This window comes from Streptomyces sp. NPDC014727, from assembly GCF_043083485.1.
In the GTDB taxonomy this organism is placed as follows: domain Bacteria; phylum Actinomycetota; class Actinomycetes; order Streptomycetales; family Streptomycetaceae; genus Streptomyces.
Genome location: NZ_JBIBYR010000021.1, coordinates 56,910 through 114,580 on the forward strand (window position 1 = coordinate 56,910; position 57,671 = coordinate 114,580).

At 69.7% G+C, this 57,671-nt stretch carries 43 protein-coding genes and 1 pseudogene (1 of these 44 only partly in view); 29 read left to right on the forward strand and 15 right to left on the reverse strand.

Annotation, left to right across the window (positions count from 1 at the left end):
- Positions 1-1,460 carry the 3' portion of a gamma-glutamyltransferase gene (gene ggt, locus ACF1B9_RS27765; RefSeq protein WP_391740715.1) on the forward strand. The gene continues 349 nt to the left of window position 1, outside the view, so the window shows 1,460 of its 1,809 coding nt (coding positions 350-1,809); its start codon lies off the left edge, out of view; the stop codon is at positions 1,458-1,460.
- A gap of 147 nt (positions 1,461-1,607) precedes the next feature.
- A complete protein-coding gene (locus tag ACF1B9_RS27770; RefSeq protein WP_391740716.1) occupies positions 1,608-2,357 on the forward strand; it encodes a glycoside hydrolase family 75 protein in 750 nt (249 codons plus the stop codon).
- A 126-nt stretch (positions 2,358-2,483) separates the two neighbouring features.
- Here ACF1B9_RS27770 and map read toward each other — a convergent pair whose 3' ends face one another.
- Positions 2,484-3,251 (reverse strand): type I methionyl aminopeptidase, encoded by a 768-nt coding sequence (gene map, locus ACF1B9_RS27775; RefSeq protein WP_391740717.1) that lies wholly within the window; start codon positions 3,249-3,251, stop codon positions 2,484-2,486.
- 41 nt (positions 3,252-3,292) lie between these two features.
- Between map and ACF1B9_RS27780 the strand changes: the two genes are divergently transcribed.
- Entirely contained in the window at positions 3,293-3,562 is a 270-nt protein-coding gene (locus ACF1B9_RS27780) for a helix-turn-helix domain-containing protein (RefSeq protein WP_376277070.1), read from the forward strand.
- Between the two features lie 202 nt (positions 3,563-3,764).
- Here ACF1B9_RS27780 and ACF1B9_RS27785 read toward each other — a convergent pair whose 3' ends face one another.
- Together ACF1B9_RS27785 and ACF1B9_RS27790 are read right to left on the reverse strand one after the other, a co-directional pair.
- Entirely contained in the window at positions 3,765-4,913 is a 1,149-nt protein-coding gene (locus ACF1B9_RS27785; protein WP_391740718.1) for a Rieske 2Fe-2S domain-containing protein, read from the reverse strand.
- Positions 4,914-5,136: 223 nt separating this feature from the next.
- On the reverse strand, positions 5,137-5,958 hold the full coding sequence (locus tag ACF1B9_RS27790; protein WP_391740719.1) for an SDR family NAD(P)-dependent oxidoreductase: 822 nt from the start codon (positions 5,956-5,958) through the stop codon (positions 5,137-5,139).
- Positions 5,959-6,250: 292 nt separating this feature from the next.
- On the opposite strand from ACF1B9_RS27790, the gene ACF1B9_RS27795 reads away from it, so the two are divergent.
- Positions 6,251-6,724: a carboxymuconolactone decarboxylase family protein gene (locus ACF1B9_RS27795; RefSeq protein WP_391740720.1), complete on the forward strand. Its 474-nt coding sequence runs from the start codon at positions 6,251-6,253 to the stop codon at positions 6,722-6,724.
- 200 nt (positions 6,725-6,924) lie between these two features.
- On the opposite strand, the gene ACF1B9_RS27800 is transcribed toward ACF1B9_RS27795, so the two are convergent.
- Entirely contained in the window at positions 6,925-8,193 is a 1,269-nt protein-coding gene (locus tag ACF1B9_RS27800) for an aminotransferase class I/II-fold pyridoxal phosphate-dependent enzyme (RefSeq protein ID WP_391740721.1), read from the reverse strand.
- A 271-nt stretch (positions 8,194-8,464) separates the two neighbouring features.
- Here ACF1B9_RS27800 and ACF1B9_RS27805 point away from each other — a divergent pair, with 271 nt between their 5' ends.
- Together ACF1B9_RS27805 and ACF1B9_RS27810 are read left to right on the forward strand one after the other, a co-directional pair.
- On the forward strand, positions 8,465-9,307 hold the full coding sequence (locus ACF1B9_RS27805) for a nitrilase-related carbon-nitrogen hydrolase (protein ID WP_351077303.1): 843 nt from the start codon (positions 8,465-8,467) through the stop codon (positions 9,305-9,307).
- A complete protein-coding gene (locus tag ACF1B9_RS27810; RefSeq protein WP_391740722.1) occupies positions 9,304-10,587 on the forward strand; it encodes an aspartate aminotransferase family protein in 1,284 nt (427 codons plus the stop codon). Before ACF1B9_RS27805 ends, ACF1B9_RS27810 begins: the two co-directional genes overlap by 4 nt.
- Before the next feature lie 51 nt (positions 10,588-10,638).
- On the opposite strand, the gene ACF1B9_RS27815 is transcribed toward ACF1B9_RS27810, so the two are convergent.
- Positions 10,639-11,178, reverse strand: a complete 540-nt coding sequence (locus ACF1B9_RS27815) for a hypothetical protein (protein ID WP_391740723.1) — start codon at positions 11,176-11,178, stop codon at positions 10,639-10,641.
- A 101-nt stretch (positions 11,179-11,279) separates the two neighbouring features.
- Here ACF1B9_RS27815 and ACF1B9_RS27820 point away from each other — a divergent pair, with 101 nt between their 5' ends.
- The 6 genes from ACF1B9_RS27820 to ACF1B9_RS27845 all read left to right on the forward strand — a co-directional run bounded on the left by ACF1B9_RS27820 (position 11,280) and on the right by ACF1B9_RS27845 (position 18,825).
- Positions 11,280-11,447, forward strand: a complete 168-nt coding sequence (locus tag ACF1B9_RS27820) for a hypothetical protein (RefSeq protein ID WP_391740724.1) — start codon at positions 11,280-11,282, stop codon at positions 11,445-11,447.
- Between the two features lie 176 nt (positions 11,448-11,623).
- Positions 11,624-12,559 (forward strand): LysR family transcriptional regulator, encoded by a 936-nt coding sequence (locus ACF1B9_RS27825; protein WP_391740725.1) that lies wholly within the window; start codon positions 11,624-11,626, stop codon positions 12,557-12,559.
- A 270-nt stretch (positions 12,560-12,829) separates the two neighbouring features.
- Positions 12,830-14,563: a thiamine pyrophosphate-dependent enzyme gene (locus tag ACF1B9_RS27830; protein WP_391740726.1), complete on the forward strand. Its 1,734-nt coding sequence runs from the start codon at positions 12,830-12,832 to the stop codon at positions 14,561-14,563.
- 12 nt (positions 14,564-14,575) lie between these two features.
- The gene (locus ACF1B9_RS27835; RefSeq protein ID WP_391740727.1) at positions 14,576-15,955 is read left to right on the forward strand and encodes an NAD-dependent succinate-semialdehyde dehydrogenase; all 1,380 of its coding nucleotides are present in this window, start codon (positions 14,576-14,578) and stop codon (positions 15,953-15,955) included.
- A gap of 422 nt (positions 15,956-16,377) precedes the next feature.
- Complete coding sequence (gene hydA, locus ACF1B9_RS27840; protein ID WP_391740728.1) at positions 16,378-17,769, forward strand: dihydropyrimidinase; 1,392 nt, start codon at positions 16,378-16,380, stop codon at positions 17,767-17,769.
- A 402-nt stretch (positions 17,770-18,171) separates the two neighbouring features.
- Positions 18,172-18,825 (forward strand): hypothetical protein, encoded by a 654-nt coding sequence (locus tag ACF1B9_RS27845; protein WP_391740729.1) that lies wholly within the window; start codon positions 18,172-18,174, stop codon positions 18,823-18,825.
- Between the two features lie 338 nt (positions 18,826-19,163).
- Here the strand turns inward: ACF1B9_RS27845 and ACF1B9_RS27850 are convergent, their stop codons facing one another.
- From ACF1B9_RS27850 to ACF1B9_RS27880, 7 genes are all read right to left on the reverse strand, one after another.
- A complete protein-coding gene (locus tag ACF1B9_RS27850) occupies positions 19,164-20,030 on the reverse strand; it encodes an NAD-dependent epimerase/dehydratase family protein (protein ID WP_391740730.1) in 867 nt (288 codons plus the stop codon).
- Positions 20,031-20,056: 26 nt separating this feature from the next.
- The gene (locus tag ACF1B9_RS27855) at positions 20,057-22,279 is read right to left on the reverse strand and encodes an FAD-dependent oxidoreductase (RefSeq protein WP_391740731.1); all 2,223 of its coding nucleotides are present in this window, start codon (positions 22,277-22,279) and stop codon (positions 20,057-20,059) included.
- 12 nt (positions 22,280-22,291) lie between these two features.
- Positions 22,292-24,583 carry a hypothetical protein gene (locus ACF1B9_RS27860; protein WP_391740732.1) on the reverse strand — a complete coding sequence of 764 codons (2,292 nt, stop codon included), beginning with the start codon at positions 24,581-24,583 and terminating at the stop codon, positions 22,292-22,294.
- Between the two features lie 103 nt (positions 24,584-24,686).
- Entirely contained in the window at positions 24,687-25,565 is an 879-nt protein-coding gene (locus ACF1B9_RS27865; RefSeq protein WP_391740733.1) for a carbohydrate ABC transporter permease, read from the reverse strand.
- Entirely contained in the window at positions 25,562-26,512 is a 951-nt protein-coding gene (locus ACF1B9_RS27870) for a carbohydrate ABC transporter permease (RefSeq protein WP_391740734.1), read from the reverse strand. Before ACF1B9_RS27870 ends, ACF1B9_RS27865 begins: the two co-directional genes overlap by 4 nt.
- A gap of 7 nt (positions 26,513-26,519) precedes the next feature.
- Positions 26,520-27,860, reverse strand: coding sequence for an ABC transporter substrate-binding protein (locus ACF1B9_RS27875; protein ID WP_391740735.1), 1,341 nt, complete (start codon positions 27,858-27,860; stop codon positions 26,520-26,522).
- A gap of 109 nt (positions 27,861-27,969) precedes the next feature.
- Positions 27,970-28,971 carry a LacI family DNA-binding transcriptional regulator gene (locus ACF1B9_RS27880; RefSeq protein WP_391740736.1) on the reverse strand — a complete coding sequence of 334 codons (1,002 nt, stop codon included), beginning with the start codon at positions 28,969-28,971 and terminating at the stop codon, positions 27,970-27,972.
- 234 nt (positions 28,972-29,205) lie between these two features.
- Between ACF1B9_RS27880 and ACF1B9_RS27885 the strand changes: the two genes are divergently transcribed.
- From ACF1B9_RS27885 to ACF1B9_RS27905, 5 genes and pseudogenes are all read left to right on the forward strand, one after another.
- Complete coding sequence (locus ACF1B9_RS27885; protein WP_391740737.1) at positions 29,206-30,348, forward strand: mandelate racemase/muconate lactonizing enzyme family protein; 1,143 nt, start codon at positions 29,206-29,208, stop codon at positions 30,346-30,348.
- A gap of 266 nt (positions 30,349-30,614) precedes the next feature.
- Positions 30,615-32,762, forward strand: coding sequence for a DUF6351 family protein (locus tag ACF1B9_RS27890; protein ID WP_391740738.1), 2,148 nt, complete (start codon positions 30,615-30,617; stop codon positions 32,760-32,762).
- Positions 32,763-33,329: 567 nt separating this feature from the next.
- A pseudogene (locus tag ACF1B9_RS27895) lies at positions 33,330-33,476 on the forward strand (dihydropyrimidinase); the annotation flags it as partial.
- Between the two features lie 14 nt (positions 33,477-33,490).
- Positions 33,491-34,492, forward strand: a complete 1,002-nt coding sequence (locus ACF1B9_RS27900; protein ID WP_391740739.1) for a TIGR03842 family LLM class F420-dependent oxidoreductase — start codon at positions 33,491-33,493, stop codon at positions 34,490-34,492.
- Positions 34,493-34,582: 90 nt separating this feature from the next.
- Complete coding sequence (locus tag ACF1B9_RS27905) at positions 34,583-36,154, forward strand: NCS1 family nucleobase:cation symporter-1 (protein WP_391740740.1); 1,572 nt, start codon at positions 34,583-34,585, stop codon at positions 36,152-36,154.
- On the opposite strand, the gene ACF1B9_RS27910 is transcribed toward ACF1B9_RS27905, so the two are convergent.
- Positions 36,114-36,893, reverse strand: a complete 780-nt coding sequence (locus ACF1B9_RS27910; RefSeq protein ID WP_391740741.1) for a hypothetical protein — start codon at positions 36,891-36,893, stop codon at positions 36,114-36,116. The two genes, ACF1B9_RS27905 and ACF1B9_RS27910, sit on opposite strands and share 41 nt — an antisense overlap.
- Positions 36,894-37,174: 281 nt before the next feature.
- On the opposite strand from ACF1B9_RS27910, the gene ACF1B9_RS27915 reads away from it, so the two are divergent.
- Positions 37,175-38,650, forward strand: a complete 1,476-nt coding sequence (locus ACF1B9_RS27915) for an amidase (RefSeq protein WP_391740742.1) — start codon at positions 37,175-37,177, stop codon at positions 38,648-38,650.
- Positions 38,651-38,951: 301 nt separating this feature from the next.
- Positions 38,952-41,483 carry a SpoIIE family protein phosphatase gene (locus ACF1B9_RS27920; protein WP_391740743.1) on the forward strand — a complete coding sequence of 844 codons (2,532 nt, stop codon included), beginning with the start codon at positions 38,952-38,954 and terminating at the stop codon, positions 41,481-41,483.
- Between the two features lie 164 nt (positions 41,484-41,647).
- Here the strand turns inward: ACF1B9_RS27920 and ACF1B9_RS27925 are convergent, their stop codons facing one another.
- Entirely contained in the window at positions 41,648-42,703 is a 1,056-nt protein-coding gene (locus ACF1B9_RS27925; protein WP_391740772.1) for a biotin/lipoate A/B protein ligase family protein, read from the reverse strand.
- Between the two features lie 257 nt (positions 42,704-42,960).
- Between ACF1B9_RS27925 and ACF1B9_RS27930 the strand changes: the two genes are divergently transcribed.
- The 6 genes from ACF1B9_RS27930 to ACF1B9_RS27955 all read left to right on the forward strand — a co-directional run bounded on the left by ACF1B9_RS27930 (position 42,961) and on the right by ACF1B9_RS27955 (position 52,351).
- Entirely contained in the window at positions 42,961-45,495 is a 2,535-nt protein-coding gene (locus ACF1B9_RS27930) for a DUF4118 domain-containing protein (protein ID WP_391740744.1), read from the forward strand.
- 229 nt (positions 45,496-45,724) lie between these two features.
- Complete coding sequence (kdpF, locus tag ACF1B9_RS27935) at positions 45,725-45,814, forward strand: K(+)-transporting ATPase subunit F (RefSeq protein WP_376219722.1); 90 nt, start codon at positions 45,725-45,727, stop codon at positions 45,812-45,814.
- Between the two features lie 12 nt (positions 45,815-45,826).
- Positions 45,827-47,491: a potassium-transporting ATPase subunit KdpA gene (gene kdpA / locus ACF1B9_RS27940; protein ID WP_391740745.1), complete on the forward strand. Its 1,665-nt coding sequence runs from the start codon at positions 45,827-45,829 to the stop codon at positions 47,489-47,491.
- On the forward strand, positions 47,491-49,620 hold the full coding sequence (kdpB, locus tag ACF1B9_RS27945) for a potassium-transporting ATPase subunit KdpB (protein WP_391740746.1): 2,130 nt from the start codon (positions 47,491-47,493) through the stop codon (positions 49,618-49,620). Before kdpA ends, kdpB begins: the two co-directional genes overlap by 1 nt.
- 35 nt (positions 49,621-49,655) lie before the next feature.
- Positions 49,656-50,285, forward strand: coding sequence for a potassium-transporting ATPase subunit KdpC (gene kdpC / locus ACF1B9_RS27950; protein WP_391740747.1), 630 nt, complete (start codon positions 49,656-49,658; stop codon positions 50,283-50,285).
- Between the two features lie 251 nt (positions 50,286-50,536).
- Positions 50,537-52,351, forward strand: coding sequence for an APC family permease (locus tag ACF1B9_RS27955; RefSeq protein ID WP_391740748.1), 1,815 nt, complete (start codon positions 50,537-50,539; stop codon positions 52,349-52,351).
- 210 nt (positions 52,352-52,561) lie between these two features.
- Here ACF1B9_RS27955 and ACF1B9_RS27960 read toward each other — a convergent pair whose 3' ends face one another.
- Positions 52,562-53,056, reverse strand: a complete 495-nt coding sequence (locus ACF1B9_RS27960; RefSeq protein ID WP_391740749.1) for a hypothetical protein — start codon at positions 53,054-53,056, stop codon at positions 52,562-52,564.
- Between the two features lie 150 nt (positions 53,057-53,206).
- Here ACF1B9_RS27960 and ACF1B9_RS27965 point away from each other — a divergent pair, with 150 nt between their 5' ends.
- The 4 genes from ACF1B9_RS27965 (at position 53,207) to ACF1B9_RS27980 (ending at position 57,616) form a co-directional block, all read left to right on the forward strand.
- The gene (locus ACF1B9_RS27965; RefSeq protein ID WP_391740750.1) at positions 53,207-53,674 is read left to right on the forward strand and encodes a hypothetical protein; all 468 of its coding nucleotides are present in this window, start codon (positions 53,207-53,209) and stop codon (positions 53,672-53,674) included.
- A gap of 115 nt (positions 53,675-53,789) precedes the next feature.
- Positions 53,790-54,929, forward strand: coding sequence for a PLP-dependent cysteine synthase family protein (locus tag ACF1B9_RS27970; RefSeq protein ID WP_391740751.1), 1,140 nt, complete (start codon positions 53,790-53,792; stop codon positions 54,927-54,929).
- The gene (locus ACF1B9_RS27975) at positions 54,926-56,209 is read left to right on the forward strand and encodes an MFS transporter (protein WP_391740752.1); all 1,284 of its coding nucleotides are present in this window, start codon (positions 54,926-54,928) and stop codon (positions 56,207-56,209) included. The genes ACF1B9_RS27970 and ACF1B9_RS27975 overlap by 4 nt, the downstream gene beginning before the upstream one ends.
- A 171-nt stretch (positions 56,210-56,380) precedes the next feature.
- The gene (locus tag ACF1B9_RS27980) at positions 56,381-57,616 is read left to right on the forward strand and encodes an MFS transporter (RefSeq protein ID WP_391740753.1); all 1,236 of its coding nucleotides are present in this window, start codon (positions 56,381-56,383) and stop codon (positions 57,614-57,616) included.
- Positions 57,617-57,671 lie beyond the last annotated feature (55 nt).

Consider the following 57,671-nt stretch of genomic DNA (forward strand, 5'->3'; position numbering starts at 1 on the left):
CGCGCAGCGCGGACTCCTCGCTCTTCCTGGAGAACGGCAAGCCGATCGCCTTCGACGCCGCCGTCACCAGCGGACTGAGCGTGGGCACCCCCGGCACCCCGGCCACCTGGGACACCGCGCTCGACACCTGGGGCAGCAAATCGCTGCGACAGGTGCTGAAGCCGGCCGAGCGGCTCGCCAGGGACGGGTTCGTCGTCGACAGTACGTTCCGCTCGCAGACCGAGGGGAATCAGGCGAGGTTCGCCGACTTTCCGGCGACCAGGAAGCTCTTCCTGCCGGGCGGACAACTGCCGGTGGTCGGCTCCGTCTTCAGGAATCCCGATCTGGCGCGTACGTACGAGCAGGTGGGCCGCAAGGGCGTCGACGAGCTGTACCGGGGCGAGCTGGCCGAGGACGTCGTACGGACCGTGCGCAACCCGCCGGTGGACCCGCAGTCCACCCGGGTCGTACGTCCCGGCGACCTCACGGCCAAGGACCTGCGGTCCTACCGGGCGCTGCGGCAGGCTCCGACGAAGGTCGGCTACCGGGGCCTCGACGTGTACGGCATGGCGCCCTCCTCATCCGGCGGCACGAGCGTCGGCGAGGCACTCAACATCCTTGAGTCCACGGACCTTTCGAAGGCGAGCGAGGCGCGGTATCTGCACCGCTACATCGAGGCGAGCCGGATCGCGTTCGCCGACCGGGGGCGGTGGGTCGGCGACCCGGCGTTCGAGGACGTACCGACGCAGGGACTCCTCAGCCAGCGGTTCGCCGACTCGCGGGAGTGCCTGATCAAGGACGACGCGGTGCTGACCAGCCCGCTGGCGCCGGGAGACCCCCGCCACCCGGCCGACTGCCGGGCCGGCGGCAAGGCCGCTCCGACGACGTACGAGGGCGAGAACACCACCCATCTGACGACGGCCGACAAGTGGGGCAACGTCGTCGCGTACACCCTGACGATCGAGCAGACCGGCGGCAGCGGCATCACCGTGCCGGGACGTGGCTTTCTGCTCAACAACGAGCTGACGGACTTCTCGTTCGCGCCCGCCGACCCGGCGGTCCACGACCCGAATCTGCCCGGTCCGGGCAAGCGTCCGCGTTCGTCGATCTCGCCGACGATCGTGCTGAAGCACGGAGAGCCGGTGCTGGCCCTGGGGTCGCCGGGTGGCGCCACCATCATCACGACCGTGCTGCAGTCGCTCATCGGCAAGGTCGACCGAGGGCTGCCGCTGGTCGACGCCATCGCGGCGCCGCGCGCCAGTCAGCGCAACTCGGCGACGACCGAGCTCGAACCGGGACTGTGGAACAGCCCGGTACGGGGACAACTGGAGGCGCTGGGGCATGTCTTCAAGCTGAACCCGGAGATCGGGGCTGCGACGGGAGTGCAGCGGTTGCCGGACGGACGGTGGCTGGCGGCTGCGGAGAAGGTACGCCGCGGAGGGGGTTCGGCCATGGTCGTGAATCCGAGCGACCGTCCCTGACGATAAGTCAATAGCCTTCTGTGCGGGGCCGGTTCTGCGTGTGCATAACGCGTGGGCCGGCCCCGCGGGTCTTGACGGGGACATGACTCAGGGGTCATCTTGGCCGCGTCGGTAAGGAAAGTTTCCTAATGGAAGGGCACCCCCACTGTGCGTACTCGAACGCTCGCCCTCGCCGCCGCTTTTGGCGCGGCCCTGCTCGCGGCCGCCACGCTGACCCCCGCCGAGGCCAGTCCGACCCCGGGTGCCGTATCCACCGTCGCACTCAGGGCGGATTCCGGCGCCGCCGTCCATGGCGGGGCCGGAATCAAGGAGGGTTCCGTCAGTGCGGCCGATCTGCTGGCCAAGGTCACCTCGTGTTCGCAGATCTCCAACGGCAAGTACCGTACGGACGAGGAGGCGTCGGCGACCATACCCGTCTGCGGCAAGAACGGTGCCGTGTTCTGGAAGGCCGACATGGACATCGACTGCGACGGTCAGATCACCACCGCCTGCAACGCGAACACCGACCCGTGGTTCCAGGACGACACGGCGTTCCACACCTCCGGCGACAAGCCGCTGAGTGCCGAGAAGCTGCCGTACGTCGTCGTGCCGAGCAGCAGCAGCATCTGGAACTACGGCAGTGCGGGGATCAAAGGTGGTGGCGTCGTCGCCGTCATCTACAACAACAAGGTCGAGTACGCCGTCGTCGGCGACACCGGTCCCAGCAAGATCGTCGGTGAAGCGTCGTACGCCACCGCCGAGGCGCTCGGCATCGACCCCGACCCGGAGACCGGCGGCGCCGATTCCGGCGTCACCTACATCCTCTTCAAGAACTCCCAGGTGTCGCCGATCGAGAGCCACAGTGCCGCCGTCACCGCCGGCGAGGCCTTGGCCAAGCAGTTCATCCAGAACAATTAGGGTCTTTTGTTCGGATCGGATCGGTTCGATTCGGATCGGCGAGGCGTGGCGCCGGGGCACGGGAGACTTGGGTGATCCGAACGAGAGGTCCTGGCGGCACGCGGAAGGAACGCGGTCACCAGGTGTTCACAACGCGGTCAGGATGCGCGGGCCGTCGTCGGTGATCGCCACCGTGTGCTCGGCGTGTGCCGCGCGGCTGCCGTCGGACGTACGCAAGGTCCAGCCGTCCCGGTCCGGGTAGAAGTCGTCGCTGCCGCCGGCGATCAGCATCGGCTCGATCGCCAGCACCATCCCGTGCCGCAACCGCATGCCACGGCCCGGTCGTCCCTCGTTGGGGACGGCCGGGTCCTCGTGCATCGATCGGCCTACGCCATGGCCGCCGAACCCCTCCGGGATGCCGTAACCGGCCGCACGGCAGACCGTGCCGATGGCGTGCGCGATGTCGCCGACGCGATTGCCGACCACCGCCGCCGCGATGCCCGCCTCCAGCGCCGCGAACGCCGTGTCGATCAGCCGGGTGTCCGCCGGCCGGGCGCGGCCGACGGTGAAACTGATCGCCGAATCGCCTGCCCAGCCGCCGAGCGTCGCGCCCGCGTCGATGCTCACCAGATCGCCGTCGCGCAGCCGTTGATCGGTCGGGATGCCGTGCACGATCGCGTCGTTGACCGACGCGCAGATGACCGCGGGGAACGGGGTCGGGGCGAAATGAGGCCGGTAGTTCAGGAACGGCGAGCCGGCGCCCGCCTCGCGAAGAACCTTTCGGGCCACCTCGTCGAGTTCGCGCAGGGAGACGCCGACCGCCGCCGCTTCCCGCGCGGCTGTCAGTACGTGTGCCACGACTCGGCCCGTCTCGCGCATCGCTTCGATGGACGTGTCTGTCTTGAGCTGCACCATGCCAATTACTATACCGGTCGTGGCGGTATTAGAATGACGGCATGGTACGGACGCCCCTGACCCCGGAAGAGCGCCTCCGCGGCGAACGCCTCGGAGCGCTGCTCCGTGAGGCGCGCGGTCGGCGCAGCATGGTCGAGATCGCGGCGAGCGCCGGAATCTCCGCCGAGACACTGCGCAAGATCGAGACGGGTCGCGCGCCGACCCCCGCCTTCTTCACCGTCGCGGCGCTGGCCGGGGCGCTCGGACTGTCGATGGACGAACTGCTCAGACGCTGCGCCCCGGTGCCGGACGAGGTGCCGCTGGCGGGATAGGTGTGATCGGGTCGTCCGCCGGACGGTCGGACCGCCCGCACCGTCCCCATGCGCTACGGGTGGCCGGCGTCGCGGGCGCGCCCCGGGGTGGCGGATCCACGGGAGGCCGGTGAGGACCGCACGGTGCGGTGCTCTCGAACGAGGGAGGGCAGCAGCCGGAGTTCGGGGTACCCGGGCGCCGACGCCGGACACCGTGCTGGGCTCAGCCGTGCTCGGGTCCCGACGCGGCGACTCCGGAGGATTCACGCCGCGTCCACTCCGTCGCGGCGCCAGGCCGGCCGACCTCGCCCGCAGCGGTCGAGCCGCGTCCCTCGCTCTCTCCCGGCGGCGGGTAGAACCGCCGGGCCCAGCGCCGGAACGGGCCGATCGGGCCGTCGCCCGGAGCCAGCCGGGGCGGCTGCTGGTACTGCTTGTGGTTCCAGATCGGGAAGTCGGCGGCGGTGAACTCGCAACTGGAGCGGAAGACCGCGCGGTCCAGCAGTCGCGCTGCGGTCCGGCTCACCGCCCGCGCAAGCGGGGCCGGCAACCGGGCCGGCTCCGTGAACGCGATGCGGTTCCTCTGCCGGAACTGCATCCGGTTGGGCGCGATCGCCGTCGGCAGCACCATCGTGCACATCCGCAGCCCGATCCGAGGGGTGTGCACATCGGCGTGCAGGCAACCGAGTCCGTATCCGTCCACCTCCACCTCGACGACGAAATCGCCCAGCAGCGGCGCCGACTCGTGGGCCCGCATGGACACATGGAACGCTGCATCGTCGTAGACGACCGGCCCGCCGATCTCGGCCTTCGCCCAGCCGTGCAGGGTGGCGAAGTGCCCGAGGTCCACCGAGTTCTCGATGACTTCCTGGACATTGCCGGCCAGCTCCCAGGCGGCACTGCGGGCCGGGCGGTGACCCACCTCGTGCCAGTCGGGGATGAACCAGTCCGGTGCCCGGCCGTCGTGGTGCCGCCAGACGAAGACAGCACCGTTGACCTCGTGCACCGGCAGTTGGGTCAGAGGCGACTTCGGCGGCTTCGTGTCGTATCCCGTCCGCACGCACGCGCCGTCGGGGCCGAACGCGAAGAAGTGGAACGGACAGACCAGATCGTCGCCGTCGACCTTCGCCAGACCGAGATGGGCGCCGAGGTGCGGACAGTACGGGCGGATGGCGCGGACCGCCCCCGTACCGAGCCGGTAGAGCACCACGTCCTGCCCCGCCAACGGCCGGGTGAGCACCGTGCCCGGCCGTAACTCGTCGGAGAAGGCCAGTGCGGCCCAGCCGCTCGGATACGGCAGGGCGGGTGCCCCCGCCGCATCGGCCGGCGTCGGCCCCTCGCTGATGGCGTGCCCGTACGCGCGTGACAGCCCCACTGCTTCCCCTCTCAGGATCGGTCGCCTGGAGGCTGCCCAGAGCGCTCCGAGATCCTCCCGGTACGCCGCACATCACCCGAACGGGAAAGAACGCGGAACGCCTTGACGTCGTCCGCGGTCGCGCCGTCCAGGGTCCGCCGCTGGTGCACAGCGGCCGCCCGGCTGTCCCATGGAGAACCCCGGGCGACGGACTCGGCAGGGCCGCACTCCCCGACCCCGCGGGTCAGCCCGGTGCCATGCGGCTGAGGGATTCCCAGTCCCGGTACTGCTCCGCACGCGCCCGGCTCATCTCCTGGACGAGGTCGAACGACCGGCCGCCGAGAATCAGGCGCCGAGGCGGGTCCGGCAGTGCGGCCAGCTCCATGATCGCGGGTGCTGCCGTGCTCGGGTTTGGACCGGCGTCCTCGCCCCACATCTCGGCCAGCCGGGCGCGCAGCGTGTCGTAGGCCGGGTCGAGTGCCGTCGTCGTCGTGCCCGCCGTGAACAGCCCCGTGGCGTAGCCGCCCATCTGGACGACCGTGACCTTGATCCCGAACTGCTCGACCTCCATCGCCAGCGCCTCGCTGACCGAGTCGAGCGCCGCCTTGCCCGCCCCGTAGAACCCGACGGAAGCCATGCCGCCGCCGGTGCCCATCGACGTGATCTGCAGGACGCGCCCGGAACTCTGCGCACGCAGGTGGGGGATCACGGCCTGCGCCACCCACACCGCCCCGAAGAAGTTGACGTCGAGGTGATCCCGGATCTGCTCCTCCGTGGCCTCCTCCACCATGCCGTACAGCAGACCGCCCGCGTTGTTGACCACGACATCGAGTCGGCCGAACGCCGCCACCGCCTGTTCCACCGCCTCGAACACGGCCCGGCGGTCGGAGACGTCCAGAGGGAGCCGTACGAGATCGTCCGGATATTTCTCGCCCAGCCCGGCGAGCGGCTCGACGTGGCGGGCGGCTGCAACGACCCGCTCTCCTGCGGACAGAACCGCCTCGGTGAACGCGCGACCCAGGCCACGGGAAGCACCGGTGATGAACCAAACCCTGGCACCAGGCACGGAAACCCACTCCTTCGTCCGCGGCGAATGCCGCGCTCCACGACGGCGTCCTCGCAGGGCATGTTCGCCGCTCGACGAGACGGACCGTTCCGTCTCGTCAGACCATAACGGACCCGCCCGTGCGGATCCAGAGACTTTCCGGATCGCCGGCCTGGGTGGCGGTCCTGAACGCTGCGTGGGAGGACCCTGCGGTGATGCGGCAGGGAGACGCACGTCACATCTGCGCCTGTCACATCGCGCGGTGCCGTTCCGTCAGAGAGGTGTAACCGCCAACAACGGCAAGGAGTGCACCATGAACGCTCGCTTGAACCTCTTCGGCAACCCGGTCATCGGCAAGGCCCTGAAGCATGTCGTCGCGGCGGGCAAAGTGATCGCGGACTCGACGCTGCCGGACTCGACGCGCGAACTCGTACTGCTCCGCGCCAGTCAGATCAATGGCTGTGCCTACTGCGTCGACATGCACAGCAAGGACGCCGCGCACGCCGGGGAGACCTCGGTGCGTCTCAACCTGGTCGCCGCCTGGCGGGAGGCCACGGTGTTCACCGACGCCGAGCGCGCCGCCCTGGAGCTCGCGGAGCAGGGCACCCGCATCGCCGACGCCGCCGGTGGTGTCGGCGACGAGGTCTGGGCGAACGCCGCGAAGCACTACGACGAGGAGCAGCTCGGCGCCCTGGTGTCGCTCATCGCCCTCATCAACGCCTTCAACCGCGTGAACGTCATCACCCAGCAGCCGGCCGGTGACTACCGGCCCGGCCAGTTCGCCTAGGAGCTCTCGTCCGGATCACGTCGGGCGCGCGGGGTCCGGCCCGATCCGAACGAAAGGCCGCACCGGGAAGCGCCCGGCCGGACCCCCTCCTCACGGGTCCCGGCCGAGCGCCGGTGGGCGCGCACGCGGGTGGAATCCGTCGCGTCGGCCCGGTTCGGATCCTCATCGGCGTCGTGACCCGACCGTCCGGACGGAACGGCTCAGCGCGCCCGCTGCTCGTACCCCACCAGGCGGACGCAGACGGCGAGTCCCTCGATCGCCTGCTCCAGCTCCGCGAGGCGCGGGTAGCTGGGGGCGATCCGGATGACCGCGTCGCGCGGGTCGTCGCCGTAAGGGTGTGTGGCGCCGGCCGGGGTCAGTACGATGCCCGCCGCGGCGGCGCGGCGTACGACCTCCTCGGCGCAGCCGTCCGGCACCTCCAGGGTCACGAAGTAACCGCCCTTGGGCGAGGTCCAGGTCGCGAGCCCTGTCCCGCCGAGCTCGGCCTCCAGGATCCGCGCCACCGCCTCGAACTTGGGCTGCAGCAGGGCCCGCTGGCGCTCCATGTGGGCCCGCACCCCGTCGGCGTCCCGCAGGAACAGGACGTGCCGCAGCTGGTTGATCTTGTCGGGGCCGATCGACCGCTTGGCGTTGTTGCCGAGCAGCCACTGCACATTCGCGGGCGAGGAACCGAAGAAGGCGACGCCCGAGCCCGCCGTCGTGATCTTCGAGGTGGAGCCGAACACGAAGGCCCGGTCCGGGTTCCCGGCTCCGGTGCAGGCGGCGAGCAGATCGGCGATCTCGACGGGCTCGTCGGTGAGGTGGTGAGCGGCGTAGGCGTTGTCCCAGAATATTCGGAAGTCGGGAGCCGCGGTGTTCATCGAGGCGAGCCGTGCCACGGTCTCGTCGCTGTAGCAGACGCCGTCCGGGTTGCTGTACTTCGGCACGCACCAGATGCCCTTGATCGCGGGGTTCTCGGCGACGAGCCGTTCCACGGCATCCATGTCCGGGCCCTCGGCGGTCATCGGCACCGGGATCATGTCGATCCCGAACCTCTCGCACAGCGCGAAGTGCCGGTCGTAGCCGGGCACCGGGCACAGGAACGCGATCCGCTCCTGCTCCACCCACCGCGACCGGGCACCCGGCAGCACGCTCAGCAGCGCGTGCACCAGGCAGTCATGCATCAGTTCGAGGCTGGAGTTCCCGGCCGCGAGCAGTTGCCCGGCCGGTACCTGGAGCACCCCGGCGAAGATCTCCCGGAGTTCGGGCAATCCCTGCAGTCCGCCGTAGTTGCGCAGGTCCGTGGCGTCGGCGGAGGTGTGCCGCCCGCCGGGCAGGCTCAGCAGGTCGTCGGAGAGATCGAGCTGTTCCGGCGCGGGCTTGCCCCGGGTGAGGTCGAGCGAGAGTCCGAGTCCCGCGAGGACCCGGTAGTCCTGGCGGGCCCGCTCAAGGGGCTCCGTCGGGGCGACGGGGCTCAGCTCGGTGGTCATGGTGTTTCCTCTCGCAGGTGCCGCACTGTCGGGTGACGCCTGCCGAGAATACAAACCGGCGCGCGGGACCGGGCCGGGAGCCGGGTGCCGTACGGGCCCCGGGCCGGTGCGGACGTGTGGCCCGCACGGGTGTGAAACATGATCGACTCCGCCGGTTCACGGCGATGGTCTTGCCCCGCTGTGTGACGGGGCCTACGTTCTCCTCTACGCACGTGTCTACGGGCGTAGAAACGCGTAGAGGCTCTCTGACGCCGCGTCGAAGGAGCAGCTCATGTCCCAAGTCGTACGCGCCGCACTCGTCCAGGCGACCTGGACCGGCGACACCGAATCCATGATCGCCAAGCATGAGGAGCATGCGCGCGAGGCCGCCCGCCGGGGCGCGAAGATCATCGGCTTTCAGGAGGTGTTCAACGCCCCCTACTTCTGTCAGGTGCAGGAACCCGAGCACTACCGCTGGGCGGAAGCCGTTCCGGACGGGCCGACCGTCCTGCGGATGCGGGAACTCGCCCGCGAGACCGGCATGGTGATCGTCGTGCCGGTCTTCGAGATCGAGCAGTCCGGCTTCTACTACAACACCGCCGCCGTCATCGACGCCGACGGCTCCTACCTCGGCAAGTACCGCAAGCATCACATCCCGCAGGTCAAGGGGTTCTGGGAGAAGTACTACTTCAAGCCCGGGAACGTCGGCTGGCCGGTCTTCGACACCGCCGTGGGCAAGGTCGGCGTCTACATCTGCTACGACCGTCACTTCCCGGAGGGATGGCGTCAACTCGGCCTCAACGGAGCTCAGTTGGTGTACAACCCGTCCGCTACCTCGCGCGGCCTGTCCAGTTACCTCTGGCAGCTGGAACAGCCCGCTTCCGCTGTCGCCAACGAGTACTTCGTCGCCGCGATCAACCGCGTCGGCCAGGAGGAGTACGGCGACAACGACTTCTACGGAACCAGCTACTTCGTCGATCCGCGCGGCCAGTTCGTCGGCGAGGTCGCCAGCGACAAGGAGGAGGAACTCGTCGTCCGCGACCTCGACTTCGGCCTCATCGAAGAGGTCCGGCAGCAGTGGGCGTTCTACCGGGACCGCCGACCCGACGCGTACGAAGGACTGGTGGAGCCGTGAGCAGCCTGCACCGACGCCATCTCGCCGTCAGCCCCGACTGGCTGGCGCTCTACTACAAGGACCCGCTGGAGATCACCCACGGCGAGGGCCGCCATGTCTGGGACGCCGACGGCAGGCGCTACCTCGACTTCTTCGGCGGCATCCTCACCACCATGACCGCCCATGCCCTGCCCGAGGTGACCAAAGCGGTCAGCGAGCAGGCCGGACGGATCATCCACTCCTCCACGCTCTACCTCAACCGGCCGATGGTCGAGCTGGCCGAACGCGTCGCCACGCTCTCCGGCATCCCGGACGCGCGGGTCTTCTTCACCACCTCCGGCACCGAGGCCAACGACACGGCCCTGCTGCTCGCCACCGCGTACCGCAGGTCGAACCAGATCCTCGCGATGCGCAACAGCTACCACGGCAGATCCTTCTCCGCGGTCTCCATCACCGGCAACCGCGCCTGGTCGCCCACGAATCTGTCGCCGCTGCAGACGCTGTACGTGCACGGTGGCGTCCGCACCCGCGGACCCTACGCGCACCTCGGCGACGCCGAGTTCGTCGCGGCCTGCGTCGCCGATCTGGAGGACCTGCTCGGCCACACCCGCGAGCCCGCCGCCCTGATCGCCGAACCCATCCAGGGCGTCGGTGGCTTCACCTCACCACCGGACGGTCTGTACGCGGCCTTCCGCCGGGTCCTCGACCGCCACGGCATCCTGTGGATCTCCGACGAGGTGCAGACCGGCTGGGGCCGCACCGGCGAACACTTCTGGGGCTGGCAGGCGCACGGCGAGAGCGGCCCGCCGGACATCCTCACGTTCGCCAAGGGCATCGGCAACGGCATGTCGATCGGCGGCGTCGTGGCCCGCGCCGACGTCATGAACTGCCTCGACGCCAACTCCATCTCGACGTTCGGTGGCTCCCCGGTCACCATGGCGGCCGGCCTCGCCAACCTCTCGTACCTCCTCGACCACGATCTGCAGGGCAACGCCCGCCGTGTCGGCGGACTGCTGATCGAGCGGCTGCGTGCGATCGGCGCGGCCTCGGAGTGCGTACGGGAGGTGCGCGGCCGGGGCCTGATGATCGGGATCGAGCTGGTCGAGCCCGGCACCGACGAGGCGAATCCGCGGGCGGCCACCGCCGTACTCGAAGCGGCCCGTGAGGGCGGTCTGCTCATCGGCAAGGGTGGCGGTCACAACACCAGCGTGCTGCGGATCGCACCACCGCTCACGCTGACCGTCGCGGAGGCGGAGGAGGGCGCCAAGATCCTGGCCGAGGCCCTTCGATCGGTGGCATGAGCGACGGGGCGCGGCCGGGGCCCGGGGTGACTCCGGGGCCCGGCCGAACGGTCAGTCCCGGTGGCCGGTGGGGCGGGTGAGGTCCAGGGTGCGGACCGGGTCGAGCTCGCCGTAGTACGCGAGGTTCTTGTAGCGCACCTCTGTGACGGTGAGCGCGGCCTCGGCGACGCCTCGGTCCACGGTGGTCTTGAAGCGCACCGAGCCGTCCTTCTCGGTCGTACCGGTCAGCCGGCGCACCTGGCTCCCGGCCGTCAGCTCGGCCGTGACCTTCGCACCCTTCACCGGCTTGCCCTGCGCTGTCCTCACCACACCGTTCGTGGTGACCTTCCAGGCGGCGTCGGAGCCGGGCCGGCCCAGCAGCCGGGTGTCGGCCTCCAGCGAGGCGACGGCGAGCTGCGACGGCGGGTTGGGCCGGCCGAGGGCGACCTGGTCGACCGCCCAGAAGGCGCTGTTCGTACCGGTGCAGCGGAAGCTCAGCCGGGCCGACTTCGCGCCTGCCGGAACGTCGAGCTCAAGGCGCTCGACGGTGTTGACATCGCTCCGGTACGCCTTGACGAGCTGTGGGACACCACCGTCGTAGGCGACGTACACATCGCCGGTCTGCGGACCGTCGACACGGTAGTTCGTGGCGTACGAAAGGGTCGCCTTCGCGTACGTCGGCGCGCGAGAAGGTGTCGAAGGTGGCGCCGTCGATGCCGATGACCAGGGTCTTCGCCTGCTTGGTGCCGGACGGCAGACCGGCGTACGGGGCCGCGGCCGAGGCCGCGGACTCCTGGGCATGGGCGGCCGTGGTGGCGAGCGGCAGGGCGACGGCCGCGGCGGCCAGCACCGTCCGCGCGGCGCGCGACAGGGACACGTGATCCTCCGGGATCGGTCGGTGGGCACCGGACTTCGGGGTCGTCCGGTGATGTGTCCGAGTTCGCCGTCGGTGGTGAGCGGACCACGCCGCGTACGGGACGAGCGCATGAACCGCACTCAACATCTGGACCAGATCCGTCATCAATCCGTGACCTTCGGGCGTCGTTATCATCGGCCGATGAACTACCGGCGCCTCCTGTACTTCCTCGCCGTCGTCGAGGCCGGGACCATCACCTCCGCCGCCGCCGGCCTGCATGTCGCCCAGCCGGGACTGAGCCGTCAGCTCAAGACGCTGGAGCGCGAGATGCGGATGACCCTCTTCGAGCCGCGCGGCAACCGGCTGGCGCTGACACCGGCCGGCCGTGCCTTCGTGCCGCTGGCCCGACGGCTCATGGCCGAGACCCGGACGATGGAGGAAGCGGTCGAGGCGCTGCGCTCGGGACAGGTCTCCCAGTTGGTCGTCGCGGCCACGCCGGCGTCGATCCGCGGCTTCCTGGCCGGATTCATCGCCACCACCGGACCGGAGGACCCGCCGCTGCTCACCCGGCAGGCGAGCCACTTCCGTCTCGACGAGGAACTGCTGGACGAGGCGGACCTGATCGTCTCCCCGGCGGCGAAGGCGGCCGGATTCGAGACGGTCGACCTGGGCGGCATGCCACTGAAGGCCTTTGTCGCACCCGGGCACGCCTGGGCCCGCGCGGGGCGTACGGAGGTGGACCTGGCTGAACTCTGTGACAGCCGGATCTTCGCCCACTCCCGGTCCAGCGTCAGCCGGGCCGTACTGGAGAACGCGCTGGGGCAGCGGCGGCTGGTGCCCGCCCGGCTGACCGAATGCGACGACGGCCCGACCGTCGAGGCCCTCGCGGTCGCCGGACACGGGATCGGCGTGAGTACGGATCTGCCGAGGCTCGGCGGCTACGGGCTGCGGATCAAGGGCGGTGGCCCGTCCGCGCCGGGCGCGTGCGGCACGGACGCGCTGCAGGTGCCACTCCATGTGGCCTGGTTGCCGGGGCACTTCGCCACGGATCTGATCAGGTCGATGGCGCTGCGGCTGCGGGACTACCTCGCGGGACAACCGGACTCACTTGCTCCGCCGGAACGGCCGACGAGCTGAAGCATTCCGCAGGAAGCCCGCCATCATGCCTGAACCGCATGGTCCCCTTGCCATCTATGTATTGGACGGCATGAAGACGCCCTCCTGATACTGAGCGGACAGTGCGAGGGCGGCCGGGCGAGCGGGCCGCCGCTCGTGGCGACGCCCACCGTTCTCGGCGATGCGCACCGCTCACCACGCGGCCCGTCGTGCACGTGCGGGTCACCCTCCACGGCGACGACCACCACGACACCCGTTTCGATCCATCCGTACCACCCGAAGGACATCCCTGTGACCGTCACGTCACCCGCCCCCGTGTCCGCCCCCGTCCACACCCCCGCGAGCGGGCAGAGCGAATCGGACCCGGCATCCGCCAGGTCGGCCGGTCACGCCATCGTCGAAGCCCTCGCGCTGCACGGTGTGGAGCGGGTGTTCGCCGTGCCCGGCGAGAGCTATCTCGAACTTCTCGACGGGCTGCACGACTCCGACATCACCACGGTCGTCTGCCGGCACGAGGGCGGCGCCGCCTACATGGCGGAGGCCCACGGCAAGCTCACCGGCGAGCCCGGCGTCGCCATGGTCACCCGCGGCCCCGGTGCCGCCAACGCCTACGTGGCCATCCACGCCGCCTGGCAGGACGCCACCCCGATGGTGCTGTTCGTCGGCCTCGTACCCAGCGACCACCGCGACCGGGAGGCGTTCCAGGACTTCGACCCGCGCGCCTGGTTCGGTACCCAGGCCAAGCGCGTCCTCCTCCTCGACCAGCCGGAACGTGCGTCCGAGCTGGTTGCCGAGGCGTTCTTCGCGGCCCGCTCCGGCCGTCCCGGCCCCGTGGTCGTCGGCCTGCCCGAGGACATCATCACGCGCCCCGCGCCGCCGGAGATCCATCCCGTCCTCCCGGTGACGGGCGGCGGCGTCGCACCCGCCGAACTCGACGCGCTGCGCGAACTGTTGATCCGCGCCGAACGTCCGCTCATCCTCACCGGCGGACCCTGCTGGACCTCCCGTGCCGCGGCGCGGCTCACCGCCTTCGCCGAGCTGCACCGCATTCCGGTGGCCCAGGACTGGCGCGCCTCGGACCGGGTTCCCTTCGACTCACCGGTCAACATCGGCCAGTTGGGATACGGGCGACGCGACTCGCTGGCCCGTCGCGTCGAGGAGGCCGACCTGCTGCTCTGCGTCGGCGGCGTGCTGAGCGACGTACCCAGCGACGGCTACACACTGCGCCAGTCCCCGGCGGCCGTCACCGTGGTCGCCAACATCGACGCGACGCTGCGTGGTCGCAGCGGCGGTCTCACCCGGCAGATACTCGCGGCCCCCGACACCTTCACGGAAGCCCTGACCGGCCTCGACCTGACCGGCCACCCCGACTGGACGCGGTGGACCGCCGAGGCCCGCGACGAGGAGGCCCGGCATGCCGCACTGCCTGCCGAGGTCCGTACCGGCGCCGGACTCCCCGCGACCGCGCCCGGCACCGCCCACATGACGACCGTCGTCGCCGAACTCGTCGAGCGGCTCCCCGACGACGCCGTGTACACCTTCGGTGCCGGCAACCACTGCGTCTGGGCCCAGCGCTACCTGCCGACCCGGGTCTTCCCCAGTCAGCTCAGCATGCGCAACGGCTCGATGGGGTACAGCGTCCCGGCCGCCGTCGCCACCTCGCTGGAGAGCCCGGACCGCCTGACCGTCGCCGTCGCGGGCGACGGCGAGTTCCTGATGAACGGTCAGGAGATCGCCACGGCGGTCCAGCACGGAGCGGCCTTCCTGGTGATCCTGATGGACAACCAGCAGTACGGAACGATCCGAGAACACCAGGAACACCACTACCCCGGCCGGATCAGCGGCACCCAGCTCGCCAACCCCGACTTCGCCGCCTACGCACGCGCCTTCGGGGCCCACGGCGAGACCGTCACCTCCGACGACCAGGCGGCCGGAGCCGTCGAGCGGGCCCTCAAGGCCGTGACCGACGAGCACAGGCCCGCCGTCATCCACGTCGTCGTCGACCAGAACATTCCCCTGCCGTAAGGGAGCACGCACATGACCACCACTCAGTATGCCGTCGTCGACCCGGCCACCGGGGCGAGGGTCCGCGAGTACCCGCAGGCCAGCGACGCACAGATCGCGGAAGCCCTGGCCGCGACCGCCGCCGCGCAGGCCGCCTGGCGCGGTCGTGCCCTCGACGACCGGGCGGCACTGCTGCACCGGGTCGCCGATCTGCACGCCGAACGGAAGGACCGGCTGGCGACCCTGATCACCCAGGAGATGGGCAAGCCCGTCGCCCAGGCCGGTATGGAGATCGACATCGTCGTGTCGATCTACCGCTACTACGCCGACAACGGCGCCGTGTTCCTCGCCGACGAGGAACTGGCCGTCGCGTCGGGCGGTACCGCCGTCGTCAGGAAGGAAGCGGTCGGGCCGCTCCTGGGGATCATGCCGTGGAACTTCCCCTGCTACCAGGTCGCCCGGTTCGCCGCGCCCAATCTGATGCTGGGCAACACGATCCTGCTCAAGAACGCCCCGCAGTGCCCCGCGTCCGCCCTCGCCATGGAGCAGATCTTCCGTGACGCGGGTCTGCCCGAGGGCGGGTACGTCAACCTCTTCGCCTCCAACGAGCAGGTGGCCGACGTCATCGCGGATCCGCGAGTGCACGGCGTCTCGCTGACCGGCTCCGAACGGGCCGGCGCGGCGGTCGCCGAGATCGCCGGACGGCACCTGAAGAAGGTCGTCCTGGAACTCGGCGGCTGCGACCCCTTCCTGGTGCTCGACGGAGCCGCTCTCGAACGAGCCGTCCAGCAGGCGTTCATCGGCCGGTTCGGAAACGCGGGCCAGGCCTGCAACGCCGCCAAGCGGATCATCGTCCTCGACGAGCATCATGACGCCTTCGTCGAGCAGTTCACCGCCGCGGTGCGGGCGGTGGAGCCCGGCGACCCCACCGATCCGGCCACCTTCCTGGGCCCGCTCTCCTCCGTCGCCGCGGCGGACGCGCTCGCCGCACAGGTCGACGACGCGGTGGCGCTCGGCGCCACGGTCCTCACCGGGGGCCACCGCGTCGACCGGCCCGGTGCCTGGTTCGAGCCGACGGTCCTCACCGGGGTGACCGACCGGATGCGCGCCTTCCACGAGGAGCTGTTCGGCCCTGTCGCCCTCATCCACCGGGTGGCGGACGAGGAAGCGGCCATCGCACTCGCCAACAACAGCCCCTACGGCCTCGGAGCGGTCGTCCAGTGCGCGGACGAGGAACACGCGCTGCGCGTGGCCGACCGTCTCGAAGCCGGCATGGTGTACATCAACGACGCCCCCGGCACCGCCGCCGAACTTCCCTTCGGCGGGATCAAGCGGTCCGGCATCGGCCGTGAGCTCGGCAGGTACGGCATGGACGAGTTCGCCAACAAGAAGCTGATCCGCGTCAGGCGCTGAACGTACTCCCCGCAGCCCGTCCCGACGGGCCGTACCCCCGGGAAGGCGCGTACACGAAGCGGCGCGGCGCCGCTCCCCGTCCGGGAGCAGCGCCGCGCCGCGTCCCGCTGTGGGCCGGTGGAGTGCCGGGCGGGGGAAACAGAAACGTCTTCAGCGGTTAGCCGCAGCGGTATTGCCACAGTGGGTAACCCACTTCTACGTTCTTCACCACGCACCTCATCTACGTGCGTAGACCCGTTCCGCCACCGTGAGGAGGGGTACATGAGCCGCACCGTCATCCACGGCGGTCTCGTCATCGCCGCGTCCGACGAAACCATGCCGACGTACCATCCGCCCTGCCGGCGAGCCTCACGGAACAGATCGGACAGGTGTGGCGGCCCACAAGCAAGTACCCCGTATCCGACGCGAATGGAGACAAAGCTGTGGCACGCACTCTGATCACTGGCGGCCTGGTCATCACGGCCTCCGACGAACTCCACGCCGACGTACTCATCGACGGTGGCAGCGTCGTGGCCCTGGCCACCCACGGCAGTCATGACTGGACCGCCGATCACGTCATCGACGCTGCACAGAAGTACGTGATCCCGGGCGGGGTCGACGCCCATACGCATATGGAGATGCCGTTCGGCGGCACGTTCGCTTCCGACACCTTCGAGACCGGGACTCGGGCTGCGGCCTGGGGTGGCACGACGACCATCATCGATTTCGCCATCCAGTCCAAGGGCGGTTCGCTCGGTGAAGGGCTCGATGCGTGGCACGAGAAATCGGATGGCAAGTGCGCGATCGATTACGCGTTCCACATGATCATGTCCGACGTGAACGAGTCTTCGCTCAAGGAAATGGACACGCTCGTCTCGGCCGGCGTCACTTCGTTCAAGCTGTTCACTGCGTACCCGGGGGTCTTTCTTTCCGACGACGGTCAGATTCTCCGGGCTATGCAGCGCGCCGGCTCGAACGGCGGGTTGGTGATGACCCACGCGGAGAATGGTCTTGCTATCGATGTGCTGGTGGAACAGGCTCTGGCACGTGGTGAGAGGGATCCGCGTTACCACGGTGAGGTCCGCAACGCCCTCCTTGAGGCGGAGGCGACGCATCGGGTGATCAAGCTGAGTCAGGTGGCGGGTGCTCCTCTCTACGTGGTGCACGTGTCGGCGCAGGAGGCCGTCGCTGAATTGGCGCGGGCTCGGGACCAGGGCCTTCCGGTATTTGGCGAGACCTGCCCGCAGTACCTCTTCCTGTCGACCGACAACTTGGCCGAGCCTGAATTCGAGGGCGCGAAGTACGTCTGTTCCACCCCGCTGCGTCCGAAGGAGCATCAGGCGGCGCTGTGGCGTGGGCTGCGGACGAATGATCTGCAGGTGGTTTCCACGGACCATTGCCCGTTCTGCTTCAAGGGGCAGAAGGAGATGGGCCGTGGGGACTTCTCGAAGATTCCGAATGGCATGCCGGGTGTCGAGAATCGCATGGACCTTCTGCACCAGGCCGTGGTGGACGGGCATATCGGCCGCCGTCGTTGGATTGAGATCGCCTGCGCGGCGCCGGCCCGGATGTTCGGCTTGTATCCGAAGAAGGGCACGATCGCTCCGGGGGCTGATGCCGACATCGTCATCTACGACCCGCATGCCGAGCAGATCATGTCCGCCGAGACGCATCACATGAACGTGGACTACTCGGCGTATGAGGGCAAGCGTGTAATGGGACGGGTGGATACGGTGCTGTCCCGCGGTGTTCCGGTGATCGACAAGCGCACCTATGTGGGTCAGTCGGGACACGGTGTGTATTTGCCGCGAGGGATCTGTCAGTACGCGAGCTGAAGCTGCCGTTGTGTGCGGTGAAAGCCGCAGGGGCGCAGGTTGACCAGTTCGAAGGGTGAAGCCCCATGCTGCGGAACTGGGTCCGGGCGGCCGGGGCGAGTCGGCCCAGGAAACGCCGGGCGGAGGTGCCGGCAGAGCCGCCCACGACATTCCTGAAGTCATCCCATCCGGGTCACGGTCAGCGTCCCATGCCGACCGGACCCGGCCGGCACCTCCACCACATCCGTCTCCACTCGTGTGTGCGCCCTCGCCCCTGGCCTGCCGCCCCAAGCTTCCCCATATAGAGGGGTTTAGCGAAGCGAAGGTCATGCACTGTGTGCGTAAGTCTCCGATGTCGGCCATGCTCGCTATTGGCAATCATTCACGCACAGAAAGTGATGGAGGGGACCTGTGCTTCGCACCATGAAGCAGCGCGTGGCAGTCGGTGCCGCCGCGGCATTCACCGTCGCCGGCGCCGCGCTCGCCGCCCCGACGGCGGCCGCAGGCGCCGCAGCCCGCAGCGATCTCACCTATGGCAGCGATATCCTGCTGCAGAACCAGTACGGCGGTGACGGCGGCTACCTCGACACCAACGGCCACTCCACCCAGCCTGGCGCCACCTACAACGTCAGCACCAACCAGACCCCCAACAGCCGCGGTCCGGCGACGTCGGTCTGGAAGGTCGTCTCCGCCACCGGCAAGACGAACGGCACCCGTGTCACCAGCGGCGATGTCGTCTACCTCGTCAACCAGTACGGCAGCGGCACCTACCTCGACACCAACGGCCATTCCACCCAGCAGGGCGCCAAGTACAAGGTGTCCACCACCGTCACCAAGGACCGCGGCCCAGGCACCGGTAAGTGGCACATCTTCGCCAAGACGTCCTCCCCCAGGGACGGCCACATCCGCACCGACGACATCGTGCACCTGCTCAACGACTACGGCTCCGCCAACGGCGGCTTCCTCGACACCAACGGCCATTCCACCCAGCAGGGCGCCAAGTACGAGGTGTCCACCAGTCACTACACCGACCGCGGCACAGGCACCGGCTCCTGGAAGGTACTGCCCGCCACCTGATCCTGCCTCTCCTCGCCGGGGCCCCGGCGACAGGCCAACGCTCGAACTGAGCCCGCAGCGCCGGACAGATCTTGATGCTCGGTATGCGCCGAGAGCCGGCGCGGCTGCTCGGTTGCGGCCCGCCCGTCGGTAGGGCGAGCCGCAACCGCTCCCGGCGTGGTCGCGGCAGGCCGCAGCCGGTGCAGCGTGCGCCGCCCCGGGGCGGCGCACCGGACCGTGCATACGGCCTACAGCGCCGGAGTTTCCAGCAGGCCCTTGCGGCGAGTAAGGTCGCGCGCGCCTTGCGGGCCGCGACCCGGGCCGTGGCCGCCTGCGGTGGTTCGGCGGCCGTCGTGATCTCACTGCGGTGCAGCCGCACCGCGAGCGAGAAGATTCCGTGCCGTGAACCCGAGCAGCCTGCGTGCGGCCGAGGTGTCGACCGGCGCCGCGCGACCGGGCAGCGGGCGCCGCAGCACGGTGGTGGGGTGGTAGCGGCGCAGCAGCTCCTCCGTCGGGTAGGGCACGATGATCTCGGGGGCGCAGAGGTGTACCGCGTGCGCTGCACGGCCGGGTACGTCCAAGGCCAGCAGCGCGGCCCTCGCCGCGTCATGGACCTCGAGGTACGTCCACAGGTCCCTTGCCCCCGCGGCCGGGTCGGCCGTGAGCCGGGCGGCATGCGCGCGCAGCCGCTCCTCGAATCCGCCCACGTACGGATAGCGCAGGCACACCACGCTCATCCCGTGCCGCCGCGCCATCATCTGCGCTGTCAGCTCGTCGACCTGTTTGGAGAGGCCGTAAGGGTCGGCCACCTGGGAAGCCATCGCCTCATCGACCGGTGCGTACGGCGGGTGCGGATCCTCGACGTCCGTCCAGGGCAGGCCGGTGACACCCCAGGAGCTCGCCACCGCCGCATGCCGGATCCCGGCCCGGCCTGCCTCCTCCAGGACGGTGAAGGTGGAGAGGCTGTTGCCCGCGAAGACCTCAAGCGCGGTGTTGCGCGCGGGAGTCGGGATCGCCGCCAGGTGGATGACCGCGTCGGCGCCCTCCAGAGCCGCCTGCACGGTCTTCGCGTCGGCGGCGTCACCGGTCACGACCAGGCGCGCCGCGAGATCGCCGGGATCATCGAGGACCAAGGCGTTCGCCTCGATCCCGCGCTCGGCGAGCAGAGCGAGGACCGCTCGCCCGATCCGCCCGGCGGCCCCGGTGACCATCGCTCTGCCAACCATCCAGTCACTCTCCTGCCTCGGTGCTTCTACTCGTAGGCGCGCACGGCGACGACGTGCGCCGACGCCGCCCCGTTGGTGGTTTCCACGACGACCCGGATCGCCGATGTGGTGACCGGCTCCGCCAGCGTGTGCAATGCGCGTCGACGCCGATTCTGCGCCGCACGGGCGATGACGCGCCAGGCGCCGTCGGTATCCAGCGCCTCGACGTGGTAGTCGCGAAGGAGGGTGGGGAGGGTGTCGAAGGGCGTGCGGTGGTGGTGCAAGTTGATCAGGTCCTCGTTGACGTCGTCGTCGGCGATGACCTCGATCCGGCCCAGGGCGACCGGTTCGGGCCAGGCCAACTCGAGCCAGGGGGAAGGGACGTCCGCCAGTGGTGCGGAGACCCACATGTGCGGTCCCGCGTACGGGCGGGCGTAGCCGTCGGTGGCCTTGGCGGGGGAGTAGGCCGCGGTCTCTCCCGTACGGAAGCAGAAGGTGCGGCGCAGCAGACCCGTGTCCGTCCACTCGCGCAGCAACTGCGGCGATTCGTCCGACGGGCGCGGCGGGACGCGCGTGAAGCACAGGACGCCGGGGGTCGGGTGGTCGGAGCGGTGCAGAGCGAGGGCGTCGTTGGCGCGGACGACCAGGAAGGCGTTGCGCGGGGATTCGGGAGACCAGTTCAGGCCCGTCTTGAGCCACTGCCGGGCACCGGCGGCGACGGGCAGGGTGGTGGAGGTGACGAGGCGGCGCGGGACGTAGTTCTGGCCGAGTTCGGGGTCGTACAGATCGATCACGATCTCGGTGTCGCGGTCGGCGTCGACGAGCAGTTCCACCCCCGAGAGGCCCGGGTCCGCGGGGAGGACGAGTCCGGCGTCCGCCGCGAGCGGCCATCGCTCGTCGGAGTCCTCGACTGCCAAACTGCTCAAGGTGGATGAGGCCGTGGCCGTCGCCCGCAGGGCCAAGTCCTCCGGGTCCGTCGAGGCGAGGCCGATGAGCGAGGCATCCTGGCGCAGCAGCGCCCTGTGCAGCTCGGGTACGGGGAGTTCGCGCGGGGTGACATGCCCGGTGGCGCAGAGTGCCGCCGCCGTGCCGGCAGCCTGGCCGATCGTGGCGCAGGTCGCCATGACGCGGGTCGAGCCGAAGGCGACGTGGCTGGCGGAGATGTTGCGCCCGGCGAAGAGCAGGTTCGCGGTGTTCACCGAGTAGAGACTGCGGTACGGGATGTGGTAAATGCCGTCCGCGTAGAGCTGTCTGGCGCCTGCCTCGGTGGCGAACATGCCCTGCGGCGGATGCAGGTCGATCGACCAGCCGCCGAAAGCGACCCGGTCGGCGAACTCGGTCTGGCCGAGGATGTCGCCCTGGTGCAGGACGTAGTCGCCGAGGAAGCGCCGGTACTCCCGTTTGCCGGGGACCGCGCCCACCCACTCCAGGGTCATGTTCGCCGCGTCGAACTCGCCGGAGTTCTTGATGTGGTCCCAGATGCCGTGGATCACGGACCACAGCTCGTCGCGGATGCGTTCGTTGTCGTGGACGGTGTCGAGCTCTCCGCCGAACTCGATCCACCAGTACGCGCAGCCGTTGTCGCCCGCCTTGATGATGCGGCGCTGCGGGATGGAGGTCCGGGTGATGTCCTTGGCGAAGTTCGGCGGCACGAACTTGACGGGGTGACCGGCATCCTTCGTATAGAAGAGGAGGGTTGAGCCCAGGGTGATGTCGTCGGCCGTCTCCGGAGCCCATGCCTCGTCGTACTCGGCACGGGATTCCCGGCCGATGCGGTGGTGGGCGCCCGCCAGGTGGCCGATCAGGCCGTCTCCCGTGCAGTCGAGGAAGAGGGAGCTCTCGAAACGTATCCGCCGTTCCGAGCCCATCATCCAGCCGGTGACCGAGGTGATCCGCCGGGCCTCGTCCGGGCCTTCGGCGTCGACCTCGCGCACGTCGGTGTTGAGATAGAGCGTGATGCCGGGCTCGGCGCGCACGGCGTCCAGGACCACGGCGTCCCAGTAGTAGGGGTTCCCGTCCGGGTTGCGGAACTGGTTCTCCACGAGCAACTCGCCCATGATGCCGCCCTCACGGGCATGGTGATTCTTGCCGTGGCCGGTCGCGCCGCACACCCAGACCCGGACCTCGCTGCTCGCGTTGCCGCCGAGCACCGGCCTGTTGTTGATCAGCGCGACGCTCCGGCCGAGCCGGGCCGCGGCGATCGCCGCGCAGACCCCGGCCAGGCCGCCGCCGACGACGGTGATGTCGTGCCGTGCGGTTTCATTCCTCATGTCGTACGTCACTTACTTCCAGTCGGGATTGGCTGCGAGACCGTAGTAGATGCGCGGGGCACCGTCGAGGGTGAGGGTGATCTTGCCGCCGGAGGCTTTCAGAGAGCGTTCCTGGCCGATGCAGTTCAGCTCCCGCACCGTGCCGTGGACCGTCCCCGAGTGGGCGACGACGGCGGTCTTGGTCGTCCAGGTGTCGATCCAGGGCTCGGGCGATGCGTACCAAGGATCCTCGCCGTGCTCGGAGTTGAGGATGTACCCGTCCTTGCGGCTCCAGATGATCGACACCGGTCCGCCGGGAGTGGTGAAGAGGAGCCCCTTGATGTCCTGGTCCGCGAAGGCGAGATGCCGGACGAACTCGGCCTCGTCCAGGACCCGGGCGGCGGTCGCGAAGGCGAGGAGCGAGGGCTTGGCGCTGGTGTCGCGGTTCATCAGGCCGTAGTGGTACTCGGGGTTGGCCGGGTCGGCCTCCTGCGGATGGTGGATCACCGAGTCGTGCAGCTGGTACCAGTTGACGGCGCGCACGTTCTCGGACTTGGCGAGAGCGAGCGTGAGCAGCGTGTTCTCGGCGGCGTGACGGTAGGTGTCGCTCCACCACGCGTTGGGCCTGGTCGGTGCGTATGCCTCGGTGAGCCACAGCTCCTTGTCGCCGCCGTACTCCTCCAGGACCTGGTTCGCCTTGCGCAGCGCGCCGAGGAAGTTCCAGTACGAGCCGGACGACCCTTGCGTCCACTCCTCGGGCGGCGGCGCGAAGTCGGGGGTGAAGTTGCCGCGCCCGGGGTGGAAGGCGAAGGCGTCGATGAGGTCCCAGCCGCCCGCGTCATGGAAGTTCTTGGTCCATACGTAGTCCATGCCGCCGAGGCCGGCGTTCATGATCTTCATCCGCGAGCCCGCCGCGTCGAGGCGCGTGGTGACCTGGCGCAGACCGTCCCGGACGTAGGCGTCGGCGCCGCGGCCCGACATCCAGGGCTGGTTGACCTCGTTGCTCACCTCGAAGTACGCGGCCCCGGCGTCCAGGGCCTTGGCGACATTCGTGTCGGCCCAGGCCGCGATCTGCTCCGGACTGCCGCCCACGGGGATGCCGCTCAGCTCCACGTTGTGCCCGATGCCGTTCGCGTCCAGAGTCGCGATGTCGATGCCCGGGGCGCCTGCGTAGGCGATACGGATCCACTTGATGCCGAGCGTCTTGACCAGCCCGAGTACGGCGTCCTTGCCGGGCTGCAGCAGCCAGGGGTAGTTGGCGAGGCCGAACATCGACTCCTTGCCCGCTTTGTACGTGAACTCCGGGAGCACGCTCAGATTCGTGCGGGCCAGTGCCTTGTCGCTGCCGCTGACTGCCTCCACCTGGGTGAAGACGATGTTCTGCGAGGGCGAGGTGAGGGGGAAGGAGGCGTTCCAGGCGGCGCCCGCCCCCAGTTTCTTGGAGAGCGTTCCACCGGCGATCTTCTTGCCGCCGAAGTCGCGCGCCCACCAGGCCAGGGTCACCGTCCTGGCCGCGGCGGAGCCGTTGACGACCTGCGCCTTGAGCGTCATCGTCTGCCCGGCCGCCTTGTAGAGGTTGAACGGCTGGTCGGTCCACACCTCCACGCCGAGGGGCCTCTTGGCAGCGAGCGCTCCCGCCCCGCGCGGCCGTAGATCGCCGAGGACCAGATCGGCCTCGGTGATCGCGGAGTTCGCGCCGGTCGAGGTGCCGGGGGAATGGACCCATGTGGCGTTCGTGCTTGCGGGGTTGGTGGACGAGAGGCAGAAGAAGCCCTTCGATCCAGCCCACGTCTCCACGTACGCGCCGCCCGCGTTCACCTCGTAGGGGATGCCACCTCGGGCGTCCCGCTCCCAGACGGTCAGCGCTGTGTACGACTCCGCCGCGCTCGCCCCGTACACCGTGCGGGAGAACATGAAGCCGGCCGGTGTGAGCGTGCTGGAGCCGCTGACCTCCCACTTCATGTGTGCTTTGTGAGGGGTGACGTCGAAGGTGCCGCGCACCGTGACTCCGGACGTGCCGCTCGCCATCGTGTACGTGACCTGAATCGCGGGCCGCCCGTCGGGGAGCGTGATCCGGGCGGGGGTACCGCCGAAGGTGCGCTGCTGGCCGAGCGTGGTGTCCTTGATCATGAAGTGGCTGAGCAGGATGCGGTCGGCGCCCGCGCCGTCCTGCACGAGGACGCTGCCGTCGCTCCGGCCGACCAGGGTGATGCCGTCGGCCTCGATGGTGACCGGATCCGCGGCGTATGCGGGAACGGTCGGCAGCAGTGCGGCGCCGGTGGCGACGGCCGTGCCCTGGATGAATCTGCGGCGGGCGACTGACATGGAGGTGCCCTTCTCTTGGTCGGGGTGTTCGCACGCTCCGGATGTTCCGAAGCGGAAGGTGTGGTGGGAGAGCTGAGGGTTCGGCCGCCGGCTCCGGTGGAACTCAGCCCTTGACTCCGGTGAAGCCGAGCCCGGCGACGATGTACTTCTGGCAGACGACGAAGACGAGCACCGGCGGGGCGACGGCGAGCACCATCGCGGCGATCAGCTGGTCCTGCGGAGCCTGCGTGGCGAGCTGGGCGAGAGCGACGCTGATCGGCTGCTTCTCGGGGTCGGTGATGGCCACCAGCGGCCAGATGAAGTCCTTCCAGGAGTGCATCACCGCGAGCAGACTGATCACGGCGAGCACCGGCTTGCTCATGGGCAGCACGATCTTGGTGAGCAGTTGCCAGGTACTCGCCCCGTCGACCCGCGCCGCGTCGAACAGCTCCTTGGGCAGGGCGTCGAAGAACTGCTTGGCGAGTAGCACCGTGAAGGCGTTCGTGCCGGCCGGCAACCAGATCGCCCAGTAGGTGTCGCCCAGGTTGAGGTTCAGGAACGGCACATCGATCACGGTCATGAAGAGGCTGACCATGTTCACCGTGTACGGCACGAACATCGTGGCGAGGATCGCCCCGTAGACGGCCTTGCCGAACCTCGGCCTGAGCACCGAAAGGGCGAAGCCCGCCGTGGCCGAAACGAAGAGCTGCACGAACCACGATCCACCGACCACCAGGAACGTGTTCATCAGATAGCGGCCGACGCTCAGATCGGTGTACGCCGCCGAGAAGTTGCCCAGGGCCGGCCGGTCCGGCCAGAGGGCCAGGGGCTGAGTGGTGAGCTCGGTGGGCGTTGAGACCGCGCCCTTGACCATCCAGTACAGCGGTCCGATGCCGATGAGCAGCAGCAGGACCAGGGTGAACACCTGGATGGATCGCACTGCGGCGCGAACGCCGGGGCGTTGGCGGTCGTTGGTGGAGACGAAGGTGGTGAGCGTGGTCATGACGTGCTCCAGCTGCGGGTGGCCCGCAGATACACCGCGGAGAGCAGGGCGAGGGCGAGCACCATCAGGAAGGAGAGTGCGGCGGCCTGGCCGTACGCGCCGTCCTGGAAGGCGTACCGGAAGATCAACAGCAGGACCGTGAGGGTGGAGTTCTCGGGTCCGCCGCCGGTGAAGACGTACGGCTCGGTGAAGACCTGCACCGTGTTGATCAACTGAACGAGCATCAACAGGCCGATGACAGGCCTGAGTTGGGGAAGCATCACATGCCAGATCCGCCGCCAGATCCCGGCGCCGTCCACCTCGGCGGCCTCATAGAGTTCGCCGGGGATGCCGACCATCGCCGCGAGGTAGATCAGGACGGCGCCGCCCATGCCCGCCCAGGTGGCCTCCAGGACCAGCGAGAGCATGGCGCTGTCGGAGGACTCCAGCCACGAGTACGGGCCGAGCCCGACCTTGCCGAGGACGTTGTTGAAGAGTCCGCTCCCGGGATCGTAGAACCACTTCCAGAGCAGGATCGCCACCACCGGCGGGATGACCACCGGCAGATACACCAGGAAGCGGTAGACGCCCGCGCCGCGTCGCACCGTCGACATGATCGCGGCCAGGATCAGCGGCGCCGGGAAGCCGATCAGCAGGCCGAGGACCACGAAGAACAGGGTGTTCCCGACGGCGGTGCCGAGCAGCGGATCGTCGAACAGCGTACGGAAGTTGTCCAGGCCGACCCAGACCGCGGGCTCGACCAAATTGGTCTTCTGGAAGCTGAGCAGCAGGCTGCGCACGATCGGCCACCAGGCGAAGAGCCCGAAGACCAGCAGCGCGGGGACGAGGAACAGCCAGGCCGTGAGCTGTTTGCGGGCGCCGGTGCCACGTCGCCGCTGCGGCAGGGTTCGCGGCGCGGGCTCCTTGGACACAGCGGCCGGGCGCCGGGACGGAGTGAGCAGGGCCATGGGCCGGCTACTTCTGGTCCGCGGCGAGCTTGGCATTGACGTCCTTCTCGGCCGAGGCCAGCAGGGAGTCGATGTCGGCATCGCCCTTGGTGAGCACCGCCTGGACCACCGGGTCGAGCGCGATGTACAGCTTCTGCGCCTGGTACGGCGGCTCCGGCCTCAGCCTCAGCGTGGAGAGGCCGTCGATGTACGGCTTGAAGTTCTGCAGCTTCACATTGATGTACGGCTTGATCGCGGCGTCGATCTCGGTCTGCCGTTTCTTGTCGAAGACCGGCAGCGTCGGGACGCCCACCGCGGACTTCGGGTCGGCGGAGAGCGCCTTGGCCTGCTCGGCGGCGATGTCGGTGCTGTATTGCGGCTTGACGTAGGCGAAGGTCAGCCACTCGACGGCGGCTGCCGCGTGCTTCTTGTCGGCGGACTTCGGGACCATGTAGATGTCGCCGCCGGTGAGTGTCGCGTTGCCGCCGGACTGCGGCATCGAGGCAACCCCGAAGGCGTCGGTGTTCTCCATGCCGAACTGCATCTTCGCCAGTCGATACGTCCCCGGGCTGCCCATGAACATGCCGACCTGCCCGGCTGCGAACTGCTTGATCACGTCGTTCTGATTGTTGAGCAGGGTTTTGCCGAGCGAATCGTCCTTCCAGCGCATGTCCTTGAGCAGCCGCAACCCCCTCTTCGTCGGCTCCCCGGTGAGTGTGGCGGTGTACTTGCCACCCTGCTCCTTCTCCAGCTCGCCACCGAAGGCGTAGGACAGCATCGTCAGCTGCCAGCCGCCCTGGTTGTCCTTGGACTCGTGGACGAAGCCCGCCTTGCCGGTCCGGTCGCTGATCCTCTTGGCGGCGGTGCGGACTTCCGCCCAGGTGGTCGGCGGTCTGTCGGGGTCGAGACCGGCCTTCTCGAAGAGCTCGCGGTTGTAGACCAGGCCCTGGGCGTACGGATTCTGCGGTACGCCGTACACGTCGCCGGAGCTGTCGGTCAGCGGCTGGAGGACCTGAGGGTTGAACTCCTTGAAGTGCTTCCACTCCTTGAGCTGCCCGGTGATCGGCTGCACCTGCTTCTGCTGGATGAGCCGCTGCGGCTCGGTCAGCGGCACCTTGATGACGTCCTCGACATTGCCGCCGGACAGCTTCGCGGAGAACGTCAGCGGGTCGAAGACCGTGGTCGAACCCTTGACCTTGATGCCCGGGTTGGCCTTCTCGAAGTCGGCCACCTGCTTCTTGAACAGGGCGACCCCGGGCTTGTCGGTGGCCGGCGGCATGCCCTGCACCCGCAGCACGAGATCGCCGTCCCCGTCGGCGCTGCTCGGGGTGAGGGAGGAACAGCCCGCGAGGGTCGCGGTCAGCGCCATGCAGCCAAGTATGGCCGCACAGCGGGAGTTTCTGGGCATAACGGCTCCAAGAAGGGCAGGAGTGGGCTCGGCGCGGTGCCTTGCTCGTTGCGGTGGTGTGCGTCGTGGATCAGTGGACGGGTGCGGGGCCCGTCGAGGCGCGGGGGATCAGACGGGAGCCGATCTCCACGAAGGAGGAGCTGATTTCAAGTCCCTTTCCAACACGGCCTGTTGTGCTCGCGATCGTTTCGATCAGAAGGTCCCCCGCACGCGTGGCGATCTCCTCGGGGTCGATCCTGATCGTGGTGAGGCTGGGGGTGGAGACGGAGGCGAGCAGTGTGTCGTCGATGCCGATGACGCTGACGTCGCGTGGCACGCTCACGCCGAGGTTGGCCATCTGGTGCAGTACGCCGAGGGCGACCAGGTCGTTGTGGGCGATCACGGCCGTCGCATCATGGGCGGCGACGAGGGTGGCGGCGTGCACGCCCGTCTCGAACCGCGGCTCGTACGGTCCAAGTTCGGACAGGGAGAGGTCGAGCGCTTCGAAGGACTCCTGGATGGACTTGCCGCGGCTCAGCTCGGCGCGGGACGCGTTGATGAAGACGCAGCGCCGATGGCCGTACGCCTTCAACTGCTCGGCGGCCTGCGCGATGCCGGCGGACAGTGAGATCCGGACCTCGGGGATGCCCGGCACATGACGGTTCACCACCACCAGCGGCATCTGGCCCGCGAGTTCATGGAGCCGGTCCTCGGTGAGGGTGGAGGCCCACAGGATCAGGCCGTCGACCCGCTTCGATACGGCCGCGATGGCGGCCAGCTCGTCCGCCTCGCGCTCGTCGCTGTCGGCGACCAGGACCGTGTAGCCCAGGCGCCGGGCGCGGGCCTGCATCGCCTTGATGATCGGCGGGAAGAACGGGTTGGCGATGTCCGGGACGATCAGGCCGAGTGTTCCGGTGCCGCCGCCGCGCAGTGAACGGGCCGCCGGGTTGGGGGAGTAGCCGAGTTCGGCCGCGGCGTCGAGGATGCGCTGCCGGGTCGCCGGCTGCACCTGGTCGGGTGCGGTGAACGCACGGGACACCGTCGACACCGAGACGCCCGCAGCGCTCGCCACCTCTCGGATCGTGACTGCCACGGACGGCCTCCTCGTCGTCTTGAGCCGGGGACCCCGGTCGTCTCGCATCTGGATTCTGCGAATGCGGTTGATGCTTGCGAACGTTCCCAGGGCGTGTCAAGACGCGTGTCAGGACTATTTCATCGAGGAAAACCTTCTGGATGCACGGGCCTTGCGCTTCGACTCGACTGCTGCCGATGATGTGTTCTCAAGAACAGCACTGAAATTGCGGGAACGTTTTCATAGAGGAGTGGCATGAAGATCACCGGCCTGGAAGTGCTGACTCTCCCCGACCACGGCGACAGCATGATGCTGGTCGTGGTCGACACCGACGAGGGCATCCACGGTCTGGGCGAGGTCGGCATCAGGTCGCGCCAACGTGCGGTCGCGGGCGGTCTCGAGCACCTCGCGGAGCTGATCGTCGGTGAGGACCCGCGACGGATCGAGCACCTCTGGCAGGTGATGTTCCGGCGCGGGTTCTTCCCCGCCGACCGCATACTCGGCGCAGCCATCGCAGCGGTGGACGTAGCCCTTTGGGACATTCGAGGCAAGGCGTTCGGCGTACCGGTGCATGAACTCCTCGGTGGCCGGGTGCGTGATCACGTACCCGCCTATGTGCACGTCGGCGACGGCTACCACGACCGCGCGCGGTTCCTGGACCGCTGCCGCGACCTGGTCGCGGAGGGCTGGCGTCATCTGCGGTTCGCCTCGCCGCACGACGCCGACGGCACGCTCGACGCTCGCCGCTGCCTGCGCGACTCGGTCGACCTCTTCCATCAGGTGCGGGATGCGGCCGGCGTCGAAGTGGAGCTGATCCTCGACGTCCATACGCGCCTGGATCCGCCGGAGGCGCTGACCCTGTGCCGGGAGATCGAGGCGGCCCGCCCGTACTTCGTCGAGGACCCACTGCGCTGTGAGAATCCGGACAGTTACCGCATGCTGCGGGCCCGCACCGGCGTTCCGCTCGCCGCAGGTGAGCAGTACGGCTCCAAATGGGAGTTCAGGACACTCATCGAGGACGACCTCATCGATTACGCGCGCGTGGACGTCGGGGTGGCCGCGGGCCTGACCGAGGCGAAGAAGATCGCGGCGATGGCGGAGACCCACCACATCAAGCTCGCCACCCACAACCCGCTCGGCCCGGTCACCGCCGCCTCCTCGCTCCAACTCAACCTGGCCTGCCCCAATGTGGCGATCCAGGAGCACCAGACCGACCCCGAGCCGGCCATCGCCGCCCTCTTCACCGCGCGGCCGACGATCCTGCCGGGGCGGGTGGAGCTGAGTGAACTGCCCGGCATCGGCGTGGACATCGACCGGGAGGCGGCGCGCCGGTACCAGGCCGCGGCGGCCGAGCGCCCACACTTGCGCACGGCGGACGGGGCGTTCACCAACTGGTAGCCGGGCAGGGCCGGTCGGCGGCGCGGGCCCGCCCCCGCCCCGGCGGAATCGAAGGCCGCGTACAACGGTATCGAACAGGACGCCGGACAAGGCGCGGGTCCCTTCCGGACCGACGCCGGACAAGGCGCGGGTCCCTTCCGGACAACCCCCGCGCTGACCCGCACACCATGACAACGGGACATTCGCATCACCGTCCCGGCGGGCCCACAGCCCGCGTCCGCACACTGAGCACGATCTCCGACTTCAGGAAGTAGGCGAGTTCCGTCGTGTCGTTCACAGGAGCCGCGAGGCCGGTCGAACTGGGCCTTGCCGGCATAGCGTTCATGGGCGTGCTGGTAGGCGCGACGACGCCGGCCGGCAGTCAGGAACGTGAGAAGCTGCAGGTGACGGCCGTGTCGTCGCGGCCCGGCACGGTGTCGGGAGACGACGCCCTGATACGTGTCGAGGTGCCCGCCTCCATAGCGGCCGGCCACGTCCGGGTCGAGGTGGAAGGCCGGGACGTGACCTCGAGCTTCCGGCCTTCCGGCGACAATGCGCTGATGGGCGTGGTGAAGGAGCTGTCCAAGGGCGACAACAGGCTCACTGCCAGGGCTCAGGGTGCGGACACAGGACAACTGACCCTGAAGAACCACCCCATCACGGGGCCGGTGTTCGCCGGGCCGCACGAGCAGCCGTTCGTCTGTGACACCGCCGAATTCAAGACGGTCACCGGCGGCACCCTCGGGCAGCCGATCGACAAGGACTGCTCGGTCAAGACCCGCGTCGATTACATGTATCGCACCACGGCCGGCAAGTTCGTTCCGTTGCCCGACAAGGACGTCCGTCCCGCCGACCTGGCCACCGCCACGACGAGCGCGGGCAAGGAGGTGCCGTACATCGTCCGCGTCGAGACCGGCACCATCAACCGCGGCATCTACGAGACGGCCGTGCTGCACGACCCGACGTCCGGCACCCCCGACCCGCTGCAGCGTGGGCCGGGCTGGAACGGGCGCCTCGTGTACGGCTTCGGCGGGGGCTGTAACAGCGGCTGGTACATCCAGGGCCGCAACACCGCCGGCATCATGAACGACACGTATCTGAGCAAGGGCTACGGCGTCGCATCGTCCACGCTGAACGTCTTCGGCAACAACTGTAACGACCTGCTGGCCGCCGAGACCATGAGCATGGTCAAGGAACGCTTCGTGGAGACGTACGGCGACCCGGCCTTCACCATCGGAAACGGCTGCTCCGGCGGCTCGTACCAGACCCACCAGATCGCCGACAACTACCCGGGTCTGCTGGACGGCATCCTCTCCGGCTGCAGCTTCCCCGACGTCGGCTTCGGGACGATTCACACGCTCAGCGACGCCCAGCTCCTGAACCACTACTTCAAGGAAGTCGCGCCGGACGCGTTCACCAAGGAGCAGCAGAGGGCGGTCTCCGGGTTCGGCAAGTGGGAGAGCATCGGCAGCCTGGCCAGGGCGGGTGGCCGTATCGACCCCACGGTGTTCTGCCCGCCCCAACTGCCCGAGGGACAGCGCTACGACCCCGACACCAACCCGGACGGTGCCCGCTGTGATGTCTACAGCCACACCGTGAACGTGTACGGCGAGGTACCGGAGACGGGGAAGGCGCGCAGGCCGCTCGACAACACGGGGATCCAGTACGGACTTGAGGCCCTGAACAAGGGGACCATCGACATGGACCAGTTCATCGACCTGAACCGGCGTATCGGTGGCCTCGACGACGACGCCAAACCCGCCGCGGAGCGCACCGTCGCCGATCTCAAGGCGGTACGGACGGCCTACCGCACGGGTCGCATGCTGAACGGCGGTGCCGGCCTCGCCGACGTTCCGATCATCGACTACCGCGACTACACGGACGACGCGGCGGCCGGCGACATGCACATGCGCTTCCATTCCTTCTCCACCCGGGCGCGCTTGGACAAGGCCAACGGCACACACGCCAACCAGGTCATGCTCACTCGCTCCAACGGGCACGGATTCACTCTCGCCGGGATGCTGTCCGACATGGACCAGTGGCTCACCGGCATCAAGGGAGACTCCGGCAACGAAGCGCCCATCGAGAAGATCGTCCGCCACAAGCCGCAGGGTCTCACGGACGCCTGCTGGACCCGTGGCATCGGTGCGAAGAAGATCACGGAGCCCCAGGTCGAGGGCATCAACAACACCGAGTGCAACACCCTCTACCCGGTGTGGACATCGCCGCGGATGGTCGCCGGAGCCGATGTGGCCAACGACATCGTCAAGTGCCGCAAGCGCCCCGTGACCCGCTCGGACTACGAAGTGCCGGTGACCGAAGGCCAGTTCAGGGATCTGAAGGCGATCTTCCGGGACGGTGTCTGCGACTGGTCCAGGCCCGGGGTGGGTCAGCAGGACCTCGCCGGTACATGGCTCTCCTTCGACCGGACGTGACAGGATCGTGGCAGGCGAGCCCAAACGGGGGCAGGTGCGACCTCTCGCTTTGGTGCCACTGGTGATGAGTTACCGCGTTCGCCCAGGTCAGCACGTGTTTCCGGGCCGCTGAAGCGTCGTCACCCTCACTCTTCCCCTCCTTGTCGTCAGTGGGGGAGGAGAGCATCGGGGTGCGGGGCGGCCTGGCGGCATTCCCAGCCCTGGCGTGCCGTGTCCGGTCCCCGACCGGGGACCGGACACGGCGGACGAGGGGAGCGCGGGTCTGACGGCCGGGAAGCACTTCCTCTGGTGCTGCCGGTACCTACCGACGAGCAGTGGGCGTGTGCAGTAGACCTCTTCCCAAGACCCAAAAAGCGGTCCAGGATTGTCCCCCCGCGACTCGCGTTCGAGGCGTCGCTGTTCAAGGTTCGGCACGGCCTGATGTGGAAGGATCTCCCGGAGCACGTCACTCAAGGGCAGCGCCCCCCAGAGCCTCTGCCGGCGTGCGCTTGAGTACCTGGAGACCGGAGTTTGGGAGAGGGCGGTATGCGCACTGGGCGACTAAGACGGCACCCCGGTGCCCCCCCAGACCACTCGGCGTACGAGGGAAAGCTGATCACCGGCCAGGTCGAGACGGTACTCTCGCGCGGCGAAGTCGTCATCGACGAAAGGAAGTTCACCGGCCGGACCGACCACGGCATGTACACCCCGCGCGCCACTTGTCAGTACCTGGACCAGGAGCACCCGCCATGGACTTCGGACTCGTTCTCCAGACCGACCCGCCCGCCTCGTCCGTCGTCGGCCTGATGCGCCGCGCCGAACGCAACGGCTTCCGCTATGGCTGGACCTTCGACTCGGCGGTGCTCTGGCAGGAGCCCTTCGTCATCTACAGCCAGATCCTCGAACACACCGAACACCTCGTCGTCGGCCCCATGGTCACCAATCCGGGCACCCGGACCTGGGAGGTCACCGCCTCGACCTTCGCCACCCTCAACGACATGTACGGCAATCGCACGGTCTGCGGCATCGGGCGCGGCGACTCGGCGATGCGTGTCGCCGGCCGCAGGCCCAACACCCTGGCCCGCCTCGGCGAGGCCATCGACGTCATCCGCGACCTCGCCGAGGGGCGGGAGGCCACCGTCGACGGGCAGCCGGTCCGGATCCCCTGGATCAAGGACGGCAGACTGCCCGTCTGGATGGCGGCGTACGGTCCGAAGGCGCTCGCCCTCGCCGGGCAGAAGGCCGACGGCTTCATCCTCCAGCTCGCCGATCCGTTCCTCACCGAGTGGATGGTCAAGGCGGTACGGGACGCGGCGACGCAGGCCGGCCGCGACCCGGCCTCCGTGACCATCTGCGTCGCCGCCCCCGCCTATGTGGGCGACGACCTCGACCACGCCCGCGAGCAGTGCCGCTGGTTCGGCGGCATGGTCGGCAATCACGTCGCGGACCTGGTCTCCCGGTACGGCGAGCACTCCGGTCTCGTCCCTGAGGCCCTGACCGCGTACATCGCCGGGCGGTCCGGTTACGACTACAGCCATCACGGCCGTGCCGGGAACCCCGACACGACCTTCGTGCCGGACGAGATCGTCGACCGGTTCTGTCTGCTGGGCCCGGCCGAGGCCCACATCGAGAAGCTCCGGGTCCTGCGTGACCTGGGTGTCGACCAGTTCGCCGTGTACGACATGCACGACGCGCGCGAGGCGACGATCGACGCCTACGGCTCCCGGATCATCCCCGCCCTGTCCAGCTGACCGTCGGACCCGACCGCCCCCACGGCTGTACGTACGCCCCGCGCCGCCCGCCCCGCACGGCACCGTTCCCGAGCGAAGGGTCCAGCCGCCATGACGTCGACCGTCCCGCCCACTCCACCCACCCCACCGCTTCCACCACAGGACCCGATATCCGATCCGTCGGGCCGCATCGGACTCGCTCCCGGCGCCGTGCCCACCGACAACCGTTTCGTCAATGAGGACCTGCTGCCCGTTCCGCTGGAACGGCGCCGCTGGACGACGTACAACTTCGCCGCGCTCTGGGTCGGCATGGCCCACAACATCCCGTCGTGGCTGCTCGCCTCCGGCCTGGTGGCGCTCGGCATGGACTGGAAGCAGGCCGTCTTCACCATCGCCCTCGCCAACCTGATCGTGCTCGGCCCGATGCTCCTCACCGGGCACGCGGGACCCAAGTACGGCATCCCGTTCCCCGTGCTGGCCCGCGCCTCCTTCGGTCTGCGCGGAGCCAATCTGCCCGCGCTGATCCGGGCGGCGGTGGCCTGTGCCTGGTTCGGCATCCAGACCTGGATCGGCGGCGTCGGCATCTTCACCCTGCTCGGGAAGGTCTTCGGGGGCTGGGCGACGGCGTCCGGGATCGGCGGTCAGCCGTGGACGCTCTGGCTCTGCTTCATCCTCTTCTGGGCGCTCGAACTCGCCATCATCTACCGGGGGATGGACGCCCTGCGCCGGTTCGAGAACTGGGCGGCCCCCTTCGTCATCGTCGGCGCGGTGGTTCTGCTGGTCTGGGTCGCCGTCAAGGCGGGCGGGCTCGGCCCGCTGCTCGACCAGCCCTCCCGGCTCGGCTGGGGCAAGGAGTTCTGGCCGGTCTTCTTCCCCTCCCTGATGGGCATGATCGCCTTCTGGGCCACGCTCTCGCTGAACATCCCCGACTTCACCCGCTTCGGGGCCGGCCAGCGCGCCCAGATCCGAGGCCAGTCGCTCGGCCTGCCGACCACGATGACGCTCTTCGCGCTGCTCTCGGTCCTGGTCACCTCCGGCTCGCAGGCCGTGTACGGGCAGGCGATCTGGGACCCGGTCCAGCTCGTCGCCAGGACCGACAACGTCTTCGGGCTGCTGTACGCCCTGGTGACCGTGCTCGTCGCGACGGTCTCCGTGAACATCGCGGCGAACGTCGTGTCCCCCGCTTACGACCTGGCGAACCTCGCCCCCAAACTCATCAACTTCCGTACCGGAGCACTGATCACGGGTGTCGTCGGCGTCGTCATCATGCCGTGGAAACTCACCGGGACCCCCGAGCTGTACATCTTCACCTGGCTCGGACTGGTCGGCGGGCTCCTCGGTACGGTCGCGGGCATTCTCATCGCCGACTACTGGATCGTCCGCCGCACCGTGCTCGACCTCGCGGACCTCTACCGTCCCGGCGGCCGGTACTGGTACGTCAACGGCTGGAACTGGCGGGCGGTCCTCGCGTTCGCCGTCGGCGGTGTCCTGGCGATCGGTGGCTCGCACTCGGCCCCCGGCACGGGCCCGTTCCCGTCCGGCGGACTCATCCCGTTCCTGAAGCCGCTCGCGGACTACGGCTGGGCGGTCGGGCTGGCCTCCTCGCTGGTGCTGTACGTGGTGCTCAGCGGACGGGCCGACATCACAGCGGCGCCGACGTCGTACGGTTCAGCAGAGCACTGATGTCGTACGTCTGATCAGGCGGCGGCGTGGCCGTGGGCACCGGCTTGTCGAAGGCCGAGAGGTCCACCGCCGCGTTCGCCCCGCCGCCCCGCACCGTGATCCTCAGCGGGTAGGGCTTACCCGTGTCCGCGACGTACACCGTCAGTGTCCGGCCGTCCCTGACCTTGGTCAGGGGCACCACCGGAGCCCCGCCCAGCGTGGTCTTCCTGCCCTTGTTCAGCGTTCCCCGGTCGTTGTTCGCGTTGTCGCTGACCAGCTTCTGGAAGGTGGTCAGATCGCATCCGGCGGCCACGTCGCGCAGCCTCGGGTCGGTGGCCGAGCCCTTCATGTAACGCCCGTTGAGGATCGCGGCGAAGGCCGAGCCGCCGTTGGGAACCTGGTTCTTCCAGAAGTCCGCGTCCGGCTTGACCCAGATGTCGTCGCCGCGCTTCACGATCCGGACCGATCCCTGTTGGTTGCCGAGATCCACCGCACCGTTGCAGTTGCCGTCCCGGTCCAGCGTGAGACCCAGGACCATCGACGGGTTGCCGCCGTCCAGGTCGCCACGCGCGCCGAGGTGCAGGGACCGGGCGCTCAGGAGGGCGTCGCGCGAGCGGTCGGCGATCTGCTGGGCGGAGAGCGTGTCGATGCCGTTGTCCGCGTGCGCCACACCGCCGCCGACGAGGCCGCCGCTCGTGATTCCCAGCACGAACACCGCCGCCAGGGCGGTCCCGCGTGTGCCGATGAGTTGGCCGGTCACGGTGCCTCCCTCGAAGGGCCGTCGGGCCTGCCCAGGTGTGCGATCCGATCCCCTTGAGCGTACGTCGGGGCGTGGTGGGCCGCGCGACGGAGGACCACTGGCGAAGCGCACACACAGTGTGATGTGTGCCCGGTTGTGCGTCATGGCTCGTGCGGCCGTCTCCGGCCGCCCTCCTCCGAACGGTTGAGCGGACCGCCCGTAACTCGTTACCCTCCGGTAAGTTCGTTCTCGCGTACAGGTGCGGGCGCGCGCACCTGCCATTCGAGGAAGGCGGGCAGCCCATGTCCTCAACGGAAGCCGTGGAAACCGGCGAACCGGCCGGCGCGATCGGGCTGACCGAGAGCGCACGTGAGCTGGCCGAAGGCCGAACCACCTCTGTCGACCAGGTACGTGCCGCCCTGAGCCGGATCGAAGCCAGCCAGGGCATCCTCAACGCCTTCCGGCACCTGCGGGCCGAGGCCGCGCTCGCCGAGGCCGCCGAGGCCGATCGCCGGCTCGCCGCGGGGGAGCGGCTGCCTCTGCTCGGCGTACCGGTCGCCGTCAAGGACGACACGGATGTCTTCGGGATGCCGACCTACTTCGGCTGCGACGGCGACCTGCCCGCCGCCGCCGCGGACAGCGAGGCCGTGCGCAGACTGCGGGCCGCCGGGGCGGTGATCGTCGGGAAGACCAACTCCTGCGAGCTGGGCCAGTGGCCCTTCACCGAGGGCCCCGCCTTCGGCGCCACCCGCAACCCCTGGAACACCGGACACACCCCCGGCGGCTCGTCCGGCGGTTCCGCGGCGGCCGTGGCGGCCGGGCTCGTCCCCGCCGCACTCGGCTCGGACGGCGCCGGATCCGTCCGTATCCCCGCGGCCTGGACCCACCTCGTCGGCATCAAGCCGCAGCGGGGCCGGATCTCCGTCCACCCGCAGAGCGACGCGTTCCAGGGCCTGACCGTCAACGGGCCGCTGGCCAGGACCGTCGCCGATGCCGCCCTGCTCCTCGACGCGGTCGCCGGACCGCACCCCGACGATCCGCACCGGCCGCCCCCCGTCGAGGCCTCGGCCGCCGCCCGCCGCGACCCCGGCCGACTGCGTATCGCCCTTGCCTGGCGTCCCCCGCTCACGCTCACGGGCTCCGCGCCCCACCCCGAGGTGCGACGGGCCGTCACCGCGCTGGCCGAGGCCCTCGCCCGTCTCGGCCACGAGGTGGAGGAGGCCAGGCCCCGCTACGGGCTGATCGGCCTCGGCTTCGTCCCCCGCGCCACCGTCGGCATCGCCGAGCTCGCCGCCCGCCACCCCGACCCCGCTCTCCTCGACCCGCGCACCCGCAGCGCCCTGCGCACCGGCACCCGGCTCGGCGGCCGGGTGGTGCGGGCGGCCAGGGAACGGGAGGTGCGTCAGCACCGCAGGATCGGTGCGTTCTTCCACACGTCCGGGACCCGCGCCGGATACGACGTGCTGCTCACCCCGACGACCGCGCTGCCGCCGCCTCCGATCGGCAGGTTCGACGGGCTGAGCGCCTGGCGCACCGATGTGACGATGGCCGAGGCCTGCCCGTACGCATGGCCCTGGAACGTACTGGGCTGGCCCGGCATCAACGTACCGGCCGGGTTCACCGCCGACGGGCTGCCCGTCGGCGCCCAGTTGCTCGGTCCCTCCCGCAGCGAGGAACGGCTGATCTCCCTCGCCGCCCAACTGGAGGCCGACCGGCGCTGGTACGAGCACCGGCCCCCCGAGCCGTCCCTCTCCGTCAGGCCGGGCGGCGGGCGCTGACGGACCCGTGCCCCGCCCCGCGCGGTCGGCCGGGGACGGGCCGGAGGCCGCGCGCCGTGTGACGCATGCGTCGGACACCACCCGACTGGAGCACTGCGCCCGTTTTCGAGGACCCCGTCCGTCCCAAGCGCCGGAACGCCGGTCCGACGTGATCCGAACGAGGGCGCCGGGTCCGGGGAACCGCGCCCCGGATGATCCGCCCCGGTGGTTCCGCCCCCGGAACAGCGGTCGCGGACATTCGCACCGGAGTGCCGCAGGCGGGATCATGGACTGGGACCGGAGTGGATGGGTGGTGACCAGTATGGCGTCCGCAGGCCCGCCGTCGACGCCCGGAGCCGAACCGCCGCGGTCCGGCACCGCCCCGCACTCCTTCGACACGGCGAACGACGCGACCGCGGTGGTCGCCGGGACCGGAACGGTCGTCGGCTGGACGCAGAGCGCGCAGGACCTGCTGGGGTACCGCGCCGCCGAGGTGGTCGGGCGGCCCGCCGGCTTTCTCCTCGCGATGCCCGGGGATCCGGTGCGCGTGGCGGGGATCGCCGAGCGGTGCCGCGCCGGTGTGGGGTGGAGCGGCGCCGCAGCCGTGCGGCGGCGCGACGGCCGGGAGATCGATGTGGATCTGCGGGTCTCGGCCTCGTTCCACCTGGACGGCCGGGAATGCTTCCTCGTCTCGGGACGCGAACGACGGCCGGAATGGACGCTCGGGCAGTCCGTGCTGGACGCCTTTCTGACCAGCTCACCGATCGGGATGGCGGTGTTGAGTCCGCAACTGCGCTACCTATGGGTGAACGACACCCTGGAACGCTTCGGCGGCGTCCCGCGCGAGCAGCGCGTGGGCCGCCGGATGAGCGAAGTGCTCCCGGGACTGGAGGCCGACGCCATAGAGACCCTGATGCGCAGCGTGCTGGAGACCGGCGTCCCCGTCGTCGACTACGAGTACCGGGGGTGGAGCTGGGCCGATCCGCACCGTCAGCGCGCCTACTCCACGTCGTTCTTCCCCCTGACCGACGGCGACGACACCATCACCGGCATCTGCTACATGGTCCTGGACGTCACCGACCGGTGGAAGGCCCAGCAGCGCCTGGCCCTGGTCAATGACGCCGGAGTCAGCATCGGCTCCACGCTGGACGTGATGCGCACGGCTCAGGAACTGGCCGACTTCGCGGTACCGCGGTTCGCCGATCTCGTCCTCGTCGATCTGCTGGAGCCGGTCGCCAGCCCCGAGGAGCCGGGGCCGTGGCCCCCCGGCTCGGGGCTCGCCGGTACGGGGCTCCCCGACGCTGGTACCGCGCGTCCCGGCGCGAGCGGCGCCTCGCCGTCCCGGCCGAGGATGCGCCGCGCCGGGTTGCGCTCCGTACGGGAGGGCTGCCCGGAGGCGATCGCCCGGATCGGCGAACCGGTGGACTTCGTGCCCCCGCCCAACGACTTCCGCTTCCTCGTGGACGGTGAACCCGTCCTGATCCCGGTCCTCGATTCCGTCCGCCATCTGTGGGCGGTCGAACAGCCCGCCAGGGCGGCGCGCGTCCGGGAGTTCGGTCTCCACTCCCTCATTTCTGTGCCCATGCGGGCCCGGGACACGGTGCTCGGCCTGACCACCTTCATACGATCGGTGAACCTGGTCCCCTTCGAACCGGAGGACGTGCTCCCGGCCCGGGAACTGGTGGCACGGGCGGCGGTGTGCGTGGACAACGCCCGCCGCTACACCCGTGAGCACGCGGCGGCGCTGACACTCCAGCGCAGTCTGCTCCCGCACACGCTGCCCGGCGGCATGGCCCTGGACGTGGCCTCCTCGTACCTTCCGGCGGACGCCAAGGACGGTGTCGGAGGCGACTGGTTCGACGTGATCCCGCTGTCCGGCGCCCGGGTGGCCCTGGTCGTCGGCGATGTCGTCGGCCACGGCATAAGCGCCGCCGCGACCATGGGCAGGCTCCGCACCGCGGTGCACACCCTCGCCGACATGGACCTTCCCCCCGACGAACTGCTGGCCCACCTCGACGACCTCGTGCTGCGCCTGAGCGAGGAGGAACCCGAGGGCGAGGTGAGCGGCGCGACCGTGCTCGGTGCCACCTGCCTGTACGCCGTCTACGACCCGGTCACCCAGCTCTGCACGATGGCACGCGCCGGCCACCCGCCCCCCGTCGTCGTCTCCCAGGACGGGCGCGTCAGCTTCCCGGAACTGCCCGCGGGCCCCCCGCTGGGCCTGGGCGGGATGCCTTTCGAGACGGCGGAGATCGAGCTGCCGGAAGGCAGCCTGATCGGCCTCTACACCAACGGCCTCATCGAAGGCAGGGACCGGGACGCCGAACTCGGGATGTCCCGGCTCGGCGGCGCGCTGTCCCAGCGCGGGCTCTCCCTCGACGCCCTGTGCGCGACGGTCGTGGACCAGCTCCTCCCGGTCCCGCAGCCCGACGACGTCGCCCTGCTGCTCGCCCGCACCCACGAGCTGAGCCCCGACCACGTCGTCTCGTGGGACGTGCCGTCCGACCCCGCCGCCGTCGCGGGCGTCCGGGCCCGGACGGCCCGTCTGCTGAGGACGTGGGGCCTGGAGGAGCTGGAGATGACCACCGAGCTGATCGTCAGCGAACTGGTCACGAACGCGGTGCGCTACGCCACGGGTCCGATCCGGCTGCGACTGCTGCGCCAGTCCGTCCTGATCTGCGAGGTCTCCGACACCAGCAGCACTTCTCCCCGGCTGCGCCACGCGAGGACGACCGACGAGGGCGGTCGTGGCCTCTTCCTCGTCGCCCAGCTCACTCGTCGCTGGGGTACCAGGTACACCCCCGAAGGCAAGATCATCTGGACCGAGCAGGAGATCCCGACACCGCCGGCCTGAGGGCATTCCGGGACGCCGGTCCGACCGGGGCACGCGATCCCTGGCTCCGGCCGTGCGGCTCCGGCCGTGCGGGACGATCTCGCGCAACCGGCTCCGCACCGTCACCTTGTGCGCAACCGGCTTCGCGGGACCGGCTCGGCCGGACCCGCTTCACGGCACCCGCTTCACGGCACCCGCGCGGTCCATTCCTCGGTGCCGAACTTCGTGCGTACGAGCTCCTCGGCCCGCTCCATCTCCTCGTCCGTCACCTTGCCCGGCGTGAGGCCGTGCCGCGTCCGGAAGGAGTCGATCATCCGCTCGATGACGGCCTCGCGCGCGAGCCCCGTCTGACGTCGCAGCGGGTCGACGCGCTTCTTCGCGCTCCTGGTGCCCTTGTCGGAGAGCTTCTCCTTGCCGATCCGCAGCACCTCCAGCATCTTGTCGGCGTCGATGTCGTACGACATGGTCACGTGATGCAGTACGGCCCCCTCCCCGCCCACCACACGCTTCTGGGCCGCGCCCGCGATCTTTCCGGCGTCCGTGGCGATGTCGTTGAGCGGCTGGTACCAGGCCTTGATGCCCATGTCGCCGAGCGCGCCGAGCACCCAGTCGTCGAGATAGGCGTAACTGTCGGCGAAGGAGAGGCCCGAGACGAGCGCGTCCGGGACCGAGAGCGAGTACGTGATGGTGTTGCCGGGCTCCACGAACATGGCGCCGCCACCGGATATGCGGCGCACGACCGTGATGCCGTGACGTTCGGCGCCTGCCGGGTCGACCTCGTTGCGCAGCGACTGGAAGCTGCCGATGATCACGGCGGGTGAGGCCCACTCCCAGACCCGGAGCGTCGGCGGGCGCCGGCCTGCGGCGACCTCCGCGGTGATGACCTCGTCGAGCGCCATGTGGAGCGCGGGGGACTGCGGCGCCTCGTGGATGAGCTGCCAGTCGTAGTCGCTCCACTCGGTGGCCTGCGCGAGGGCCCGGCGTACGGCGACGGCCACACCCTCGGAGGTGAGGCCGAGCATCACCGTCGAGGCGGGGAGAGCCGCGTCGATCCGGGCGGCGAGCCCGGCGGTGTCGGTGTTGGCCGGAGCGCCTTCGAGCGCCGCGTCGATCGCGAGGATCGCCTCGTCCGGTTCCAGGAAGAAGTCCCCGGCCACCCGGACGTCGCGCAGCGCCCCGCCCCGGACATCCAGGTCCACGACGACGAGCTTGCCGCCCGGGACCTTGTACTCACCGTGCACAGCCATGCCTCCATGTCCGCCCGACTCTTCCACTCCGATCAGGCACACACCGCCACCATACGGTTTAGTCCGTGCCCTTCACCGCGACGGGTCCGCTGTCCGGGACCACCGTGCCCGCCGTGCGGAAGCGTTCCCGACCGGACCGTGAGATCCCCTTCCCGGTCCGGGGCCGGTGCCGGCGGGTGGAGCGGACCGGAGAAGAGCACCATGGAAGGGCGCGCGCATGACACGGGGGGTGACCTGGCAGGAGTTCGCCGGTGGCACGTGGACGGTTGCGGATCTATCTCGGGGCAGCCCCCGGGGTCGGCAAGACGTACGCCATGCTCGCGGAGGGACAGCGGCTGCGTTCACTGGGCGCGGATGTCGTCGTGGGCTTCGTCGAGCCGCATGGACGCCGGCCCACCGCAGCCATGGCCGAGGGCCTGAAGACGATCCCCAGGCGCACCCTGGCCCATCGCGGCGCGGCCTTCACCGAGATGGATCTCGACGCGGTGCTGGCCTGCCGTCCCCAGGTCGCGCTGGTCGACGAGCTGGCTCACTCCAATGTTCCGGGGGCCCGCAACGCCAAGCGGTGGCAGGACGTCGAGGAGCTCCTGGACGCGGGGATCGATGTCGTCACCACACTCAACGTCCAGCACCTGGAATCCCTCAATGACGTGGTCCGGCAGATCACCGGGGTCAGGCAGCGCGAATCCCTGCCCGACGAGGTGGCGCGTCGCGCCGACCAGATCGAACTGGTCGATCTGCCGCCCGAGGTCCTGCGCCGCCGCATGGTGCACGGCGACATCTACCCCTCGGACCGCATCGAGTCCGCACTCACCCACTACTTCCGGGTCGGCAACCTCACGGCACTGCGCGAACTCGCCCTCCTGTGGCTCGCCGACCGGGTGGAGGAGGGGCTGCAGCGCTACCGGGCCGAACACGGCATCTCCGCCCCCTGGGAGACCCGGGAGCGGATCCTGGTCGCCCTCAGCGGCGGCCCGGAGGGCGAGACCCTCATCCGCCGAGCCGCGCGGATCAGCGCCCGTACCCCCGGCACCGAACTGCTGGCACTCCATGTGGTTCCGGAGGACGGGCTCACCGGGGTCGACCCGGCCGTGCTGGACGCCCAGCACGCCCTTCTGGAGTCGCTGGGCGGCAGCTACCACCAGACCACGGGCGAGGATGTCGTCGATGCGCTGCTCCAGTTCGCCGAGGCGGAGAACGTCACCCAGATCGTGCTGGGCGCGAGCCGGCACGGCCGGCTCGCCTCCTTCCTGAGAGCGGGTGTGGGGGAGCGGACGATCAAGGCGTCCGGTCCGGTCGACGTGCACATCGTCACGCACGAGGAGGCGGTCGGTCCTGCCGCGCTGAGGCTGCCGCATCCGAGCCGCGGCATGGGTCCGAGACGGTACTGGTCCGCGTTGGCCGGTGCCGTGGTGCTGCTGCCCGCACTGACTCTCCTGCTGACGTCGACAGCGCTGCGCGGTCGGCTCGGCCTCTCCAGCGACTTGGTGATCTATCTGCTCGCCGTCGTCGCGATCGCCCTGGTCGGAGGTCTCTACCCCGCTCTGTTCGCCGCCTTCGCCGCGGCGCTGCTCGCTGATTACTACTTCACGGCACCGGTGCACTCGCTGGTCACGGAGCGTCCCGACGAGATCGCCGCGCTCGTGGTCTTCGTCGCCACGGCCGCTCTCGTTGGCACAGCCGCGGGAGCGGCCGCGCAACGTACGCACCAGGCTGTGCGTGCGACGTCGGAGGCGAGGGCGTTGAGCCGCCTGGCCGCCGCCATGATGCGTGGACAGGATCTGCCGGCACTCGTCGAACAGATCCGGGAGTACTTCGGCCTGGCCGCGATCAGCCTGCTCGAAAGAGATCCGGACGCCTCTCCCGTGCCCCGTTGGTACGTGGTGGCCAGCGCCGGGGAGCGGCCGCCGGAAAGGCCCTACGAGGCGGATGTGGAGAGCCCGGTCGACGACGATCTCACCCTGGTCGGCCGCGGTGCCGGACTGAGTACCCAGGACCAGCGCGTCCTCGCCGCGTGCGCCGCCGAACTGGGACTGTCCCATGCCCGGGGGCGGATCGCCGGGGGTTCCGGTGGCGCGGACACCCTCGCCGCCGCCGAACGCACCCGGGCGTCTCTGCTCCTCGCGGCGGGCCGCGATCTGCCTGCTCCGCTGCACACCGCAGAAGAGGCTCTCGTGCGGCTGCGGCATCGACGCGCCGACGAGCCCGCCCCGCAGGAGGAGCAGCAACTGCTGGAGGTGGCGCGTGCGGCCGTGCACCGCGCGGCGCAGTTGGTCACCGATCTCCATGACGTAAGCCGTCTGCACGCCGGTGCACTCGACCTCTACCTGCGCCCGGTCGACCTCAACGAGGTGCTGGGCGTCGTTCTGGACGACCTCGGGCCCGGCGGCCACTCCATCGATGTGCGCCTGCCGGAAGAGCTGCCCGATGTGATCGCCGACGCCGCCCTCCTCACCCGCGCCCTGACCGCCCTCGGGGCCGACGCCCTGCGACACAGCCCGCCGGACCGGCCGCCCGTCTTCACCGCCGAAGTCCGGGGCGACCGCCTGGAGATCCGCGTGCAGGACGGGATGCCCGACCGGGGCCGGAAACCGGGCGCGGCCGTCTCCCGGGCATCGGGTGCCGAGGCCGGCAGTCTGGCTCTGCGGCTGTCGCGCGACCTGGCCGAAGCCATGGGCGGGGTCCTGGAGACGACCTCTGTGGGGGCCGGTGCGGCCTTCTCGGCGACGCTCACCCTTCCGAGCGCCGCGCCCGGCGGCAGCGCGACGTCCGACCGCGCCCGGTGATTCTCCGCAGCCCACCGCCACCCGATCGGCCCGTGGAGCTTCGGGGCACTCCCGAAGTCGGCTGATATAGCGTCAGAAGTGAATGATCACACCGTGTTCCGGTCGAGGTGAACAGTCCCGCCTCTGATGCACTGCGAGGTGCCTCGCGCATGTCGGACGTCTTGTTCGTCGTCCTCACAGTCGTCGTGTTCGCCCTCATCGGCCTGGCCGCCAAGGGGGTCGGACGCCTGTGAGCGTGGAGAACGTCGTCGGCCTGATCGTCGCGGTGTGCCTCGTGATCTACCTGATCGTCTGCCTGATCCTCCCCGAGAAGTTCTAGGAGCGGGCCCGGATGAACGAGACCCTCGCGGGCTGGCTCCAGGTGCTCGCCCTGATGATCGCGCTGTGCCTCACGTTCCGCCCGCTGGGCGGCTACATGGCGCGCGTCCTGACCACCGATCACCATGGGCGGGTGGAGCGCCTGGTCTACCGGGCAGGCGGAGTGAACGGCGACGCGGACCAGAAGTGGTCGGTGTATCTGCGCAGCGTCCTCGCCTTCTCCGCGGTGTCGGTGCTCTTCCTGTACGCGTTTCTGCGCCTGCAGAACCACCTCCTGCTGTCCCTGGGAATGAAGCCGGTCACCGCGGATCAGTCGTTCAACACCGCGGCGTCCTTCGTCACCAATACCAACTGGCAGTCCTATTCCGGCGAGTCGACCATGGGGCACCTGGTCCAGATGGCGGGCCTCGCCGTGCAGAACTTCGTCTCCGCGGCCGTGGGCATCGCCGTGGTCGCCGCACTGATCCGCGGGTTCACGAGGAAGAGGACCGATCGCATCGGAAACTTCTGGGTGGACCTGACGCGGATCGTGCTGCGCGTGCTGCTGCCCCTCGCGTTCGTCTTCGCGATCGTGCTGGTGTCCGCCGGTGTCGTCCAGAACTTCCACGGCATCCACGACGTCACCACCATCGCGGGCGGGCACCAGCGTCTGACCGGGGGCGCGGTCGCCTCCCAGGAGGCCATCAAGGAACTGGGCACCAACGGCGGTGGCTACTACAACGCGAACTCCGCGCACCCCTTCGAGAACCCCAGCGCCCTCACCAACCTGATCGAGATCTACCTGATGCTGGTCATCCCGTTCTCGCTGCCGCGGACCTTCGGCACGATGGTCGGCGACAACCGTCAGGGCTACGCGATCGTCGCCGTGATGGCCTTGATCTGGGGTGCGTCGGTCGCCATCGTGACCGCGAACGAGTTGCACAGCGTCAGCAGCGCCGCCGGTCACGCCGCCGGCGGAATGATGGAGGGCAAGGAGACACGGTTCGGAATCTGGGCCTCGGCCCTGTTCGCCGTGTCCACCACCCTCACCTCGTGCGGAGCGGTCGACTCCTCCCACGACTCGTACACGCCGGGCGGCGGCGGAATGGCGATCTTCAACATGATGCTGGGGGAGATCGCGCCAGGCGGCACCGGCTCCGGGCTCTACGGGATCCTGGTCCTGGCGGTCGTCGCGGTCTTCGTCGCCGGACTGATGGTCGGCCGTACACCCGAGTACCTCGGCAAGAAGCTCCGGGGCCGGGAGATGAAGTTCGCCTCGCTCTACATCCTGACCACGCCCGCGATCGTGCTGATCGGTGCGGGGCTGGCGATGGCATTACCGGGCGAGAGGGCGGCCATGCTCAACTCCGGACCGCACGGATTCTCCGAGGTCCTGTACGCCTTCACGTCGGCCGCGAACAACAACGGCTCGGCGTTCGCCGGGCTGAGCGCGAACACCGTCTGGTACAACACCGCGCTCGGAGTCGCCATGCTCGTCAGCCGGTTCCTGCCGATGGTGTTCGTCCTGGCACTCGCCGGCTCGCTCGCCGCGCAGCAGCCCGTGCCGGTCACCGCGGGCACCCTGCCGACCCACCGGCCGCAGTTCGTCGCACTGCTGACCGGGGTGATCCTCATCGTCGTCGGTCTCACATACTTCCCCGCGCTCGCGCTGGGACCCCTCGCGGAGGGTCTGCACTGATGTCCACGACCGCCGCCTCCGCCCCCACTCCGCCCGGCGCCGGGAGTCAGCAGTACCGGGTCTCCGGCGGACTGCTCGATCCCAAGCAGCTTCTGACGTCCTTCCCCGGTGCCCTGCGCAAGCTGGACCCGCGCCTGATGCTCCACAACCCCGTCATGTTCGTGGTGGAGGTCGGGGCGGTCCTGACCACCCTGTCGGCCATCAGGACGCCCGGCGTCTTCGCCTGGGTGATCACCGCGTGGCTCTGGCTGACATCCGTCTTCGCCAACCTCGCCGAAGCCGTGGCCGAGGGACGCGGCAAGGCACAGGCGCAGACCCTGCGCCGCGCCAAGACCATGGCGACGGCCCGCCGCCTCGTCGGCTGGCGGCCGGGCGCCGCCGACGCCGCGGAGGAGGAGGTCCCGGGCGTGGCCCTCCGACTCGGCGATCACGTCGTCGTCGAGGCCGGGCAGATCATCCCCGGCGACGGCGATGTGGTCGAGGGGATCGCGAGCGTCGACGAATCGGCCATCACGGGGGAGTCGGCGCCGGTGATCCGCGAGTCGGGCGGCGACCGGTCGGCGGTGACGGGCGGCACCAAGGTGCTCTCGGACCGGATCGTCGTGAGGATCACCTCGAAGCCGGGGGAGACCTTCATCGACCGGATGATCGCACTCGTGGAGGGGGCCGCCCGGCAGAAGACGCCGAACGAGATCGCGCTCAACATCCTGCTCGCGTCCCTCACGATCGTCTTCCTGATCGCGGTGGCGACCCTGCAGCCCTTCGCCGTCTTCGCGGGGGCCGAGCAGCCCATCGTCATCCTGGTCGCCCTCGTCGTGGCCCTGATCCCGACGACGATCGGCGCGCTGCTGTCGGCGATCGGCATCGCGGGCATGGACCGGCTCGTGCAGCGCAACGTCCTCGCGATGTCCGGGCGCGCGGTGGAGGCCGCAGGTGACGTCAACACGCTCCTGCTCGACAAGACCGGCACCATCACCCTCGGAAACCGCCAGGCCGCCGAATTCCTGCCGGTGGACGGGGTGGGCATCGAGGAACTCGCGGACGCCTCCCAGCTTTCGTCCATCGCCGACGAGACGCCCGAGGGCCGCTCGATCGTCGTTCTCGCCAAGCAGCAGTACGCGCTGCGCGCCCGCAGCGAAGGAGAGCTGGACCGGGCGCGGTTCGTCCCCTTCACCGCGCAGAGCAGAATGAGCGGTGTCGACCTCGACGATCCTCGGGAGAACCGGTCTCTGCGCAAGGGTGCGGCGACGGCAGTGATGCGCTGGGTCCGTGACAACGGCGGTCACCCCACGGCGGAGGTCGGCGGCATCGTCGACGGCATCTCGGCGAGCGGAGGCACCCCGCTGGTCGTCGGCGAGGTGTCCCGGGCCGGTGGTACGCGCACTGCCCGGGTCCTGGGCGTCATCCACCTCAAGGACGTCGTCAAGGCGGGCATGCGGGAGCGGTTCGACGAGCTGCGCCGGATGGGCATCCGTACCGTCATGATCACCGGCGACAACCCGCTGACCGCGCGCGCCATCGCCGAGGAGGCGGGCGTGGACGACCTCCTCGCGGAGGCCACGCCCGAGGACAAGATGGCCCTCATCCGGCGTGAACAGGAGGGCGGCAAGCTCGTCGCGATGACGGGCGACGGTACGAACGACGCCCCCGCCCTCGCGCAGGCGGACGTCGGTGTGGCGATGAACACGGGCACCTCGGCCGCCAAGGAGGCCGGAAACATGGTGGACCTCGATTCCAACCCGACCAAGCTGATCGAGATCGTCGAGATCGGCAAGCAACTCCTCATCACGCGCGGCGCGCTGACGACGTTCTCGATCGCCAACGACGTGGCGAAGTACTTCGCGATCATTCCCGCGATGTTCGCGGTGGTCCATCCCGGCCTGGACAAGCTGAACATCATGCGCCTGCACAGCCCGACCTCGGCGATCGCCTCGGCGATCGTCTTCAACGCGCTGATCATCATCGCGCTGATCCCGCTCGCGCTGCGTGGCGTGCGCTACCGGCCGTCCTCCGCCGCCAAACTGCTCGGCCGCAACATCTGGGTGTACGGACTCGGCGGGCTGGTACTGCCCTTCCTGGGCATCAAGCTGCTCGACCTCTGCATCCAGTTCATCCCCGGCCTGCGCTGACAGACGGCCCGACGAGAGAAGACGGCGATCCCACCGTGCGCACCATCCTTCCCCCTGTACTCCAGCACCATCTGGTGGCCCTGCGGATGCTGCTGGCGTTCACCGTGATCACCGGCATCGCCTATCCCCTGCTCGTCACCGGCATCGCCCAGGCCGGTCTCTCCCACCGGGCCAACGGCTCGATGCTGACGACGAACGGCAGGCCGGTGGCCTCCACCCTGATCGGCCAGGACTTCGCCCTGCCGAAGAAGAATCCCCACGACGCCCAGGAGCCACTGCGCCCCGACCCCGGGTGGTTCCAGCCCCGCCCGTCCACCGGCGGCTACGACCCCACGAACTCCGGCGCCTCCAACCTCGGCCCGAACAACACCGACCTGATCAGGAGCGTTGGGGAACGCCGTGCCGCCGTCGCCGCCTTCGACGGGGTCCCGCCCACGTCCGTCCCTGCCGACGCGGTCACCGCCAGCGGCTCCGGGCTCGACCCGGAGATCTCCCCGGCGTACGCCTACGAGCAGGTCGACCGCGTCGCGAAGGCCCGCCACCTCGTCCCCGCCGAGGTCAGAACTCTGGTGTCCCAGCACGTCCGAGGACGTGTTCTGGGCTTCCTGGGTCAGGAACGCGTCAACGTCGTGGAGCTCAACCACGATCTGGCCGGGCTGGTGTGACCGGAAGGCGGGGCTCCTTGCCCGGCGGCGCGCCACGGTCGAAGTCCCGGCCCGGGCGGTCCCGGGCAAGGGCGCCGTCCTCCTCCGCACGGGGCAGGTGCCCCGTGCGGGTGCAGAACCACCCCGGCCACGCGCTGACGGTTCTCCGAGGCACCTGGGCGAAGCCTGGCGCGTCCTTGAAGGCCCACACCGCAGTGGTCCGGTCACACTGTTGCTGGACAGCCCCCGCACCCTGCACCGCGAGGTCACCCATGGCGTACGGTCTGGCCCGCCGCCAACTGCGGCCGAGAGTTCCGCTCCAGCACGGGGAGGGTGGCAAGTACCACTTGACCAGCCTGGAGGGGCTTGCCGCGCTGTCGTTGGACGCGCTGAGTTCGGTCGCGTACGGACCCGAGGCCATCGTGCTCGTCCTGATCGCCGCCGGGACCGGGGCGCTGACCGCCACGCTGCCGGTGACGCTGGTCATCGCCGCGCTGCTGGCGGTCCTGGTGATCTCGTACGGCCAAGTGATCGCCGTGCACCCCGATGGCGGTGGCGCCTACGCGGTGGCGAAGAAGGACCTCGGGCCGAGGACCAGTCTGCTCGCAGCGGCCAGCCTGGTCGTCGACTACGTGCTGACCGTGACGGTCAGCCTCGCCGCCGGCGCCGCCAGCCTCGCCTCCGCGTTCCCCGCTCTCGGCTCGCACCTGCTCGCCGTCTGTCTCATCGGACTCGTCCTGCTCACCGCTGTGAACCTGCGGGGCGTGGCGGACAGCGCCCGGGTGCTGATGCTGCCCACCGTGCTCTTCGTCGTGAGCATCTTCGGCATCATCGCCCTGGGGCTGCTGCGCGGCCATCCCGCGGCCGTCGTGGGAAGCGCTCAACCCGTCCACGTCACCGAGGCGTTGGGGCCGTTGCTGCTCCTGAAGGCCTTCTCCTCCGGTTGCTCCGCGCTGACCGGCGTGGAGGCGATCGCCAACGGAGTGCCTGTCTTCCGCGAGCCCCGTGTCAAGCGGGCGCAGCGCACCGAGCTGATGCTGGGCGCGCTGCTCGGGCTGATGCTGATCGGCCTGGCGGTGCTGATCCGCCGCGACCACGTGGCCCCACGCGGCGGTGTGACCGTCCTCGCCCAGCTGACCGCCGGCGCGTACGGAACGGGATGGCCCTATTACACGACCAACCTCCTGGTCACCCTGGCCCTCGCCTTCGCAGCGAACACCAGCTTCGGCGGCCTGCCCGTCCTGATGAGCCTGCTGGCCCGCGACCACCGCCTGCCCCACCTGTTCGGGCTGCGCAGGGAACGTCCCGTCTACCGCTGGGGCGTGCTGGCACTGGCACTGCTCGCGGCGCTGCTGCTGATCGCCGTGGACGGTGACACGCACCGGATGATCCCGCTGTTCGCGATCGGCGTGTTCACCGGCTTCACCATCAGCCAGATCGGGCTGGTACGGCACTGGGCGGGGCAACGATCGCCGGGCCGACTGCGGCGCGCGGTGCTCAACGGCTCGGGCGCGGTGCTGACCGCCGTGGCCGGACTGGTCCTCTTGGCCACCAAGTTCCTCGAAGGCGCCTGGGTGGTGGTCGTCACCGTTCCCCTGCTGATGCTGCTGTTCGCCCGTGTCGAGCGTTACTACACGGCGGTCGGAAAAGAGCTCGGTCTCGGTGAGATCCCCCCGGCGCTGCGGCGCGCCGAGTCCCTGGTCATCGTTCCGGTCGGAGAAGTCAGCAAGCTCGCCCAGCACGCACTGACGGCCGCCGGCGCCCTCGGACACGACGTCGTCGCGGTCGCCGTCCACTCCGACCCGGTCAAGGCTCAGGAACTGAGCGACAGGTGGGAACGCTGGAACCCCGGCGTACGTCTGGACATCATCGACAGTCCGCAGCGCTCTCTGGTGCAGCCGATCGTCGAGTACGTCGAGCGGGCGGTGGAGGAAGGGCGGCAGATCGCCGTCCTCATCCCGGAGGTCGAGCCGCTCCACCGCCGCTACCAGATCCTGCAGAACCAGCGTGGCATCCTGCTGGCCGCCACACTCATGGCCCATACCGACGTCGTTGTCTGCATGCTCCCGTACCGGCTCAGCCGGTGAACGTCGCATTCACGGCGCGCCTCATGACCGTGCGGCGCGCCGCGCACCTGAGGGGTCAGCCGACCTTGTTGGCGGGGCCGACCTCCAGCAGAGTCTCCGTTGCCGTTGCCGTTGCCGTTGTCGCTCCGATCGGTGGATGTGCTCGCCGCGGGACTCGACGGGCCCGCCGCGACGTCCTCCTTGTCCGACACCGGAAGGCGGCAGTCCCTTTCAGGCTGTTGCCTTTTCCTGCTGCTCTCCCCTGGCGGCTTCGTCGGCGGAGGGTGTGGTGCGCAGCGTCAGCAGGGCGGTGAGAGCGCCGACCGCGGCGAGAACCGCGGCGCCGAGGAAGGCGGCGGAGAAGCCGTTGGTGAGGGCCGTCGGGTTTCCGGGCTCGCGGGCACCGTGTGCGGCGGCGAGTGCGGTCATGGCGGCGAGGCAGAGGGCGGAGCCGACCTGGTAGCCGGTGTTGACGATCCCCGAGGCGAGGCCGCCCTCCTCCGGACGGGCACCGGACAGTGCGGTGCCGAGCGACGGAAGGTATTGATGGCCAGCCCGGTGGGCGAGCGCCCCACTGTTCGCTGCCGGGGTGGTCGCGTGCGGGACTCCGTGGGGCGCCGCACGTCTGTGCGGGCGGGTCGCGTCCGGTGGCGTCCCTCGGCCCTGCTCCGCAGGTGCGGGGGTGGGTCCCTCCGTCGGCGCGGCGGTGAACTCCGCCGTCGGCAAGGGGTGTTGGGGCGTGCCCCTCCGCCCCCGCCGCCTCGCCGGCCGAGTTCCGTAGCGGGCGCGCAGGGCTCGTACTGTCTCGACAAGGAATTTCACCCGTACGTCCGCATAAATGCGTATCACTCCACTTTTGACGATACGGTCGACGACGTGCTGTCAGCTGTTGCCCCGGGGCCGGGAGTCCGCCGCCTCGTCATCACTCTTCTTCTGAGCCTGGCGACCGTCGCCGTGGCTCACGTGCTGATGTGTGGTGTGCAGGCGCAGGACGGGCACCATGTGACGCCGATCAGCGGCTCGATGTCCGCGCTCGCCCCTGATGTGCGAGGCATGGAGAGCATGGGGGACACCCCGGAACCCGCCGGCTGCGACGCGTCCGGGGCCGGGCACCATCCGGCGGCTCCCGGCGGGTGCTGCGATTCGGCCGCGCTCCTGGGCGAGGTGTCGACGCGATCCGTGCTCCCTCTCCTGGAGGCGCTGCTGCTCACCCTGGCCGCGTGGGGACTCATGGAGTCGGGCCTTTCGGGTCTTGCGCACCACCCCCGCGGTCTCGCAGCCGAGGGGGCGTCGTCCCCCACGGGATGCTCTCTGCTGCGCCTGGTCTGCGTCAGCCGTACGTGACACGGCTCCGTGTGCCCGGTCGCTCCGCCGATCGCCCGCACGAGCCGCGCCCTCACCCGTACCGCTCTCACGCAACGGCCCCGTCCAGTCGTGGCCGTGGAAGGACCAGGTCGGCATGACCACTGCTCTGCGCAGCATTTCCCCCGACGACGTGCGCGCCTTCGTGGCGGCACACGAACTCCCCGTACCTGCGGGCGCCCCCCGCCGTACCCCCGCCGGAATGGTGGGCAACACGCCGGTCCTCTGGGTCGGAAGCCCCTTCAGCCCCGCCGGCCGCGGCTTCTGGGCCAAGTTGGAGGGCGCCAATCCCGGTGGCATCAAGGACCGTCCGGCCCTCCACATGGTCGCTGCGGCCCGAGCCCGCGGAGAGCTCCGTCCCGACGCGCCCGTCATCGAGTCCACCAGCGGAACGCTCGGACTCGGTCTCGCGCTCGCGGGCATCACCTACGGCCATCCGGTCACGCTGGTCACCGACCCGGGCATGGAACTCCTCATGGTTCATCAGCTCCGGGCCCTCGGCGCCCGCGTGGAGGTCGTCGAGGAACCGAGCCCGGTCGGCGGCTGGCAGCAGGCGCGCAGGGACCGCGTCCGCTCCCTGCTCGCCGCGGCTCCCGGCTCCTGGTGTCCCGACCAGTACCACAACCCGGACAATCCGGCGGCGTACGCGAACCTCGCCCTCGAACTCGCCGTACAGCTCGGCCGGGTGGACGTGCTGGTGGCCGCCGTCGGAACGGGCGGACACTCCGCCGGGATCACCCGCGCCCTGCGCGCGATGTCACCGGGCGTGCGGCTGGTCGGTGTCGACTCGGTGCGCTCCGCCATCTTCGGCCAGCCCGCCGGAGACCGCCTGATGCGCGGCCTGGGCAGCAGCATCCATCCGCGCAACGTCGACCACACCGCGTTCGACGAGGCCCACTGGGTCGCACCGGACGAGGCGGTCTGGGCGGCCCGGCGGCTGGCCAGACACCACTACGCGAGTGGCGGCTGGAGCGTCGGCGCCGTCGCGCTGGTGGCCGGCTGGCTCGCCCGCACCCACGCCCCGGGCACCCGTATCGCGGCGATCTTCCCCGACGGAGTCCATCGATACTGGGACACGGTCTACAGCGACGACTACTGCCGTGCGCACGACCTCCTCTCACGCCCGCCCGCGGACGACCCCGACGAGATCGGCCATCCCGGTGAGCGCGCCGTGGAGCGCTGGACGCGCTGTGTGAACATCACCGCGCCGCACGCGGACGAGGTGGCCGCGCGATGAGGGGATTCGTCCGGCAGTTCCGCTCCTTCGACGGCGCCGCCCGGCTGTTGATGGTCCAGCAGTTCACCATCAACACGGCGTTCTACATGCTGATGCCGTACCTCGCGATCCACCTTTCGGGCGGCCTGGGCATGGCCGCCTGGGCGGTCGGACTGGTGCTCGGCGTGAGAAATTTCAGCCAACAGGGCATGTTCCTCATCGGCGGCACGCTCGCCGACCGGCTCGGCTGCAAGAACGTGATCATCACCGGATGCGTGCTGCGGACCGTCGGCTTCGGACTGCTCGGCCTCGTCGATTCGCTGCCCGCCCTGATCCTCGCGTCGGCGCTGACCGGCTTCGCGGGCGCGCTGTTCAACCCGGCCGTGCGGGCCTATCTCGCACGGGAGGCGGGGGAGCGCCGCGTGGAAGCGTTCGCACTGTTCAACGTCTTCTACCAGGTCGGCATGTTCGTCGGTCCGTTGATCGGTCTCTCCTTGATCGCGCTGAACTTCCGGATGGTGTGCGCGGTGGCGGCGCTCCTCTTCCTCGGGCTCACTCTGGTACAGATCAGGGCGCTGCCCGACCGAGGACGTCCGTCCGAAGCGGGCGAGGGGCTCCAGGGAGTGCTCGCCGACTGGCGCGCCGTGGCGTCCAACCGCCCCTTTCTGCTCTTCTCGGCGGCGATGACCGGCTCGTACGTCCTGTCCTTCCAGGTCTATCTGGCGCTGCCGCTCCAGGCGCAGCGGGTGGCTCCGGGGAGCGGGGACGGCGTCACCACCGCGCTCTTCGCCGTGTCCGCCGGTGTCGCCGCGGCCGGGCAACTGCGCATCACCGCCTGGGCGCGGGCGCGTTGGTCGCCCGGTCGGTCGGTCGTGTATGGCCTGGCGCTGATGGGCGGCGCCTTCGCGCCGCTCGTGGTCGCCGGGGCGCCGCCCGGGGGAGAGGGGCCGCTGATCCGGGCGGCGGCCCTGGTACCGCTGTTCCTCGCGGCCGCCCTGCTCGCCCTCGGTACGGCGTTGGTGTACCCGTTCGAGATGGACACCGTCGTCACGCTCTCCGGCGACCGGCTGGTCGCCACCCACTACGGTCTGTACAACACCATCTCGGGCGTCGGGATCACCGTCGGGAACCTCGCGACCGGAGCCGTGTGGGATGCCTCCGCCGAGCAACCGCGTCTGCCCTGGCTGGTGTTGTGCGGTGTGGGTCTGATGTGCGCTGCCGCGGTCGCCGCCTTGATGCGAACCGGGAGACTCGGTCCGTTCCGGGCCGGCCGGGCGAGGGAACCGGTTCCGCAGCGGTGAGGGGCGTGGGTGGCCACGGGGACTGCGCCGCACCATGCCCGCTGCGCTCGGCCGCACGGTGAGACCGGGTCGGTTCTCATCCGTCAGTATTCGCAACTCTCTTGCACATGCGAGTAATGTTCACCAAGCTGGAGCGGTCCTTACTTCCTGCCCAGGACCTGGAGCCCCGTCATGCCCGCACTGATGCCGGATTCCGCCCCACAGCGCGTCATCGCCCTCTCGAACTTCGTCTACACGGTCGGCAGCGGCCTCTATCTGACCGCCGGGGTCCTGTACTTCACCGAGGCGGCGCACCTTCCGGCGAGCCAGGTCGGGCTCGGGCTCGGCATCGCCGGATTCGTCTCGCTGGCCGTGGGCATCACCGTCGGCCATCTCGCCGACAGATGCGGGGCTCGGGGCGTCTACGCGACCACCCTGGTCGTTCAGGCGCTGGCAACGGCCGGCTTCGTGCTGGCGGACAGCTTTTGGCCGTTCGTCCTCGCGGTATGCGCGGCCACGGGGGCCAAGGCGGCCGGACTTGCCGCACGCAGCCCGCTCATCAGGCACTACGGAGGAGGCCGGCCGCAGGAATTCCGCGCCTACCTCCGTGCCGTGACCAACGTCGGCATCTCCCTCGGCGCCCTGCTGGCAGGGTGGGTCGTTCAGGTGGGTACCCTCACGGCCTATCAGCTTCTGGTCATCGGCAACGCGTTCGCCTTCGTGGCTTCCGCGGCAGTCCTGTTCCTCCTGCCGCCGGTCAAGCCCGTCCCTACCGTCGACGGCCCCCGCTGGATCGCCCTGCGGGACCGCCCCTACCTTCTGATCACCGCACTCGACGGGATCATGGCCATCCAGTTCAAGGTCCTCACTGTGGCCATCCCGCTCTGGCTGGTCACCGCGACCACCGCCCCGCGCTGGCTCATCTCGGGCACCATGCTCACCAGCACCCTCATCGTCATCGCCTTTCAGGTACGAGCCAGCCGCAGCATCGATTCCCCGGCGGCCGGCGCAGTCGCCTACCGCCGAGCGGGTGTGGCCTTCCTCGTCTCCTGCGCCCTGATCTCCCTGACCGCGGGGATACCGGCGTGGGCCGCGGCAACGCTGCTCATGACCGCGATGGTGATCCACACGATCGGTGAACTCTGGCACTCCGCCGCAGGATTCGAGGTCTCGTTCGCCCTCGCGCCGGGGCACGCCACCGGACAGTACCTCGGTGTGTTCGGCCTGGGCGCCGGTCTGGCCGAGGCCTTGGGGCCGGGCCTGCTCATCTCGCTCTGCATCACCTGGGGCCGTCCCGGGTGGTACGTCGTCGGAGCACTTTTCGCCCTGACGGGCCTGGTGGCGCCCCTCGCCGTCCGCTGGGCACAGAGACATCAGCACACGGGGCGGTCGCCCCTCGAAGCCGTGGAGCGGGCACCGGCCGTCTGAACCACTCCGAGGGACTGCCCCACACGCATGTCATCCAACGGATTTGAAACGGTGC

What these genes read in the sequence shown, in the direction of transcription:
- ACF1B9_RS27905 (WP_391740740.1), top strand. Translation starts at nt 34,583, where the DNA reads ATGACGTCGACCGTCCCGCCCACTCCACCCACCCCACCGCTTCCACCA.
- ACF1B9_RS27845 (WP_391740729.1), top strand. Translation starts at nt 18,172, where the DNA reads ATGAAGCAGCGCGTGGCAGTCGGTGCCGCCGCGGCATTCACCGTCGCC.
- ACF1B9_RS27825 (WP_391740725.1), top strand. Translation starts at nt 11,624, where the DNA reads ATGAACTACCGGCGCCTCCTGTACTTCCTCGCCGTCGTCGAGGCCGGG.
- ACF1B9_RS27800 (WP_391740721.1), bottom strand. Translation starts at nt 8,193, where the DNA reads ATGACCACCGAGCTGAGCCCCGTCGCCCCGACGGAGCCCCTTGAGCGG.
- ACF1B9_RS27870 (WP_391740734.1), bottom strand. Translation starts at nt 26,512, where the DNA reads ATGGCCCTGCTCACTCCGTCCCGGCGCCCGGCCGCTGTGTCCAAGGAG.
- kdpA (WP_391740745.1), top strand. Translation starts at nt 45,827, where the DNA reads ATGAACGAGACCCTCGCGGGCTGGCTCCAGGTGCTCGCCCTGATGATC.
- ACF1B9_RS27855 (WP_391740731.1), bottom strand. Translation starts at nt 22,279, where the DNA reads ATGAGGAATGAAACCGCACGGCACGACATCACCGTCGTCGGCGGCGGC.
- ACF1B9_RS27975 (WP_391740752.1), top strand. Translation starts at nt 54,926, where the DNA reads ATGAGGGGATTCGTCCGGCAGTTCCGCTCCTTCGACGGCGCCGCCCGG.
- ACF1B9_RS27970 (WP_391740751.1), top strand. Translation starts at nt 53,790, where the DNA reads ATGACCACTGCTCTGCGCAGCATTTCCCCCGACGACGTGCGCGCCTTC.
- ACF1B9_RS27920 (WP_391740743.1), top strand. Translation starts at nt 38,952, where the DNA reads ATGGCGTCCGCAGGCCCGCCGTCGACGCCCGGAGCCGAACCGCCGCGG.
- kdpB (WP_391740746.1), top strand. Translation starts at nt 47,491, where the DNA reads ATGTCCACGACCGCCGCCTCCGCCCCCACTCCGCCCGGCGCCGGGAGT.
- ACF1B9_RS27795 (WP_391740720.1), top strand. Translation starts at nt 6,251, where the DNA reads ATGAACGCTCGCTTGAACCTCTTCGGCAACCCGGTCATCGGCAAGGCC.
- ACF1B9_RS27915 (WP_391740742.1), top strand. Translation starts at nt 37,175, where the DNA reads ATGTCCTCAACGGAAGCCGTGGAAACCGGCGAACCGGCCGGCGCGATC.
- ACF1B9_RS27875 (WP_391740735.1), bottom strand. Translation starts at nt 27,860, where the DNA reads ATGGCGCTGACCGCGACCCTCGCGGGCTGTTCCTCCCTCACCCCGAGC.
- ACF1B9_RS27860 (WP_391740732.1), bottom strand. Translation starts at nt 24,583, where the DNA reads ATGTCAGTCGCCCGCCGCAGATTCATCCAGGGCACGGCCGTCGCCACC.
- ACF1B9_RS27900 (WP_391740739.1), top strand. Translation starts at nt 33,491, where the DNA reads ATGGACTTCGGACTCGTTCTCCAGACCGACCCGCCCGCCTCGTCCGTC.
- ACF1B9_RS27955 (WP_391740748.1), top strand. Translation starts at nt 50,537, where the DNA reads ATGGCGTACGGTCTGGCCCGCCGCCAACTGCGGCCGAGAGTTCCGCTC.
- ACF1B9_RS27850 (WP_391740730.1), bottom strand. Translation starts at nt 20,030, where the DNA reads ATGGTTGGCAGAGCGATGGTCACCGGGGCCGCCGGGCGGATCGGGCGA.
- ACF1B9_RS27980 (WP_391740753.1), top strand. Translation starts at nt 56,381, where the DNA reads ATGCCCGCACTGATGCCGGATTCCGCCCCACAGCGCGTCATCGCCCTC.
- ACF1B9_RS27820 (WP_391740724.1), top strand. Translation starts at nt 11,280, where the DNA reads ATGCCGATGACCAGGGTCTTCGCCTGCTTGGTGCCGGACGGCAGACCG.
- ACF1B9_RS27885 (WP_391740737.1), top strand. Translation starts at nt 29,206, where the DNA reads ATGAAGATCACCGGCCTGGAAGTGCTGACTCTCCCCGACCACGGCGAC.
- ACF1B9_RS27780 (WP_376277070.1), top strand. Translation starts at nt 3,293, where the DNA reads ATGGTACGGACGCCCCTGACCCCGGAAGAGCGCCTCCGCGGCGAACGC.
- ACF1B9_RS27865 (WP_391740733.1), bottom strand. Translation starts at nt 25,565, where the DNA reads ATGACCACGCTCACCACCTTCGTCTCCACCAACGACCGCCAACGCCCC.
- map (WP_391740717.1), bottom strand. Translation starts at nt 3,251, where the DNA reads ATGGTGCAGCTCAAGACAGACACGTCCATCGAAGCGATGCGCGAGACG.
- ACF1B9_RS27835 (WP_391740727.1), top strand. Translation starts at nt 14,576, where the DNA reads ATGACCACCACTCAGTATGCCGTCGTCGACCCGGCCACCGGGGCGAGG.
- ACF1B9_RS27805 (WP_351077303.1), top strand. Translation starts at nt 8,465, where the DNA reads ATGTCCCAAGTCGTACGCGCCGCACTCGTCCAGGCGACCTGGACCGGC.